Below are 54778 nucleotides of genomic sequence, written 5' to 3' on the forward strand. Positions count from 1 at the left end.
TTGCCGTCGCCGTTGCCGTTGCCGTCGCCGTTGCCGTTGCCGTTGCCGTTGCCGTTGCCGTTGCCGTTGCCGTTGCCGTTGCCGTTGCCGTTGCCTTCGGCCGGCCGGCCGGCCTTGTCCGGCTGCTGGGACGCGAGGCGTTCCCCGCCCCCGCGCGGCTTTCGGGTGGTGGTCCCGTCGAGTCGCTCGGCGCAGTAGTGCGCGCGGCAGTGGGCCTCGGTGTCCTGAGTGGCGGGGCTGTCGGCTGTCGAAGGGTTCGCGCGCGGGGCGTTCGAGGGGCCGGGACGGACGGGGGCGCCGTCGGTCGTACGGGGGCGCCGGTCCTGGCTCCCGTGACCCCCGTGGGCCCCGTCGGCGCCCTTGTCGTCGCGCGGGGCCGAGCCGATCGCCGCGAAGGCGACTCCGCCGAGGGTGAGGCTGGCCAGCAGTACGGCCAGCGTGGTGCGTATCGAGAGCTGGACGCGGCGCCGCGCGTTCGGCCGCCAGTCGTCCCGGCGCCGGGTCCGGGCCGTACGCGCACCCTTCTCCCGCGCCGCCCGGAAGGCAGCCACCGCCCGCGCCTCCCCCACACTGTCGGCCGACGCGCCACCACGTACGGCGGCGGCGAGGAGGGCGTCGACGGAGGGGACGTCCAGGGATGCGGGGGGAGGCGGGGCGGAGGCGCGGGATGCGGCGGCACCGGACACGGGGGCGCGGGAATCGAGGCCGTGGGAGAAGGCGCCACCGGGTACGGGGGCGTCGGAAACGGGGTCGCCTGCAGCGGCGTCGCTCATGCCCCGGCGACCGTCGTCCCGACCTCCGATGTCCCGACCTCCGCTGCCACGACCTTCGCTGTCGCGCCCATCGCCGTTGTCCGACTCCGCCCTGCCCGACGGCATCTCGCGCCCTTCCCTGTCGCCGTACGTCCCGTTGCAGTCATGGCCGCAGTGATCGCCATCGCCGCCGTCGCGGCCGAGGCCGTCGTCGCTGTCGGTCATCTCGACTCCCCCAGCGTCCGGGGGCCGTCATCCGTCACACCCTCGCTGCGGAGGAGCTGGGCGAGTCTCTTCAGTCCCCGGTGGGTGGCGGTGCGGACCGCGCCGGGGCGTTTGCCGAGGACGCGGGCGGCGGCGGGGCCGTCGAGGCCGACGACCACACGCAGCAGAACGGCCTCGGCCTGGTCGCGCGGCAGCCGGGCGACGAGCGCGAGGGCCTGCTCGGTGGAGAGCAACTCCAGCGCCTGGTCCTGGGTGCTGTGCGTGCCCGGCAGTTCCAGCAGGTCGTTCTCCAGCGCGGTCGCCCGGGGTCTGACCTTCTGGCGCCGCAGATGGTCCAGGGCCCGGTGCCGGGCGATGGTCGCGCTCCAGCCCCGGAAGCCCGCCCCGTCGCCCTTGAACCGCCCGAGGTCCCGCGCGATCTCCAGCCAGGCGTCCGAGGCGACGTCCTCCGCGTCGTCCCCGACGATGCCGCGCAGATACCCCAGCAGCCCGGGCTGCACGAGCCGGTACGCCACCGCGAACGCGGCCTCGTCCCCGTCCTGGGCCCGCGCGACGGCCGCGCCCAGTTCACCGTCGTACGCCTGCACGCGCCGAGGTTCCCCTCCCTGGCCCCAAGCTGTCCGAGACAGTGCCAAGTCAGTGCCGGGATCGCCTTCCCGGGGACTGTCCCGGCCGCCGCCAAGCCCCCACGGTCATCTGCGTCGCACCGCGCGGAAGTGTCACAGGCCGTCAGGCGAACCCCCCGAAGATCACCCGGAAGCGGCAACACCGGTCTCCTTCGTGACATAGGCCACACGCGCACCCGCCGATGCTGATGTTCACGGCGGCCTGTGCGCTGAATGGAGAGTCACCCCTGTGCCGGGTGGTGTCTTCGTGTTGTTCATCCAGGGGTGGGGCATTTGAGTCGCCGTAGGAGCCGTGCGTACGAGCCGCTGCGTCTGAAGCGCAGGGCGTGGCTGACGCTCGGGGCCGTCGTGGCCGGCGGCGCGGGCATGGTGTCGTACGCCGTGGCCGGGCCCGGCGCCGGCCCGGCCGACACCACCGGCGGCATGAGCAGCACCGCGTTCGTCGCCGAGGTCACGACAGCCGACCCGACAGCCGACACGGCGACCGGCCCGGTAGCCGACACGGAGATCGACACGGCCACCGCCGACGACGTGCCCACCCCCCTCGCCTCGACAGTCACGCGCCCCCCGATCATCAGCCGGGCCCGTTGGGGCGCCGACGAGTCGACCGTGACGGGGACGGCCGAGTACGTCGACAAGATCAGCGCGGTCTTCGTCCATCAGACGGGCAGCACCAACTCCTACAGCTGTGCCGAGTCCCCCGCGCTGATCCGCGCGCTCATGGCGTACGACATCCGGACGGCGGGCCGGGGCGACCTCGGCTACAACTTCGTGGTCGACAAGTGCGGCCGTGTCTACGAGGGCCGGGCGGGCGGCGCGGACCTGTCGGTGCGCGGCGAGCACACCCCCGGCTTCGACGGGGACTCGACGGGCATCGCGGTGCTCGGTGACTTCCGGAGCGGCGGGCCGAGCCGGGCGGCCGTGGAGTCCGTGGCGCGGCTGGCGGCGTGGAAGCTGGGCCAGTACGCCGGTGACCCGGCCGGCAAGGTGACGCTGACGGCGGCCGAGGACACCGGCGTGTACGCGCAGGGCGAGTCGGCGGAGCTGGACGTGATCTCCGGCGGCCTGGACGCGGCGACCACCACGTCCCCGGGCGCGCACCTCTACGCCGAGCTTCCCGGGATACGCCGCTACGCCGCCTCCGCCGGCCGCGACTCCGCGATCCCGACCGCCGACTACACGGGCGACGGCGTGAGCGACCTGGTGGCGCCGACGCACCGGACCGGCAGCGGCTGGATCACCCTGGTCCCGGGCGGCGTGAACGGCCCCGCCTCCGGATCCAGGCTCCGCCTGGACCAGGCGAGCATGGGTGTGCCGGGCGCCGCGGAGTCCGGCGACCAGTGGGGCGCGGCGACCGCGTGGGGCGACATCAACGGCGACGGGTACGCGGACCTCGCGATCGGCGCGCCCGGCGAGGACGACACCACCGGGCACGCGGACCGGGGTGCGGTGACGATCCTCTACGGGCCCTCCTTCACCGCCGACGCCGACACCATGGCCCTCGGCGACGACCACGAGCCGACCGGCGCGCGGTTCGGCGCGACCGTGGCGGTAGGGGACTTCAACGCCGACGGCAGGGCGGTCGTGTTCACCGCGGCCACCGGTACCGGCGGCAACTGGGCGGCCCGTTTCAACGACGGCCACGAGGTGGCCGGCGACCTCACGACGGCGACCGGCGCGTTGGCGTACGCGGACGCCGCGACCGGCGACTTCAACCGGGACGGCTACGCCGATGTGGCCCTCAACTACCGTGACGCGTCCGGCGTCGGCAAGGTGACCTGGTTCAGGGGCTCCAAGTCGCTGGGGCTGACGAAGGTGGCGACCCTGACCGTCAAGGGCGGCCGGGCCGTCGCCGCGGGCGACGTCGACGGCAACGGTTACGACGACATCGTCGTCGGCCAGTCCTACGCCTCCGAGTCCGGCGGCAACGCGGGCGGCCAGGTCACCGTGGTGCCCGGTACGTCCACCGGCTTCACCACCACCGGCACGACGACGATCCACCAGGTCACGGCGAACGTCGAGGGCGCCTCCGAGACCTCGGACGGCTTCGGCTCCTCCGTCTCCGTCGGCGACGTCGACGCCGACGGCCACGCCGACGTCCTCACCGGCGCGCCCAACGAGGACATCACCCGCGCCGGGAAGAACCGCGCCGACGCTGGCTCGGTGTGGCTCCTCAAGGGCACCTCCACCGGCCTGACGGGCACAGGCTCCCTGGCCCTCTCCCAGGACGCCCCGAACATCCCCGGCTCCACCGAGACGGACGACAAGTTCGGCTCCGCGACCTCCCTCACCGACTTCACCGGCGACGGCTACGCCGACCTCCTCACCGGCACGGAGGGCGAGGACACCGGCAACGGCACGATCCTGTACGTCCCATCGGCGAACGGCACACCGTCCCCGACGAGGTCCTCGTACTACGGCATCCCCCAGCTGGGCACCCCCACCGGCGGCCGCCTGGGCCAACTCCTGACCCCGTAGCCCCGCACCCCCTGGGCGGGGGCGGGGGGTGGGGGCGAGAAACTCCCGGGCTCAGCCGGAGGGCATCGCGTCGTGGCACAGCAGCCGCAGGGACCCGTCGCCCGCGAAGCACCGCCGGGCCTCGTCGAGCGGGTCCCAGAAACGGCCGTCCCAGGTCCGCACCCAGTACCCCCCGCCCGACTCGACCCACTCGCCCCCAGCCCACCGCACGACGACTTCGCCCCCGTACGCCCCGAACCCCCGCAACGCCCCCTCCACGGCGGCATACGGCGCCCCTTCCCGCCTTATCTCCTCGATCATCCGGTCCACCCGCCACAGACTCTGTGTCGAGTAGTCGAGACGCACCCTCGCCCCTTCCCGCATCATCGCCACCGCGTCGGCCGCCCACCGAAGGGGTTTCGCCGCGCTCCCGGGCCGGTTCCCGGGACCCCCCGCCATGCTGGGGGTACTGCCCGAACTGAATGTCTGCTGTGCGCTCACACTCGGGAAAGCGCCTGCCCCACGCGAGACGTTTCGCGATTTCGGCGTGTGCGCGACACCGGCGCAGGACCACCACACCCGGCCCCAGGACACCCACAGGACCCGCCAGGAGAACGAGGTTTACCGCCGCGCCCCACGCGCCCGCCGCGACACGACCGCCCGCAGCACCCGCCGCCCCTCCGTGGCCACACCGAGCGCCTGGCGCGCCCCCGCCGCCCCGTGCTGCGCGAAGAGTTCCAGCACCACGACCTGACGACGCAGCTCGGCGGCGACGAGATGGGAGGCGCCCTCGGTACGGCCCGCACGGCAGGCCGCCACGGAGTCGTCACCCCCGGCGTCCAGCGGGTCGAGCAGCTGATGGATCCGCAGGGCTGAGATCGAACACACGTCGGCCCACTCACGCAGCCCGTCACCGGACCGCTCCACGGGAACCGCGTCGAGCATCCGGCGAGCGAGGAGGACGATTTCCTCGCCCCCGCCGGAACCGGAGCCGGAACCGGAACCGGATTCCGAGTCGGAGGCGGAGGCCGAGTCGGCGGCCGAATCGGAAGCGGAGGCGGGCGGGGCCAGTTCGCCCCGTACCTTCGCCACCTTCTCCCCCCACCCCTCCCCGTCGTCCACCAGCCCCGCCCACAGCGGACGCAGAACCTCGTCGTCGCCCCCGAGAAGCGGTACGCAGCGGTCCAAACAAGCCAACCCGCTTGCCGCCAGACCGCGTTCGTCGGCCTGGGCGATCAGCTTCACCAGGCTCATCACGCCTCCCCTAGATCCCGCTCGACCACGCCCCGGTTATACGGAGCCCACACTTCCCCTTACTGCGTGCGACGACGCGGGAGTGTCACAGTGGAACGACCCCGAGCCGGTCGAGCAACCGGAACAGAATATTTTCAGCCAGGGGGTCCACCGGTCCAGGCTCTGAGGTCAACACATCGGCCAACGACCGCTCGACGACGGCCCGCCCGGCCTCCGCGGCCCAGGCGACGGCACGCTCGGCGGCGTCGCGCGGCTCGAGGAAGTAGTCCTCGACGGTGAGCCCCTGACCATCGCCCAGGTACGCGGCCATGGCGCGCCGCGCGAGACACGTGGTCCACGCCCCGCTCTCCGGCCCGGCGGCCTCGACGACCACGCAGTCGCTGCCCATGACGTAGCCGAACAGCGCGGGCGCCCCCGTCTCCCGGGCGAGCGTGTTCATGTTCCCGACGTCGCCACCGCCCCCGGCGTCCCCGGCGGCCTCGTCACCGGGCGCGCCCGTCTGGTACGCCCAGACCTGCCAGCCGCCGGCCGCCGTCGCGCGCAGTGTCATACCCTCGGCGCCGGCCAGCGCGTCCAGCTCCGCGAGCGGCCGCTCGCTCCTGCCCACGACGTAGTACCCCCAGTACCCCATACCGGGAATACACCACATCCGTACGGCAGTTCGCCCCCGGAATCGGGCAATCCGCACGGATGCGTGAGGACGGGTTCAAAGAGAGACGGGTTCCGGCACGCGCGGTCCACTCCACGCCTTGTCGTGCTGCATCCGGGTGAGCGCGAGAACGAAGAGAACGGCAGACACGGCGGCCACGATTTCGACGGCGTCCGCGAACAGCATCTGCTTGGCGGCCGATCGATACTCCGCGGCCGACTCCGCCCCGTAGTGCGCCCTGTCCGCCACCTCTCTCACTAGGAGGCTGATCAGCCACAGCGTCCACCAGGCGTTGACGAGCACGTGCGACCGGGGCTTCTCCCGCGGGCTGCTCGCGTCCCAGCAATCGATCGCGATCCGTCGCGGAAACCACAGGAGCACGGGCGGCACGAACCAGCCGCCGATCGCCCAGCCCCGCCTCAACCCGTGTCCGGACGGGTCGAACACCTCGGCGTTGATCCGCACCCGGTGGAACCACACCAGGAAGACGGCGATGGTGGCGAAAAAGGTGAGCATCTGCAGGCCACCGGCCAGCTCGACGAGCAGGTCCGCCCAGTCCGAGTCCCGCTCGACGGCCGCACCCCACTCCCCGTCCGCCATCCGGCCCCTCACGTCGAGCAGCGCCGTGTCAGCCCACATCGAGAGCAGATCGACGGCGATGACCACCCCGAGCAGCGCCACCACCGCCCGCCCGAACCCCACCGGCGACCGAAGCCAGGCGGCCCCATGCGGCGGCAGAGCGGGCCGCGCCGGGTGCGCGGGAAGCGGCGGGGCCGCCACCTCGCACTGCCGGCACAGCTCGCCGCCGGGTGCCGCCGCATGGTTTCCGCAGCGCGCACAGTTCATCGTGAGACCCCCCGCGTGATCGAAACGCACCGAACGTTGTCCTCCCCAGACCCTCACGCTCGGCGATCAGAACACGCGGAACATACGGTTCACCCGCCCCGCCCGTCGACCTGTTTCCGCGTGAACGCCCGCAGGGTCAGCTCACCTTCCCCGCCAGCTCCCGGAACTCCGTCCAGGCCATCGTCGGCTTCCCGGGATCCCACACCTTCTGCGACAGCGCCCGCAGCGGCATCCGGACGCCCGCCGCGACCTGCGCCTCGGTCTGCCGGTTCGCGAGGTCGCACCAGACGGCGAAGACACCGCCGAGGATCTGGTCGTCGTACTGGGCGGGGACGGCGGTCGTGCCGCGCAGCACCCGTGGGGTCCAGGACTCGTAGATGCGCTGCCCGGTCGGGTAGAAGAACTGGTTGGGCTCGCCGAGGACGTAGTACAGGTACTCGTCGTTGTAGTTGATCACCTGGCGCCCGGCGCTCAGGTACTCGATCGGCGGCCGGGCCCCGATCTCCTTGCCCGTCCAGTACGCGACCTGGATCGCCTTGTCCGCCTGGACCGACCCGCCGCGGAAGAACCCGTCGTTCCAGGCCCGTACCGTCCGGTCGTGCCCGCGCATCACCTTGGCCCGGTCGTTCAGCCAGCCGGTCGCGAGGTCGGCGACGGTCGCGCCGGAGCCGTACTTCGCCCGCGCGGCGGCGGCCAGCTGCGGGTAGGACGCCTCGGGGTTCGACACCATCAGCGCCCGGTACTCGTCGCCGCCGAGATGCCAGTACGCGCCGTCGAAGAGGCCGGCGTACTCGTCGAGCAGCTCGTCCACGACCTCGGCGGACTCCGGATCGGAGATGTCGACGGCTCCGCTCGCGGCCACGCCCTGCGCGTTCTTCAGCTGCAGCCCCGGATTGGCAGCGATCACGGCCCCCAGATGCCCGGGTGAGTCGATCTCCGGTACGACCTCGATGTGCCGGCTCCTCGCGAGGTCCAGGATCTTCTGCACCTGGGCCTTGGTGAGGTGCTGTTCCGACACCACCTCGGGATGGCTCGTGGACTCGATCCGGAACCCCTGGTCGTCGGAGAAGTGCAGCCCGAGCTGGTTGTACTTGAGGTCGCCCAGCTCACGGATGCGGTCCTCGATCCAGCCTGCCGTGAAGTGCTTGCGTGCGATGTCGAGCATGAACCCGCGCTGCGGCTTGGCCGGCTCGTCCCGTACGACACCCTCCGGCGCCGTACCGCCGCCGCGGACCTCCTGCTTCAGGGTGCGCGTCCCGTAGAAGACCCCCGCCTCGGCGGGCGCGGCGATCCGCACCCGCCGGTCCTTCACCGTCAGCGTGTACGCCTCCGACCTCGGCTCGTCCGCACCGTTGAGCGCCAGCTCCACGTCCCCGTCCCGGGGCTGCGCCTCCCCCGCATAGGCCAGCCCCAGCTCCCCGGCGGTCAGCCGGCCCTCGTCGGCCAGCGCCGCGTGCCGTACGACGACCCGGCCCCCGTCGGCGGGTTTCCAGCCGGGTCCACGGGCGGCCTCGTGCTGCCGTACGGCGGGGATGGTCAGGGGCTTCTGGGACAACGGATAGGAGCGCGAAGGCGACGGCGACGCGGACGGCGAACTCTCGGCGGCGCTCACGGACGACCGCTCCCGCGACGGCTGCGACCCGCTCGGCGTCCGCGTCCCGTCGCCCGGCCACACGGTCACGGCCGCCGCGACCGCGCCGCCCGCCAGCACGACTCCCGTGCCCAGGAGCAACCCTTTCGACGTGATCGCCGTCTTCCTGCGGGGTGCCCTGCGCCGACCCCGGTTCACGACGCGCCCCCGGTCCCGATCCCGGTCAGCATCCACGACATCTCACGCACCTCTCGCCCGCGACTTCCCCCGGTCTTCTCCCGGTCTTCTCCCGACTCGCTTCCGAGTCCCCTTCTCGAACCTACGACGTCCCACCGCCCCATCCGTCCACCACAGGTTCCGAAACTCTCCCGTTCGGGTGAAATTCGGGCATCGAACGGACAGCCCATGACCCGCCTCGATAACGTGGTGGCACATTTCGCACGGCCTGCCCAGCCGACCCCTACGCACCGCCGAGGAACCACGCTGCCTCCGCACCGTCTCCCCCACCTCCCCGGCCAGGTCGCCATACCGGAGCAGGCCCGCACCCCCGGCCCGTCGGCCCTGGAGCGGTTCAACCACGCCCCCGCGGACACCACCCGGCAGGCCCTCCTCACCTGCCTGCGCAGCCTCCGCTGGGCCCACCGCCTCGCCGACCACCGCCCCTACCCCGACCTCGACGCCCTACTCGCCGCGTCGGACGAGGCCGCGTACGACCTCACGGCAGCCGACCTGGCGGAGGCCCTGGCCGGCGAAACCCTCCCCACCCTCCCCGACGACACCTACGGCGTGGCCCACACCGCCCTGAACGCCGCCCACGCCGCCTACGAGGCCCGCTTCGGCCACGTCTTCGTCATCTCCCAGGCCGACGCACCCCCCGCCGAACTCCTCGACCGCACCTTGGAGGGCATCCGCTCCCGCCTGGGAAACGACCCGGAGGAGGAGAGGGTGGTGGTGGCGGAGGAACTCCGGCGCCTGGCGAGAGAACGCCTGACCAGCCAACTCAGGGGCACGGGGAACTGCGCGACCTCTTAGGGGCACGGGGAACTGCGCGACCAGCCACAACGAACCCGCCCCCGGCACCCCACAAGAACCCCCACCCCGGATGCCGCCCGCTAGTCACCCTTACGTGCACCTTTGTATGCCAGTTTGATCACACCAACCCTCCCGGCTTAAGCCAAGTGCAACGACGTCGCTACCATGGCCGGGGCCGGTGGACCGTACCCGGCCGGGTCAGACCGACAAGCAAGCCGGCCGGCCCCAATCCCCGCTCCCGGAGGGTTCTTCCGTGCCGGCTGGAACGCTGTACCGCGGCCGGGAAGGAATGTGGTCCTGGGTGGCTCATCGAGTCACCGGCGTCCTCATCTTCTTCTTCCTGTTCGTACACGTGCTGGACACCGCTCTCGTCCGCGTCTCCCCCGACGCCTACGACAAGGTCGTGGCCACGTACAAGACGCCGATCGTCGCGCTGCTGGAGTACGGCCTCGTCGCCGCCATCCTCTTCCACGCGCTCAACGGTCTTCGGGTCATCGCCGTCGACTTCTGGTCGAACGGCCCCCGTCACCAGAAGACGATGCTCTGGACCGTCGTCGGCCTCTGGCTCGTGCTGATGATCGGGGCCCTGTACCCCGTCCTCGGCCACGCCGTCCGTGAAGTCTTCGGGAGCTGAGACAGATGTCCGCCACTGAAACCACCGCATCCGGCATCGGCCCCGTCGAGGGCGCCGGGGAGCTGTCGGGCTACAGCCCCGACAACCCGGCCCCCTTCATCGAGCCGCCCCGCAAGCGCACCAAGAAGACCCCGAAGTCCACCCGCGGCAACTTCGAGATGGCCGCGTGGCTCTTCATGCGACTGTCCGGCATCGTCCTGGTCGTCCTGGTCATCGGCCACCTGATCATCCAGCTCGTCCTCGACGGCGGCGTCTCCAAGATCGGCTTCGCGTTCGTCGCGGGCCGCTGGGCGTCCCCGTTCTGGCAGACCTGGGACCTGCTGATGCTGTGGCTCGCGATGCTGCACGGCGCGAACGGCCTGCGCACGGTCATCAACGACTACGCGGAGCGCCCGAACACCCGCCTGTGGCTCAAGGGCCTGCTCTACACCGCCACGGTGTTCACCATCCTGCTGGGCACGCTGGTGATCTTCACCTTCGACCCGAACATCCGATAGGCACGGGGCTGAGGTAACCGAACATGAAGATCCACAAGTACGACACCGTCATCGTCGGCGCCGGCGGCGCCGGTATGCGCGCGGCGATCGAGTCGACGCAGCGCAGCCGTACCGCCGTGCTGACCAAGCTGTACCCCACCCGTTCCCACACGGGCGCAGCGCAGGGCGGCATGGCCGCCGCGCTCGCCAACGTGGAGGAGGACAACTGGGAGTGGCACACCTTCGACACGGTCAAGGGCGGTGACTACCTGGTCGACCAGGACGCCGCCGAGATCCTGGCGAAGGAGGCCATCGACTCCGTCCTCGACCTGGAGAAGATGGGCCTGCCGTTCAACCGGACGCCCAACGGGACGATCGACCAGCGCCGCTTCGGCGGTCACAGCCGCAACCACGGCGAGGCCCCGGTACGCCGCTCCTGCTACGCGGCCGACCGCACCGGCCACATGATCCTCCAGACGCTGTACCAGAACTGCGTCAAGCACGGCGTGGAGTTCTTCAACGAGTTCTACGTCCTCGACCAGCTGATCACCGAGGTCGACGGCGTCAAGAAGTCCGCCGGTGTCGTGGCGTACGAGCTGGCGACCGGCGAGATCCACATCTTCCAGGCGAAGGCCGTGATCTACGCGTCCGGCGGCACCGGCAAGTTCTTCAAGGTGACGTCGAACGCGCACACGCTGACCGGTGACGGCCAGGCGGCCGTGTACCGCCGGGGGCTGCCGCTGGAGGACATGGAGTTCTTCCAGTTCCACCCGACCGGCATCTGGCGCATGGGCATCCTGCTGACGGAGGGCGCCCGCGGTGAGGGCGGCATCCTCCGCAACAAGGACGGCGAGCGCTTCATGGAGAAGTACGCGCCGGTGATGAAGGACCTGGCGTCGCGAGACGTGGTGTCGAGGTCCATCTACACGGAGATCCGTGAGGGCCGCGGCTGCGGCCCCGAGGGCGACCACGTCTACCTCGACCTCACGCACCTCCCGCCGGAGCAGCTCGACGCCAAGCTCCCGGACATCACCGAGTTCGCGCGGACGTACCTCGGCATCGAGCCCTACACGGACCCGATCCCGATCCAGCCGACCGCGCACTACGCCATGGGCGGCATCCCGACGAACGTCCAGGGTGAGGTCCTGATCGACAACACCACCGTCGTTCCGGGCCTGTACGCCGCCGGCGAGGTCGCCTGTGTCTCCGTGCACGGCGCCAACCGTCTCGGCACCAACTCGCTGCTCGACATCAACGTGTTCGGTAAGCGGGCGGGCATCGCCGCCGCCGACTACTCCCAGACGGCCGACTTCGTCGAGCTGCCGGAGAACCCGGAGTCGCTGGTCGTCGAGCAGATCGAGCGGCTGCGCTCGGCCACGGGCAACGAGCGCGTGGCCGACATCCGTCGCGAGCTGCAGGAGACCATGGACGCCAACGTCATGGTGTTCCGCACCGAGCAGACGATCAAGACGGCCGTCGAGAAGATCGGCGAGCTGCGCGCGCGCTACAAGAACGTGGCGATCCAGGACAAGGGCCGCCGGTTCAACACCGACCTGCTGGAGGCCGTCGAGCTGGGCAACCTGCTCGACCTCGCCGAGGTCATGGCCGTGTCGGCGCTCGCCCGCAAGGAGTCCCGCGGCGGTCACTACCGTGAGGACTACCCGAACCGCGACGACGTCAACTTCATGCGCCACACCATGGCGTACCGCGAGGTCGGCGACGACGGCACCGAGTCCATCCGTCTCGACTACAAGCCGGTCGTCCAGACCCGCTACCAGCCGATGGAGCGTAAGTACTGATGGCTACCCCTGTTCTGGACAAGGTCGAGGCGGATTCCGCGGCCTCCCCGTACATCACGGTCACGTTCCGCGTGCGCCGCTTCAACCCCGAGGTCGCGGCCGAGGCGAGCTGGCAGGACTTCGTCCTGGAGATCGACCCCAAGGAGCGCGTCCTCGACGGTCTGCACAAGATCAAGTGGGACGAGGACGGCACCCTCACGTTCCGCCGTTCCTGCGCCCACGGCATCTGCGGTTCGGACGCCATGCGGATCAACGGCAAGAACCGTCTGGCCTGCAAGACGCTGATCAAGGACATCAACCCCGAGAAGCCGATCACGGTCGAGCCCATAAAGGGCCTCACGGTCCTCAAGGACCTGGTCGTGGACATGGAGCCGTTCTTCCAGGCGTACCGGGACGTGATGCCCTTCCTGATCACGAAGGACACCAACGAGCCGACGCGCGAGCGTTTCCAGACCGCCGAGGACCGCGAGCGCTTCGACGACACCACGAAGTGCATCCTCTGCGCCGCGTGCACGTCCTCGTGCCCGGTGTTCTGGAACGACGGCCAGTACTTCGGTCCGGCCGCGATCGTCAACGCCCACCGCTTCATCTTCGACTCGCGCGACGAGGCCGGTGAGCAGCGCCTGGAGATCCTCAACGACCGTGACGGCGTGTGGCGTTGCCGTACGACGTTCAACTGCACGGACGCCTGCCCTCGCGGTATCGAGGTCACCAAGGCGATCCAGGAGGTGAAGCGGGCGCTCATCACGCGCCGCTTCTGATCCGCCGCTTCTGATTCACCGCCGGCATGGATGACGGAAGGCCCGCAGGCTCGCCTGCGGGCCTTCCGCGTACCCGGCGTACGCCGGTACTCAGCATTCTCACGCCCCACGCACGAGGGCCCCGTCCCGCGCGGAGCTCAGAGGGAAGCTCCGCGGCGGACAAGGCCCTTCGGTCGATCACCTCGGCGGTGATCCTCAGCGCGATCAGCCGCGCAGGACACGGCCCTGCGCGTCGGTGCGGTCGTTGCTCGTGAGGAACAGGATGCCGTCGATCAGGGCCCAGATGCCCAGACCACCGCAGGTGAGGAGCTGGGCGACGCCCACGCCGACGGAACCGACGTAGAAGCGACCGATGCCGAGCCCGCCGAGGAAGAGCTGCAGAACACCGGCGACGATCTTCGACTTGTCGGAGTACGGGCGACCCTGCGGGTCGTGGCCGAAGGGAGCGTCAGGGGTGGGGACGGTCATGGAAATAACTCCTGGATGTACTGACTGAATAACCGAAGCGGATTGCTCCGGGGCGAGTCCAGGAGAGAAGGCGCGGCAAAAACCGGCAGCGATCGGGCACGGCAAATACCGGCCAACGATCGAGCACGACGTAGTCCCCCGTCATCCCCCCTGCAGCCGTTGCAGCGTAGTGAGACGCAGGGGGCGGATGGGAGGGGAATCAAGCGATCGTTCCGATTCCGTGATCCGATTCCAGCCAACTTGCGACGACTGGGCAAGATAAAGCGGGCGTAAGGGATTTACGGGGATCGGCAGGGGGAAGGAAACAGGATTCGGCTGCGCCCACCGCGACCACTGCGACCGCCGTCCCGCTCAGTGAAGGTTGCGGACGATCGTCCACGTCACCGCGATGCCCAGGATCAAGGCCTGGGTGCGGGGCGTCAGTTCGGGGCGCCAGCGGCGACCGCGCAGTCCCTCGACGGCCCAGCGGCCGAGCAGCGCGAGGGCGAAGGGCGCGGCGAGCAGCAGCACCCGGTTGTCGTGCCAGGCGGCGGCGAACTGGCCGTGCATCAGGTCGTACACCATGCGGGTGCCACCGCAGCCGGGGCAGAGCAGCCCCGTGACATAGCGGAACGGGCACTGGGGCAGCAGATGGCCGGGCTCGTGCGGGTTGGTGCCGTACAGATACGCGGCGCCCGCCAGCCCGGCGGCGGCCACCGCGAAGGGGGCCGCCGCCGGATGCCGGAGAGCGATGAGGCCGCGTTCAGCCACGCAGGACACGTCCGTTGGAGTCCGTGGTGTTGCTGCCGGTCAGCAGGATGATGCCGTCGACCAGCGCCCAGATGCCGAGGCCACCGCAGGTGAAGAGCTGCGCGAGGCCGAGGCCGACGTGACCGATGTAGAAGCGGCCGACGCCGAAGGAGCCCAGGAACAGCGAGAGGATGCCCGCGACGATCTTCGACTTGTCGGAGTACGGGCGGCCGTAAGGGTCGTAGCCGTACGGGGCGTTGGGGTCGCCCGTGTACGCGCCGCCCGGCGTCGGAGGCACCTGGTAGCCGCCACCCTGCGGGTAACCGCCCTGCTGCGGGTAGCCGTAGCCGGGCTGGCCCGCGCCCGGCTGCTGGTAACCGCCCTGCGGAGCCCCGTACGGGTCACCGGCCTGCGGAGCCCCGTACGGGTTGGCGCCCGGCTGACCGGGGGCGGCGCCCGGGTACCCGTATCCGGGCTGCGGCGGCTGCGGGGGCTGAGCGGGCTGCTGAGGCTGCTCGGTCACGGTACTGACTCCTGCGTCGTTGTTGCTTGAGCGGCTGACTGAATATGGGCTGTCCGTCATATTGCAGGAGGGAAGGGCCCGGAGAGAAGTTGTTACTTCGGCCGGTCCCCGCCCGGCTCCCGCTTGTGGGCGGAGTCACAGTCCCTCGTGACAGTCGGCTGAGGTCACAGCCGGCTGGGGATCGTCGGGTCCGTGATCTCCGTGTCCTTGGCGAGCAGCATCGCCTTGCTGAGGATGACAGCGAGCATACGGTCGCCCTCATAAGGGAGATAGCCGGTCTGCGGCTTTCGGTTCCCGTCACCGACGGCCGACTTGGGGACGACGGGACAGTAAGGGGGTGGTACTGACAGGGGATGCGGGAGCGGCCCACAAGAGGCGGCCACTCCTTCGGGTGATCCGCGCCGGGCTGTCGGCGCGGATGGCGGTCAGTACATCAGGGTACTAGTATGTACACGTACTACACGGTGAACGTTGATGGCCTGGCCTCTTGAAATGACCGGAGAGGTGCGCGACTGGCTGCACGGACTGCGCAAGGACGATCGCACCACGGCACGGCTGGTGGGCCAGGCGATTCAGGCCCTCGTGGAAGAGGGCCCGGATCTCGGGCGCCCTCTGGTGGATCGGATCAGAGGTTCCGCCCTGCATCACCTCAAAGAACTGCGCCCCGGTTCCACCGGGGACACGGAGATCAGGATCCTCTTCGCCTTCGATCCCGGACGCAGCGCGGTACTCCTGGTCGCGGGTGACAAGGCCGGGCGATGGACGGCGTGGTACCGCCCGGCGATACCGCTGGCCGAGGAACGCTATACCGAGTGGCTGGACCACCTGGCCCGGCGCCGCGACGAGGAGACAGAGCGATGACCAGCTTCCACTCATGGGACGAGGTCAAAGGAGAGGTCTTCGACACCGAGGACCTGGACGAGATCATGGCCGGTGCCCGGCGCATGGTCGCCGAGGCACGTGCCCACCGGCTGGCCGAGATGCGCAGGCAACTCGGCCTCACCCAGCGCGAGGTGGCCGACCGTATGCACGTACGACAGGAACGGGTGTCCGCCATCGAACGCGGCAGAACCGAGTCCGCCGAGGTGGGAACGGTCGCGGCCTATGTGGAGGCGCTGGGCGGGGAACTGGAGATCGTCGCGAACTTCAACGGGACCCGGGTGGTCGTGGCGTAGCCCGGCGCTCTTGAATACCGCAACACCGCGCGTCCCGTACGACCCTCGTGCCTCGACGCGTGTCTGCACGCCTGTTCGGGGTCGGCTCCGCAGAGGACGACGGCAGCGTCCACATCCTGCGCGGCGGTAAGAAGGCCTGACCGGGACCGGCTCCCAGTGGTTCACCCGGGCGACGGCGGGGGTTCCGGGCAACCCCGAGGACGACGAGATGTTCGGCTCCGCCATCCGCCTGCGCGACCTTGACGGCGACGGCGACAAGGACCTCCTGGCCGCGAGCCTCAACGGCGACACCGCCTGTTCTTCCGGGCGGGCGCCTCCGGGATCACGACAGGCACCGTGACGGAGCTGAGCCTGAAGCCGAGCTTCCCGCAGTAGCCGTGGCCGGGGGCCCGCGTGGAGGGTTCCGCTTGGCCGGATCGCGTCCAACTCCCATGACGGATGAGGTCATTGATCACAGACTTCCCCCATGACCTTCCTGAGGAAAGCCGCGGCCGCACTGTCGGCCGCGGCCGCGATCCTGATCGCGGCACCCCCCACGTCCTCGGCTACGACCGCCCCGCATCAGACGTACGGCGGCACTCTCGTCCGGGAGAACTTCAATCACCTTCCCCTCGGCCCGGTCACCCGGGGCCGAGGCTGGACCACCGACACCTCCGACGGCACCGGCACCCTGACCGTCGAGCCCAGCGCCGACGGCCAGGGCCGCGAACTCCGTATCCGCAGCGAGGGCAACGGACGCGCCTTCGTCGTCCTCTCCGACCTCGCCCCGCCCGGCAACAGCTTCTGGGCCCGCCTCCGCCTACGCGTGACCGAGTTCCCCACGGCCCCCGCCTGGGCCCACTGGACCCTCGCAGAGGCCTCCGGCCCCAACTCCCCCACCCTCGTCCGCCCCCTCGGCGGCCAGTACGCCCCCACTGAGCCCGGGAACTTCTGGGGCGTGGGCTCCGACCTGGGCCCGACGGGCGACTGGACAGCCTGGAAGACCTCGGCTCCGGCGGTCGCGGGGAAGTGGCAGTGCGCCGAGTTCCACCTCGACGCCACCGACAACCGGGTCACCGTCTATCTGGACGGCGTGGAACAGCCCGACCTGACCGTCTCCACGAAGCAGCACGGCGGCACGACGGACGATTTCGTCTTCCCCACCTTCGACAAGCTGAAGCTGGGCTGGCAGTTGTACCAGGCGAACCCGGCACCAGCCGCGTTCGAGATGCGGATGGACGACATCGCGGTGAGCACCCGCCGGGTGGGAGACTGCGAGGTCTGACACAGGGGACCACGCACCGCGCTTCTCGTAATCCCGAAGCCATAGCTCCTGAGGGAGCCGCCCGTCCTCCGCGAACGGGCAGCCCCCTCGCCTATACGCCCGGGAAAAGCCACTCCGCCCACGCAGGCGAGCTGCTCAACGTCAACTCGGCGCGCATCAGCTCCATCGAAGCCGGGCGCTTTCGGGGTCAGCGCGGATCGGGTCCGCATGTTCGCCCACAGCTACGGCTGCTCGGACGAGACATACATCGAGGCCTTGGCCGCCATGACCGCAGGCCGGACCCGCAACTGGTGCACCGCAGAAGCCCCGCCATGACGCACCTGGCGGGGCTTCATTTTTGCTAACGCCACCGATCTACCGCTTATCTATCTACTCCATAGCCTGTCACGCTGAAAAAACAGGATGAAGCCAGACAGAAGCCAGATTACCGGTATCGATACCAAGGACGATTCCACTGGCGATCTGGACGAAATCAGCGTCGCCAGTATCCATTCGACGAATGGCGACCCAACCAGATGAAGGGTCATAAGAAACCCGCCACCCCTTTCCAGGAACCGCAAGTGAAACTCCAGGCTGGAAGGAGTGATCCGACGAGATGAACACCCGCCCAGGGGAACATCTGGGCGTACCCAACTCGGCCACTTCACCCCGGACGTTCGGAAAATACCCCCAGGCGAACAGCACGTCCCGAGATGCAATGTCGACCTCGAGCTGCAGCGTGCCGATCAGCACGCTCGTAACCCCCTCCGAGCCAAGCCTCTCGCTCAGCGACTCTGCACTCTGTGCACTAAAGGAGAATCCGTACTCGGAATCATCGTAGGTGAGTACACCCTCAAGGGAAGATCCTTCTTGGATGGAAAACTTCACTTAGATGACTATCCTTTCGTGCTCTTGAAGAGGAAGTGGGCAATCTTGTTCGAGTTTGCGTCGATGTTCAGCTCCCAGACCCCGCTGCTTCCGTTCATCGCTCCGGGCGTCCTCCACTCGACAACCCCGGCAGCGCCGCGGGAATCTAGCCTGGGAGTAGACCCGGCCATTATTTCCCCTACAAGCTGCCCATTGTTGTCATTCATGTAAGGACGTGCAGCCTTGCCGAAGTTGGGAGCATCCACGTCTCGGGTACCAGCGATATCCCAGGTGTGATTTTCAACGGTCTTGGTCATCGAAAGATTCTCAACATCGATCTTCGATACCAGATGAGCGGCGTCACAGTTGCTGTTGTGAACGAGCACTGGTGTCTTGTCCGCCAGCACATACGCGTGCGGGCCAGGCCGCTCTTACCTGCAAGTTTGCTGGTCAGCGGGCGATTTGACAGTCGCCGGATGTTCGTGCTCTTGCGCTGGAGTCTTCTGGTGTTGCCGTCACTACTGCCGTCAGTGGTCTACACCGCCTGGGGAATTCCAGGAATTCCGAATGCGTGTCAAGCGGCTTTGTCGTGCGGGGTGAGGCTGATGGTCAGGTCGGCGCCGAGAGCCTGAGCCAGGCGGCGCAGAAGGGGAAGCGTGGGCACGGTCCCGCCGCCTTCGAAGCGGGAGATCTGCGGCTGCTTCATCCCGCACCGCTCGGCCAGCTCGGCCTGGGACAGCCCGAGCTCGATGCGCCGGTCGTGGACGAGTTGCCCGAGCTCACGGGCGAGCGCGGAAGGCGGGTCCTGCATGGTTCCTCCCCGCCTCAAGCCGCTGGGGCGACGATGGTGACGGTGGGCTCGTCTCCGCCAGCGAGGTGCACGTCCACCGTGAGGTCCAGTGCGCGGGCCAGGCGCATGATGACCGCGATGGGCGGCAGCTCGGTGGCCGTCTCGATGCCTTCGATGTCATCGATGTCGACGTGCATGCGCTCGGCGAGATCGGCCTCGCTCAGACCCAGCTGCTTACGCCGGTCGTAGACGGCCTTGCCCAACGTCATGGCGAGGCCGGCCTCTTCGTAGACCCGGTCGTACTCGGGGTCAGCGTCCAGGTGTTCGCCCAGCAGCTGGCGGTGGCGACGGGTCCTCCATTCGCTGTGGTTCATCGGTTCTCCTTGAGGTTGCGGCTGTAGAGGTCGTGCTCGGCGGCGGCTTCATGCTCTGCCTCGCACAATCGCTGTGCGGCGTGGGCGCGGTCCACTTCGGCCTGCTCGCGCAGCTTGGTCTTGCGGAACACGGTGAGCAGCACGACACGTCGGCCGGGCGCCAGCCAGTAGGTGATGCGCTGATGGGCATCGCCCAGGCGGAAGCGCAGCTCGCGGAGCTTGCCGCCCAGGTGGCGGGAGTGCGGTTCGTCGAGCGTGGTGGGCTGCTCGGCGAGCAGGTCGGCGACGCGTTCGGCCTGCTTGTAGTGATGGGCGGGAATGTTCTCCAGCCACAGCCGCACCTCCGGCTCGATCTCGATCGAGTACCGCCCACTGTCCATAGCACCGATGATATATGGCACGGGGCGCGAGAGCGCGACTTCGTAGCTCAGGTCGTGTGCCGTCGCCGCGACCGCAGCCACTCCAGCGTCGCTCACCCAACACTCCCCCCTTCGCCGTGTACGTCGTCCGCTGCTCCGCGTCCGTGACCTTGTACGGCCGGTCGGCCTCGTCGTACCAGGTGTCCGTCTTGCCCACGTCCGGGTCGGTGGTGGAGGTCACCCGGCCCCGGGCGTCGTACTTGTACGTCCACTCGTTGCCGGCGGGATCGGTGACGCTGGTGCGCTGGCCGCGGGCGTCGTACCCGTAGGTGGTCGTGCGTCCGGCGGTCGTGCTGTCGTCCTTGTTGTGGACGATCGAGGTGACTCGGCCGAGCGCGTCCGTGAACGTCCGGGTCCGCGGCGAGGTCGAGCCGGCCGGGTCCACGTACGTGCTGGTGTCGCCGTACTCCGACTTGGTCGCGTGTACCAGTTTCTCGTCGTGGTACGTCGACTCGCTCACCGGACGTTCCAGGCCGTCGTACCGGAACTTCACCCGGCTCGGAACGAGCGACTTCGACTTGGGGGCGAAGAGTTCGGCGGCCGGATCGCCCTTCGCGAGATACGCGCTGGTCTGCTCGTCGGCCAGGCCGTGATCGTCGTAGGTGGTGTCCGTGATGACGCGACCGGGGCCGTGTGCCTCCGACTGGGTCTGGACCTGGCGCATCAAGCCGTCGTAGATCGTCACCTGACGGCTGTAAGAGCCGTCGTCCTTCAGCGACTTGGTCGTGACTGCTGCGGGACGGGACTCCTTCGAGGTGGCGACCGCCGGCTGGTACTCGATCTCGACGTTCGGTGACTTGCCACCCGAGGAGCGGGACGGTGACCAGCCCTTCACGAAGCGGCCGAGGGCGTCGTACTCGTTGCGGGTGGCCCGGCTGTTGGCGTCCGTGACCGTCAGCGCGAGGCTGCGGCCCGGGTCGAAGGTCGTGGTGACGGCGTGACCCTTGGCGTTGATCGCCTTCACGGAGGTGACCGGGCCACCCCCGTCTCCGGGGGTGTACTGCATCTCCGTCGTACCGGCCCCCGGCTTGGCGACGGTCCGGACCCGGCCCAGCGGGTCGTACGTCGTCCTCGTGACGACCGAGTACGAGGTCCCGGTGCCATCCACACCGGAGGCGGCCGTGACCAGCCCCTTCGTCGGGGCATCGCCGTACGACAGGTTGTCGTAGGTGCTGCGGGTCGCCTTGATCAGCTTCGTGGCCGGGTCGGCGACGTCGTGGGCCGCGCAGGTCGTGCCCGTGGTGCGCTGCTGCTTGGGCAGGCCGATGAGCCAGGCCGTGGTGTTGTGGACGTACGACGTCTTCGTACAGATCTGGTCGGAGAATGCCTCGCCGGAACCGTCCGGCTTGACCACCGCCGTCTCGACGGTCGGCCCCTCGGCGTATCGCCCGAGCCGCGCGAACGTCGTTCCCGCGGATGCTCGACGCGACGCTCTAATCTGACGACATGTCAGACAAAGGGTCACATGAGTCACACGAGTCGCCTGAGCCAGATGAGTCGTACGAACTGCTCGGCTTCGACAACGTCCTCCTCCCCGTCGGCGACCTCGGCGAGGCCGTCTCCTTCTACGAGCGGGCCGGCTTCGCCGTGGGCTTCCGGCTGGACGAGGCCGGGATCGCGGGGCTGAAGGTGGGCAAGGAGACGCCCGGGCTGCTGCTCCGCGTGGAGGACGAGTTGCGGCACCGGCCGCCCGTGTGGGGGTCGGCCCGGGTGTGGCTGGAGGTGCGGGACGCCCGGGGCGCCGCGCGGGCGCTCGCGGCAGCGGGGGTGCCGCCGCTCGACGCGCCGTTCTCGGTCGCCACGGGGTGGACGGTCGAGTTCGCGGATCCCTGGGGGAACGTCATCGGGTTCACGGACTACAGCAAGCGGCCGGAGCTGGCCCGCACCGGATGACCGTCTGCCGCCGGAGATGACTCCCGCTTGAACACGTTCAAAAACAGGGCTACAGTCTCACCAAGAACATTTTGAACGTGTTCAAGAAATCCCGGAAGGGGTGGGGGCATGGACCTCACTGTCGTCGCGTATGTCATTTATCTGCTGGTCAGCGTGGGGCTGACGGTGTGGGTGGCGCGGACTCTGAGCAGGAACGGGCGGATCTTTCTCTCGGATGTGCTGCGGGGGAACGAGAACCTCGCGGACGCGGTGAACCACCTGCTGGTGGTCGGGTTCTATCTCGTGAACCTGGGGTTCGTGGCGCTGTATCTGAACGCGGACAGCGCCATCACCAGCCCGCGTGAGGTGTTCGAGGCGGTGTCGGCGAAGCTCGGCGTGGTGCTGCTCGTGCTCGGGGCGCTGCACCTGGGGAACGTGTTCGTGCTGAACAAGTTCCGGCGGCGGGGGGTCATGGAGCGGGAGCTGGCACCGCCGGTCGCGCCGCAGGGCTGGGTCGCTCCGACGGGGCGGGCATGACCACCACGGCCGACGCGGCCACCGGGGACCGGGGCGCCGAGCGCGTCCCGGTTCGCGGGCTCACCGTGTTGTACGACGCCGGGTGCGGGCTGTGCGCCTTCCTGCGGGAGTGGCTGGGCAGACAGCGGCAGTTGGTGCCGCTGGGGTTCGTGGCGGCGGGGTCCGAGGAGGCTCGGCGGCTGTTTCCGTCGCTCGACCACGGGGCGACGCTGGAGGAGATCACGATCGTGGGGGACGGCGGGCAGGTGTACCGGGGGGCCTCCGCCTGGATCGTGTGTCTGTGGGCGCTGCGCCAGCACCGGCCGCTCGCGCACCGGCTGAGCACCCCGGCGGGGGCCCGGTTCGCGCGCACTGCCGTACTCGCCGCCGCGAAGTGGCGGGGCACCCACCGGCAGCCCGGCTCGGGCTGCGGGAGCGGCGGGGCCGAGCTGACGGGATGGGCGTACGACCGGCGGTACGGGTGGCTGTACCGCCCTCCCGGTGGCTGCGACACCGGTACCTGCGCGACTCGTTAGGCTCTGCCCGTGGCCGCACTGAACGACAACCCCAGCCCAGAGCCCGGCGCCGACAAGCCCGACGCGGGGGCCGGCGGCCCCAGGGACGGCACGGAGCAGCCCGGTCCCAAGGGCTCCGCCAAGTCCGAGCAGACCCGCGCGCTGATCCTGGAGACCGCGCTGCGGCTCTTCCAGGAGCGCGGGTACGACAAGACGACGATGCGGGCCATCGCGAAGGAGGCCGGGGTCTCCGTCGGTAACGCGTACTACTACTTCGCCGGCAAGGAACACCTGATCCAGGGGTTCTACGACCGGATCGGCACCGAGCACCTGGCGGCGGTGCGGCCCGTGCTGGAGCGGGAGAAGGATCTGGAGGCGCGGATCGCCGGGGTGCTGAAGGCGTGGCTGGACGTGGCGGAGCCGTACCACGAGTTCGCGGCGCAGTTCTTCAAGAACGCGGCCGATCCGGACAGCCCGCTCAGCCCCTTCTCCCCCGAGTCGGAGGGGCCGCGCGAGGAGTCCATCGCCATCCACCGCGAGGTGCTCGCCGGGTCCAAGGCCAAGGTCCCGGACGAACTCCGGGAAGTCCTCCCCGAGTTGATGTGGCTCTCCCTGATGGGGCTCGTCATGTACTGGGTCTTCGACCGGAGCGAGGGGCGCGCGCGCAGCTACCGGCTGGCCGAGCGTGGCGCCCGCCTGACGACTCGGGGCGTCTCACTCGCCCGCTTCCGGGCGCTGCGCCCGCTGGTCCGCGAAGTCCACGAGCTGTTCACGGACTTCCTGCCGGGGATGACGAAGGGGCTGCCGGAGCCGGGGGGCGAGGGGCGGGCGGCGGGGTGATCACTTGCGGGTGAACGGGTGCGAAGGGGACATCGGGCACCGGGCCTGCCTGCGAACAGTTGCTACGACCCGACGTGCTTCCGTCTGGTCATGGAGGTCACCTCCAGCAACTGGAAAACGGATCTGCGGGCCAAGGTCACCCACTACGCAAAGGCCCGCATCCCCGTCTACGTCATCGTCGACCGCGAGCACCAGCGCCTCCATGTGCTGACCGACCCATCGCGCGGCAGTTGCGTCACGCATGGAATCCACCTCCCCGGGGAGCTCGTCACGCTCCCCGAGTCCGTGGGCGGCAAGGTCGTGCTCGACGTCGAGCGCCTCCTCAAAGCCGGTCAGCCGAACGCTAGTTGACCGCGTCCACCTCCCCCTCAGTCACCCCCGCCAGCTCCACGTCGAACACCAGCGGCCCCTCCCCCACGGCCACCTGACGCGCGCGCGAGGCGGACGACGATGAAGTCGTCGCCAGCAGATACGGCCCCGGGCCCGGTACCGCGACGATGTACGAACCGTCCGCCAGTGAGGTCACCCGGTCCAGCTGACGGCCACCGCGCGACAGCAGGGTCACCTCGGCGCCCTCCACCGCCTCCCCGTCCGCCGTGCGGATGAAACCGTGGATCACGGAGGCGGGACCGGCACCCTCCACCACCGGCGGCCGGACCGCCTGCGCCTCCTCCTCCCTCGGCTCCACCGCCAGATGCGGCAACCGCTTCTCCAGCCCGGCCGGCAGCCACCAGTTCGCCTTCCCCAGCAGGTGCATGGCGGCCGGCACCAGGGCCGTACGGAGGATGAAGGCGTCCAGGGCGACTGCGGCGGCGAGGCCGATGCCGGCCATCGCGGCCTCCAGTTCGCCGCTCAGTACGAACGCGCTGAAGACGCACATCATGATCAGGGCCGCGCAGTTGATGACGCGGCTGGTCTCCGCGAGGCCGACGCGGACGGCGCGGGCGTTGTCCTTGGTGTGGACCCACTCCTCGTGCATCCGGCTGACCAGGAAGACCTGGTAGTCCATGGAGAGGCCGAAGAGGAGGGAGAGCATGATGACGGGGAGGAAGGCCGCGATCGGGCCCTCCCTGCCGACGCCGAGGAGTTCCGTTCCCCAGCCCCACTGGAAGATCGCCACCAGGACGCCGAAGGACGCGGCCGCGGCGACGAGGTTCATCAGCGCGGCCGTCAGCGGCACGACGAGGGAGCGGAAGGCGACCATCAGGAGCAGGAAGCCGAGCGCGATGATCGTCGCGATGAAGTAGGGCAGGCGGTCTCCCGTCACGGAGGCGAAGTCCTTCGACACCGCTGTGACGCCGCCGACGTGGGCCTCGGCCCCGGACGCCGGGATGACGTCCTCGCGCAGACGGTCGATGAGGCGGTCCGTCTCCTCGGCCTGGGGGGAGGTCGTCGGGACCACCTGGATCACCGTGACGCCGTTCGCGGGCGGTACGGCGGCCACCTGGGCCACGCCCTCCGTGGACTCGATGCGCGAGACCAGCCCCTCGGCCTCTGTTCCGTCCACGACCACCTGGAGGGGGCCGTTGAAGCCGGGGCCGAAGCCCTCGGCCAGAAGGTCGTAGGCCTGCCGGGTGGTCGTGGTGTCGCGGTGGTTGCCCTGGTCGGAGGTGCCGAGGCGGATCGACAGGACGGGGATCGCGAGGACCAGCATGACGACGAGGGCGAGGACGGCGGTCGAACGCGGGCGCCGCTCGACGTACGCCGACCAGCGGGCCGCGAGTCCGCTCGTCAGCTCCGGCTCCGGGCCGGCTGCCGCGAGGCGGCGGCGCTGGCGGCGGCTGAGGACGCGCGGGCCGAGCACCCCGAGGAGGGCGGGCAGCAGGGTGACCGCCGCGAGCACGCTCAGCACGACGGTCAGCGAGGTCGCGATGACGACGCCGTCCAGGAAGCGGAGGTTCATCACCAGCATCCCGGCCAGCGCGATGCAGACCGTGCCGCCCGCGAACAGCACCGCACGGCCGGAGGTGTTGAGGGCCGTGACGGCCGCCTCCTGCGGGTTCATGCCGCGCAGGATGCCGCGTCGGTGCCGGGTGACAATGAACAGGGCGTAGTCGAGGCCGACGCCGAGGCCGATCAGCGAGCCGAGGAGCGGGGCCACGTCCGGGATGTTCGTGGTGTGGCTGAGCAGGGCCGTGGCCATCATGCCGGTGCCGACACCGGCGATCGCCACGACGATCGGCAGCAGCATCGCGAAGAGCGAGCCGAACGCGAGGAAGAGGACGACCGCCGCCGCCAGAATGCCGACCGCCTCGGACGTGCCCTGGCTCGCCTCCTGCGCCCGTGCGACGGCCTGGCCGCCCAACTCGACCTGGAGACCGTCCCGTTCGGCACCCTGGGCCGTCTCGATCACGTCGTCGATCAGTTCCTTGGGCACGGAGTTCGCCTGCTCGGTGAAGGTCACCTGGGCGTAGGCGATCGCCCCGTCCCGGCTGACGCCCGCGCCGCCGCCACCGCCCCGGCCGCCGTCGTCGTACGGGCTGGTGACGTCCCCGACGCCGGGCATCCGGCCGATCTCCGCCAGCGCGGGCTCGATCCGGGACCGTACGGAGTCGTCGCTCACCGATCCCTCGTCCACCTTCCACACCACCGTGTCGGTGTCGCCCGCGCGCTCCGGGAAGGCCTTGTCCATCAGGTCGTACGCGCGCTTGGAGTCCGTGTCCGGGAGGGAGAAGACATTCGCGTAGTCCGTGCCCGCGCTCGTGCCGGCGAAGCCGACGCCGAACACGGTCCCCACCCACAGCAACAGGACCACCAGCCGGTGCCGATAGCACCACCGTGCCAAGGTCGCCACGATCAACTCTCCTTGTCCGACGGTCGATTGGTCGATTGGTCCCCCAGGTCCTGGCATCAGCCTCGACGGCGGGACGTCCGCGGCGACATGGCCCGTCCATGACTCTCAAGAAACTCCAAAGCGGGACCGGTCCCCCGCGGGAACTCCCGTGCGGATACTGAGGACATGACCGGAACCGAGGGCATGACCGGAACCGAGGGCACGACCACCGGGTGTACGGGAGCGACCGTGCTCGTCGTCGAGGACGAGCCGAGCATCGCGGACGTCCTCACCATCGCGCTGCGCTACCACCGCTTCGAGGTGATGACGGCCGGTACGGTCCGCGACGCGCTCACGCTCGCCGAGCGCACCCGGCCCGACGCGGCCCTGCTGGACGTGATGCTCCCGGATGGCGACGGTCGCGCCCTGGGCCGTGAACTGCGGTCCCGTCAATCGGAGTTGGCGCTGGTGTTTCTGACCGCGCGGGACGCGCCCGCCGAGATCGTGGGCGCCCTGGGCTTCGGCGACGACTACATCACCAAGCCGTTCAACATCGACGAGGTCGTCGCCCGCATCTCCGCCGTCCTGCGCCGCACCCGGCGCGCGGACGTCCTCCCCCAGCGTCCGCCGCTGCGCTACGGCGACCTGGAGCTGGACGAGACGACATACTCGGTGCACCGGGCCGGCCGCACGGTGGAGCTGACGCCCACCGAGTTCGCGCTGCTGCGCTTCCTGGTGCGCAACGGCGGGCGGATCGTGCCGAAGGAGCAACTCCTGCGCCACGTATGGCAGTACGAGCACACGCCGGCCGAGTCGACCGTCGTCGAGACGTACATCAGCTATCTGCGGCGCAAGCTGGACGCGCTCGGCCCACCGGTGATCACCACGCGGCGGGGCGTCGGATACGGGCTGGCATGACCCTGCCCCGTAGGTTCCCGAGGCGGTGCCGGCGACGCGGCCTCTACTCCCTGCGTGCCAAGCTCACGCTGGCGAACGTCGTGCTGCTCGCCGTGGGCGTGGTCGCGGCGACGACGTTCAGCGCGATGGGCATGCGGCTGTATCTGCTCGACAGCGTCGACCGGGAGCTGATGACGACCCGCGACTCGATCGGGGCCGCGCGGATCAGCATGGAACAGATCGACGCGCTGAGCGCGCTGGTGGCCGTCAGCAACCGGGCTTCCGGCGAGCAGGCCGCCGGGGACGCCGACTCCCTCGTCCAGGGCGCCGTCTTCACCGCGCTCGACGACGAGGGCGAGCCGCTCACCATCGCCGGCTTCCCGCCGACCGCCGGCCAGCGGGCGCTCGCCGCCGCGGTGGACGATCCGGCGGCCCTCGTCGCGGACGACGAACCGTACGACGTCGACGTGGCGGGCTCTCCCCACCGCGTCACGGCGGCCCGGATGGACGACGGCACGACCGTCCTCCTCGCCACCTCCACCGCGTCACTCCACCAGGTCATCGCCAAGGCGCTCAAGCTGGACTTCGCCGTCGGCGGCCTGCTCCTCGCGACGCTCGCCTGTCTGACCCTGTTCAGCGTGCGCCGCCGGATGCGGCCGCTGGAGGACATGGTCGAGACCTCGTCGGCGATCGCCGAGGGCGACCTCACCCGCCGCGTCCCCTCCAGCAGCGAGGCCACCCTGGAGGTCGAACAACTACGCCTCGCCCTCAACTCCATGCTCCAGCAGGTCGAGACGGCCTACCGCACCCGCGAACGCAGCGCCGCCCAGCTGCGCCGCTTCGTCGGCGACGCCTCCCACGAGCTGCGTACGCCCCTGTCCGCGATCCGCGGCTACCTCCAGCTCTACGACAAGGGCATGCTCACCGAACCCGACGAGCGCCGACGCGCCTGGGACCGCATGAACAACGAGGTCGACCGCATGGGCCACCTCGTCGACGAACTCCTCACCCTCGCCCGCCTCGACCAACGCCCCGAACTCCGCCTCAGGAACGTCGACCTCACCCGCCTGGTCCGCGACGCCGCCGCCGACCTCCGCGCCCAGCAACCCGACCGCCCGGTCACCGTCCGGGCGGAGGGCGCCCTTCTCGTCCGGGCCGACGAGTCGGGCCTGCGCCAGGTCCTGGGCAACCTGGTGAGCAACGTACGCACCCATACGCCGGCGGACGTGCCGGTGCGGCTGGGAGTGGAGCGCTCGGACGGTGTCGTACGCCTTTACGTGGCGGACGAAGGACCCGGACTGCCGGAGGAGGACGCGACCCGCATCTTCGACCGCTTCTTCAGGGCGGGGGGAGGCACGGGCAGCGGTTTGGGAATGGCGATCGTGCAAGGCGTGGTCGAGACCCACGGCGGCGAAGTCACGGTGACCACGGCCCCCGGCGATGGCCTGAAAGTGACGGTGACATTAGGGAACTCAGGGGCGCGGGGCAGCACTGAACACGCGGCTACCGTCGTGCGGGCGCGATCAACCACAGACCACCCACAGTCGCCCTCGCGCAAATAGCCCCTCCCTCTTGGGCGTCAAGGCACCCCCACCAGCGCCCACACCGTCTTCCCGTGCCGCCCCCGACTCCACACCCCCCAGGCCGCCGCGATGTGCTCCACGAGCCGCAGCCCCCGCCCTGTCTCCTCCCAATCCCCCACCTCCCTGAGCCGGGGCGCGGCCATCCCCTCGTCCGACACCTCGATGAAGCAGGCCCCGTCCGCCAGCGCGGTCACCGCGACCTCGAACTCCCGCTCCAGCAAAGGACCATGGCGTACGACGTTGGTCGCCAGCTCGGAGACGACGAGCACGACGTCCTCCAGGGCCGGGGAACCCTCCCCGTGGCCCCAGTCGACCAGATGTTCCCGTACGCGTCGCCGGGCGAGCCCCACGGACGCCGGATGGCGCGGCAGCCGGAAGGAGTTGCGTCTCAACACGTTCGCTCCTCACCCCGATCACACCCCCGACACATGAAGATGCGATGAGCGAGTACGTCGTGTCACTCCCGCGAACATCAGGCCCGCGAGTTCGCGTCAGCTGTCACGCGACGTCTGTCATATCCAGTCCAGCCGCCACAGCCGGAAGACCCCGGTTCCGTCGGACAGATACTGCGCCCCGCCGACCTCCCCACTGCTGAGGACGTACTCCTTGCGCTGCCACAGCGGGATCATCGGCACGTCCTGGGCCACGACCTCCTGCAGTTCCTTGAAGTCCGTCGCGGCCCGGCTGCGGTCCTCGTAGCGCTGGCTGTCCTTGATGAGCCGGTCGGCCTGCTCGCTGCTGTAGCCGTTGTTCAGGGAGCCGCCGGTGCCGACGAGGGGCCCGCTGAAGCTGTCGGGGTCGGGGTAGTCGGCCACCCAGCCCACCCCGTACGCGTCCAACTTGCCGTCGGCGTACCGCTGTTGGAAGGCAGTCCACTCGTACGCCTTGGTCGTCACATAGAACAGCCCGCTCGCCTCCAGCTGCTGCTTCAGCTCGGCGGCCTCCGCGGCGGCCGAGCCCCGGCCCTCGGCGTAGCCGTAGGTGAAGCGCACGGGCATGCCGACGCCGGCCTCGTCGAGGAGTTCACGGGCCCGCTGCGGGTCGGGCTTGGGGTTCGCGTCGAAGAACGAAGTCGTGTGGCCCGTGATGCCGGCCGGGATGACCGAGTAGAGCGGGTCGGTGGTGCCCTGGTAGACCTCGGCGACCAGCTTCTCGCGGTTGATCAGCGCGGCCAGCGCCTGCCGTACCCGGCGGTCCTGGAAGGGCGAGTTCGCCCGCACGTTGAGGACAAGGTTGCGGGTCTCGGTGCTGTCGGCCTCGGTGACCCGCTGGTCGGGATCGCTCGGCGACAGCTCGGCGAGCGTCGCGGGCGGCAGCGTGCGTGTGACGACGTCGACCTGCCGTGCCTTCCACGCCTTCTGCAGCGCCGCCGAGTCCTTGTAGTAGCGCATGAGGACGGGGCTGCCGATGTCCTGGGCGACGCCCTGGTAGTCGCCGTTCGGTGTGAGGTGGACCTGCTCGTCCGTGTACGAGGCCAGGGTGTAGGGCCCCGTGCCGTCGGCGCCGCCGTCCGTGCGCAGCCGGTTCGTCGGGTACTTCGTGCGGTCGACGATCGCCCCGGCGCCGGTGGCCATCTTGAACGGGAAGGTGGCGTCCGGCGAGGAGAGGCGGAAGCTGACCGTCAGTCCGCTCGCGCTGACCGACTGGAGGGTGTCGAGCAGCGCCGCCGGGCCGACGTTCGCGTTGATGCGCTTGACCCGGTCGAAGGAGTATTTGACGTCCTTGCCGGTGACCTCGCGTCCGCTGGGGAACTTCAGGCCCTGGCGCAGGGTGCAGCGGTAGACGGTGAGCGCGTTGCCGACGAACTCACAGCTCTGCGCAGCGTCCAACACGGGTGCGGCACCGCCCGGTTCGAAGGTCAGCAGTGACTGGAACACATTGCTGAACAGGGCCCAGGATCCGGCGTCGTAGGCCCCGGCCGGGTCGAGCGAGGTGACCGTGTCGGTCGTTCCGACGCCGATCGTCCTGTTCCCGTCCCGCTGGGCCGGCAGCAACTGCCAGCCGCCGATCGCCGCGATCGCCAGTACCAGCAGCGACGCGAGAATCCGCAAGCGAACCGACCGCATCGGCGCCCCTTCCAAGGACCGCACCCGGCCCACTACGCACAGTGGTTCCTCGGTGGCGCGGATCACCTAACCACAGTCGCCTGTGTTCACGGAAGACAGGTTTTGTTGAGTTGATAAAGAACTTGGCAAGGACGTCGCCCATATGTTTCCGAAAGGCTTCAGAACCGGATAGGGGAAGGCTCCTGACGTCCCGTCACGCCTGCTTCGAGGCCAGCTCGACCACCGTGATGTCCGACGGCGCCCCGACCCGCACCGGCGGCCCCCACGCGCCCGCGCCCCGGCTGACGTAGAGCTGGGTGTCGCCGTAGCGCTCCAGTCCCGCGAGGGTGGGGTTGGCGGCTTCGGCGACGTAGGTCATCGGCCACATCTGGCCACCGTGGGTGTGCCCGGAGAGCTGGAGGTCGACGCCGTGGTCGACGGCGTCGTGGATCTGGACGGGCTGGTGCGCCATGAGCACGACGGCCCGCGAGGTGTCCCGGTCGCCGAGCGCCTTGGCGAAGTCGGGGCCCTGCCCCTCGTCCTCACCCGCGATGTCGTTCACCCCGGCGAGATCGAGATACGGCAGCTCGCGGCGGGCGTTCTCCAGCGGGGTCAGACCCAGCCGCCGCACCTCCTCGACCCACTGCTCCGCGCCGGAGATGTACTCGTGGTTGCCGGTGACGAAGAAACTGCCGTGGCGCGCCTTCAGACCGGCGAGCGGCGCCGCCGCCGGGCCGAGGTCCGCCACGTCGCCGTCGACCAGGTCGCCTACGACCGCGATCAGGTCGGGCTGCGTCGAGTTGATCGTGTCGACGACCTTCTGCGCGAAGCCCCTGCCCAGCATCGGCGAGAGGTGGATGTCGCTGACCACCGCGATCCGGAAACCGTGGGCCGCGCGCGGGAGTTTCGCCAGCGGCACGGTGACCCGCTTGAGCTTGGGGCCGCGTACGACGCCGTAGGTGCCGTAGCCGACGGTGCCGACGGCCGCGGCGGCGACGGCCCCGCCGACGACGCGGGAGACGAAGAGGCGGCGGGAGGGGTCGGTCGAGGTCGCGGGGGTGCGCGAGGCCGGGGGTTCCGTCGCCGAGGGCGGGGTCGGCTGCCCGGGCTCGGCGGGAGCCGACTCGGTGGTCGTGGCCGTGGTGGCCGTGGCCGTGGTGGCCGTGGTGGTCGTGGCCGTGGTGGTCGCGGGCGGGGTGGCCGTGGCCTGCGCGGTCACGGGCTCGGCGGCCTCCGTGGGCTGCGCGCCCGCCGGAACCGGCTCCGGCTCGGGCTCGCGCACCACCGGCGCCGGCTCCGCTTCCGGCTGCCGCGCGGGTGCCGCGTAGCGCCGCGCCACCAGGCGGTGCACGAGGGGCCGTACGAGCTCGCCCGCCAGAAGGGCCAGCAGCAGGTACAGCGAGAGGGCGAGCCACATGAAGCCCGGCCAGGTCAGCGTCTGCTGCAGCCAGAAGGGGGCGCCGCCGCGCTCGGCCGCGAAACCGGCGAACATCAGTACCGGCCCGGCGATGAACACCGCCGTGCCCACACGTCTGGCGAGACCCGGCCCGCGTGTCGTGTCGCGCACCAGGCGGCGCCACGCGTACCGGTGCAGCGCACCGAAGGCGCCCAGCACCAGCAGGGCGACGAGAACAAAGACGATGATCATTAGGTCGTACTCCCGGTCACACGGTCCGGCGAAGGGCGCGCACTCCGCGCAACCCGATGACACCGATGGCCGTCCCAAGAGCAAAGGAGACGACGGCGAGCGTCAGATGCACCCAGAAGTACGCCGTCGGATCACCCGCGTCGTCGAACGCGAGCCCGCTGCCGTCCTTCCACAGATTTTTGATGAAAGTGACCCAGATGACCCAGCTCCACACCCCGAAGGCGAGCAGGAACCAGGAGAGGGGGCGGCTGAGCTTCATGCGTTCAGTATCGCCGTCGGCCGTACGGTCCTCGCGCCGGGGTGCGAACGAGGGCGTGGGCAGGAGCGAGGAAGCCACGGGACGCTCCGGTGGGATTTACCGGTCGGAGCCATGTACTTTCTCGATCGTGTCCGCCTCCAAGAAGACCGCCAGGCGCCCCCTGCTGGTCACCTCAGCCACCCTGCTGTCCCTCTCGCTGACATCGCTGTCGACGCTGACGGCCGCCCCGGCCTTCGCGGCGAAGCCGTCACCGAGTTCGAGCGCCTCCCCGTCCGCGAGTCCGAGCGCCTCGCCGTCCGCGACTCCCCCGGCGACGATGTCGACCGTCGGCGGCGAGCTGCTGGGCAAGCCGGGCAGCCAGGCCCTCCTCGGCAGCGACGCGCCCGTCCTGCCCAAGGACATCAGCGCCCGCTCCTGGGTCGTCGCGGACGCCGAGTCGGGCGAGGTACTGGCCGCGCACAACGCGCACTGGCGGCTGGCCCCGGCGAGCACGCTGAAGATGCTGTTCGCGGACACGCTGCTGCCGAAGTTCAACAAGGACGACCAGCACAAGGTCGTCCCCTCCGACCTCGCGGGGGTCGGCGCGGGCTCCAGCATGGTCGGCATAAAGGAGGACGAGACATACAGCGTCCACGACCTGTGGCTCGGTGTCTTCCTTCGCTCCGGCAACGACGCGGTGCACGTCCTGTCGGCCATGAACGGCGGCGTGAAGCGGACCGTCGCGGACATGAACGAGCACGCCGAGGAGCTCCAGGCCCTCGACACGCACGCGGTCAGCCCGGACGGCTACGACGCCAAGGGGCAGGTGTCGTCCGCGTACGACCTGACCCTGATCGCCAGGTCGGGGCTGCAGAAGAAGGACTTCCGGGAGTACTGCTCCACCGTGCGGGCGAAATTCCCGGGCGAGACCAAGAAGGGCAAGAACGGCAAGAAGAGCCGTTCGTCCTTCGAGATCCAGAACACCAACCGGCTGCTCACCGGGGCCAGCGGCATCGACTCCTACCAGGGCATCGCGGGTGTGAAGAACGGCAACACCACGAACGCGGGCGCGACGTTCACCGGGGTAGCCGAGCGGGACGGCCGGGTCCTTCTCGTCACCGTCATGCACCCGGAGAAGGACGAGCACAACCAGGTCTACAAGGAGACCGCGAGCCTCCTCGACTGGGGGTTCAAGGCGGCTGGCAAGGTGACGCCGGTGGGGGAGTTGGTGCCGCCCAAGAGCGCGGATACCTCCGGTGGGGATGCCGAGCCGAGTGCGCAGCCGGGGGCCACCGCGTCGGCATCCGCCTCCGGTGGGGCGGGGGGCAAGTCCGTGGCCGCGGGTGCCTCCGGCGGGGCCAGCGGGATCGGGGTCGCGGCGGGGATCACGGGTGGGGTGCTCTTGTTGCTGGCCGGTGGGGTGTTTCTGGTGAACCGGAAGTGGCCCCCGCGGCTTCGGAAGTAGGGCGGCGGGGAGCGTCTGCCCGGTTGTTGGCGATTGCGGACTGCGGGTTCGTCCTGGCTGATCGCGCAGTTCCCCGCGCCCCTCAAGGGGTGCTGTCCTCGGCCGGTGGGTCAAGACCCTCTGCATCCCCACTCTCCTTGCTGCCCTCTGCCGTCCAGGCGGCGCAGTACAGCAGGAGCTTGGTGGTGAAGTTGATCCAGAGGAGTAGGGCGATGGGGACGCCGAAGGCGCCGTACATGCTCTTGGAGGCGATGCCCTGGATGTAGCCGCTGAGGAGGAGCTTGAGGAGTTCGAAGCCCACGGCTCCTATGAGGGCGGCCACGACGAGGCGGCGGCGGGGCGGCTGGACGCCGGGGAGCAGGGTGAGGACGTAGAGGAGGAGCAGGAAGTCGGCCAGGACGGCGACGACGAACGCGGCTACGCGGAGGAGGATGCCGCCCCAGCCGTCGCGGTCGATGCCGAGTTGGTCGCCGATCCGACCGACGGCCGAGGAGGCGACGGTGGAGGCGGCCAGGGAGACGAGGACCGCGCCGCCGAGGCCACAGAGCACGCCCGTGTCCTTGGTCTTGGCGAGGACGAAGTTCTCGTCGGGGTCCGGCTTCTCCCAGACCGCGCGCAGACAGCCGCGCATCTCGCTCACCCAGCCGATGCCGGTGAAGAGCAGCAGCGCGCCGGCGATGATCCCGACCGTGCCGGCGTTGTCGACGAGGCCGGCGATGTCCAGCTGGTCGGAGATGCCGGGCACCTGCTCGGCGAGCCGGTCCTCCAGGTCCTGCTGCTTGTCCTTGCCGAGGGTCGCCGCGGCGATGGCGGCGGCCACGGTCAGCAGCGGGAACAGCGCCAGGAAGCTGATGAAGGTCATCGCCGCGGCCAGCCGGGTCCACTTCACCCGCTCCAGCCGTTCGTACGACCGCCACGCGTGCGTGGTCATCAGACGCTCGACCAGGGGACCGACCCCGGGGAGCTTTCTCAGCCAGTCCATGATCCGAACTCTGCCCCACTTGTCGTCGACCGATGCCGACCGCCCCCGGACCGGCTCCGGATCCACCCCTGGCAGTCACCGCCCCCGACGCCATGGACACCGCGTCACCGGTCCGCCACCGCCAGCCCGTACATCGTCAGCCACATCACCCCGATGAGGGTGAGGGCGTGGTCGTGCAGGACGACGTCCTCGGGGTCGCCCGCTGTGCCCCGGTCGACGAAGACGGCGTAGCGGAGGACGGCCAGGACGTGGGCCAAGAGGGCCACCGCCGCTGCCGCCGAACTCGGGTGCGAGCTATGGGGAAAGAGTGCCGTCCGGCCGTGCGGACGAGGGGTTCGACAGGCGCGGGGCGGGGCCGCCGTACGACTCTCTTGACGCCCATGCCGGCCAGGTGCGCCCCGGCGGTCAGCGCCGTGCCGCGCAGCCACACGCCGCGCCGCTCCCGGTCGACGGCTGCGCCCGCCAGCCCGGCCGCGAGCCACAGCAGGCCGTGCTCCCCCGCCCAGGACAGTCTCCGCGCGGCGACCGCGACGCGCGGGTCCGCGCTACGGGCGTGGAGCACGGAGAGCAACGGCCGGTCCAGACCGCGAACACCGTCGACGACGTCAACTTCATCCATGCGATGCCACTCTTTTAGGCGATCATTCAAGAATTACAGCAATCTTGAACGACATCCCATTAATCACCCATTTCGGTGAGGCGGCAGAGCGCCGAGCCGACGCGCCCGATTCCGTCGCATACACGGCGATACGGTCGCGAGCATGCCAGCCGACGCCGCCTCAGCCCCTCCGGCCCCCGCGCCCCCCGGCCCGGGCCGCACCGTCCCCTTCACCGGCTGGGGCCGCACCGCCCCGACCGCCGCCCGGCTGCTCCGCCCGCGTACGTACGACGAGGCCGTGGCCGCCGTACGGGCGTGCGGGGCGCGCGGCGGGATCGCCCGGGGGCTCGGGCGGGCGTACGGGGACGCGGCGCAGAACGCGGGCGGGGCCGTCCTCGACATGACCGGGCCTCGACCGTGTCCACGCCATCGACGCGGGCGGCGGCACCGTCCTCTGCGACGCGGGCGTCTCGCAGCACCGGCTGATGGAGGTGCTGCTCCCCCTGGGCTGGTCCGTGCCGGTGACTCCCGGAACCCGCCAGGTGACCGTCGGCGGCGCCATCGCGGCCGACATCCACGGCAAGAACCACCACGTCTCCGGGTCGTTCGCCCGCCACGTCCTGTCCCTCGAACTGCTGACCGCGGTCTACCTGGCGAAGGACGCCCGTCTGCGCCCCGAACTGCTGGCCGCGATGTACCCCCGACTGCCCGAGTTCCGCGCCCTGCGGAAGGAGTTGGACCCGGGCGGGGTCCTCGTGTCGGACCTGGCCCGCCGCCTGGGCCTGTAGAGACCCGCCAAGCCTGGAGAGGCCCGCGAAAGACCGGCAGAAGCCCCTCCAAACCCCCTGCCCCACACCCAGGAGCTGTCATGAAGGACGCCTTCGGCACCCCCCAGTCCCTGCTGATCCTCGGCGGAACGTCGGACATCGCGCTCGCCACGGCACGCCGTCTGATCGCCCGCCGCACCCGCACGGTGTGGCTGGCGGGACGCCCCTCGCAGGATCTGGAGAACGCGGCCGTCCACCTGCGCGGCCTCGGCGCCGAGACCCACACCGTCACCTTCGACGCGCTCGACTCCGAGTCCCACGAGGCGATCCTCGGCAAGGTCTTCGCCGAGGGCGACATCGACATGGTCCTGCTCGCCTTCGGCGTACTCGGCGATCAGGCGAACGACGAACGCGACCCGGTGGCCGCCGCGCGCGTCGCCCAGACCAACTACACGGGCGCCGTCTCGTCCGCCCTGGTCTGCGCGCGGGCCCTCCAGTCGCAGGGCCACGGCTCCCTCGTCGTCCTGTCCTCCGTCGCCGCCGAGCGCGCCCGCCGCTCCAACTTCATCTACGGCTCCAGCAAGGCCGGCCTCGACACCTTCACCCAGGGCCTCGGCGACGCCCTCCACGGCACCGGCGCCCACGTCATGCTCGTCCGCCCCGGCTTCGTCCGCACGAGCATGACTGCGGGCCGGCCGGAGTCCCCCCTCGCGACCACCCCGGAGGCGGTGGCGGCCGCCATCGAACTGGGGTTGCGACGACGCTCGGAGACGGTGTGGGTGCCGGGGTCGATGCGCCTGGTGATGGCGGCGCTGAGGCACGTACCGAGGGCGGTGTTCCGCCGCCTGCCGTTGTAGGAGGGGGCGCCCCTTCAGGGGCGGGGGAAACTGCGCGAGCCCCCGACACACACAAGTCCGCAGCCGCGCGAGGCGCCCGATCACCCCTCCCGGAGCGACACCACAACCGCCTTGCTCATCGGATTCCCACTCTGGTTGACCTGAACGTGCCCCACCCCGATCACCCGGTCCGTCCCCGGCAGCCGCGCCAGCTCATCCAGCCAGAGCGACTGCCGGGAGTCCTTCCGCACCCCACCCTCGTTCGGCAACCGGGACCGCGTGATCTTGACGCACGTGCCATCCGCACCGAGATACCAATTGCCGTCCAGGAACTGCCCCTTGGCCCCGTCCCCCAACACCGGCACCCGCTCGGCGCACTCCCCCGCGACCGCCGCCTGATCCACCCATCCCTTCCCGTCCCAGCGGATGCGCACCGCCTCGTCGTCCGGCTCGTCCTCGACCTCGCCGTGGTTGAAGGAGTGCGACCCGTAGGCGCGTACGTCGTCCTCCGCCAGCGCGACGACGAGGTCCAGCGACGCGCCGGGCTCGGGCGGCACCGGCTCCGGGAAGTGGTACTCGGGGGTCTCGGTGCGCTCCCACGCCCGCCCGTCCCAGTGCACCGCGGCAGGCTGTGTGAGCTCGGTCTCGCCGGCGCCGGCCCCCGCGTCGGTGTCCCGATACCCGACGGCCCACAGATCGTCCGTCGTGATGCCGTCGAGTGAGGCGACGCCCCCGACGGGCAGGGTCATGGTGGTCCACCGGGTGCCGTCCCAGTGCTGTGCCCGGTTTTCGCCGTCGAGGACCCAGACGTCGTCCGGCCCGAACGCCGCGAGGTCGACGAGCCGCCCCCTCGGTACCGACTCCAGCGCGGACCAGGACGTGCCGTCCCAGCGGGCGATCCGTGTCCCGCCCTGACCGCCGTACCCGGTGGCCGTGGAGAGCCAGACCTCCACGGATCCGACGGCCCCCGCCGCGACCGCGTCCAGCCGGACATCCATGACGTCCGTGCCGACAACGCCTTCGGGAAAGGGCTGTTCCCTCCACTCCGTGCCGTCGTAGCGCAGAAGGAACTGTTCCCGGGCCCCGCCCGCGCCGTCCCGGCTGCCGTACGCCCAGAGGTCGTCCTCGGCGACCACGGCCAGGTCCCCCAGGGTCGCGGAACCGTCGAGAATCCGATCGTACGACCAGGACATGCCGTTCTTCGTGGAACCACTGGACGATTCCCCGGCCGCCTCCCCGGAGGTGTTCCCAGACCCCTCCCCGGACGCACTCCCGGGCCCATCCCCATGCTCCTGCTCCGGCGAACCACCCTGCGCGCCGCACCCGGCCACGGCGAAGGTGAACACGGCGAGCAGCGCCACCACGGTCCTGCGCATGAGCACGCGCCTCCCTCGTACCCCACCCCACCCCGCCCCGCGGAGCGGTTCGCAGCGGTCCGCGTCAGTGCGCCGGAAGCGTCGTGTCCCCCGCCGGCGCCCCCGCCTGCGGCGGGACGACGGACCCGCCGAACGTGAACTCGCGCAGCTTGCGCCAGACCCCGTCGGCGCCCTGCTCGTAGAGCGCGAAGCCGGTGCAGGGCCACTGGGCCTCGTACGCGGCGAGCTCCTCGAACGCCCGGTCCATCGCCTCCTCGGCGATGCCGTGCGCCACGGTGACATGCGGGTGGTACGGGAAGTTCAGCTCGCGCGCCACCGGCCCCGAGGCGTCCCGGACCTGCTTCTGCAGCCAGGTGCAGGCCTCGGCCCCCTCGACGATCTGCACGAACACGACGGGCGACACCGGACGGAACGTTCCCGTGCCGGACAGCCGCATCGGGAAGGGCCGGCCGGCCGCCGCGACCTCGGTGAGGTGCGTCTCGATCGCCGGCAGCGCGGTGGCCTCGACCTCGGTCGGCGGCAGCAGCGTGACATGGGTGGGGATGCCGTGAGCCGCGGCGTCGCCGAAGCCCGCGCGCCGCTCCTGGAGCTGGCTGCCATGGGGCTCCGGGACCGCGATCGACACACCGATCGTTACGGCCCCCACGTCGTCTCCTGTCGTCGTGTCATGCGTGTTGTCGAATGTCCTTGTTGGTCGCAGTCCGTCGCACCGGCTATCGACTGTACGGCCACGGCGGTGTTCCGGGCAGGCGCAGCGGGAGTGATGTGCGGCGCTGTCGGTGGTGCGACCGGTGGTGCGATCGGCGCTCGGGGGCAGAGGTGGTGCGGCTCAGTGCTTGGCGGGCAGGAAGCCCACCTTGTCGTACGCCTGGGAGAGCGTCTCCGCGGCGACGGCGCGCGCCTTCTCGGCCCCCTTCGCCAGGATCGAGTCGAGCGTCTCCGGGTCGTCCAGATACTGCTGGGTGCGCTCCCGGAAAGGCGTCACGAACTCGACCATGACCTCGGCGAGATCCGTCTTGAGCGCACCGTAGCCCTTGCCGACGTACTTCTGCTCCAGTTCCGCGATACCCGCCCCCGTCAGCGTCGAGTAGATGCTGAGCAGGTTGCTGACGCCCGGCTTCTCCGCGGTGTCGAAGCGGATCACCGTGTCGGTGTCGGTGACCGCGCTCTTGACCTTCTTGGCGGTGACCTTCGGGTCGTCGAGCAGGTTGATCAACCCCTTCGGGGTCGACGCCGACTTGCTCATCTTGCTCGCGGGGTCCTGAAGGTCGTAGATCTTCGCCGTCTCCTTCAGGATGTACGGCTTCGGGATCGTGAAGGTCTGGCCGAAGCGGCCGTTGAAGCGCTCGGCGAGGTCACGGGTGAGCTCGATGTGCTGGCGCTGGTCCTCGCCGACCGGCACCTCGTCCGCCTGGTACAGCAGGATGTCGGCGACCTGGAGGATCGGGTACGTGAAGAGGCCGACGCTCGCGCGGTCGGCGCCCTGCTTGGCGGACTTGTCCTTGAACTGGGTCATGCGGGAGGCCTCGCCGAAGCCGGTGAGGCAGTTCATGACCCAGCCGAGCTGCGCGTGCTCGGGGACGTGGCTCTGGACGAAGAGCGTGCACCGCTCCGGGTCGAGACCGACGGCGAGCAGCTGCGCGGCGGCGAGCCGGGTGTTGGCGCGCAGGTCCGCGGGGTCCTGCGCCACGGTGATCGCATGCAGGTCGACGACCATGTAGAACGCGTCGTGGGACTCCTGCAGAGCCACCCACTGGCGGACGGCGCCGAGGTAGTTGCCGAGGTGGAACGAGCCGGCGGTGGGCTGGATGCCGGAGAGCACGCGGGGTCGATCAGAGGCCATGCTCACCATTCTCTCAGGTATCCGGGCCCGTTCCGGAACCGACCGGAAACAGATGTGACACGGGTGGGAACCGATCCGGCTCGGACGGTGTACCCATTTTGTGAGAACGCGGGAGGGGGGCCGCATCGTCGATGAGGCCGCGGTGATCGCTCGTGTACGCGCCGGTGAGCCGGAGGCGTATGCGGAGCTGGTGCGCGCCCACACGGGCATCGCGCTGCGGGCGGCCCGGGCGCTCGGCGCCGGTGCGGACGCGGAGGATGTGGTGCAGCAGGCCTTCTTCAAGGCGTACTGCTCACTGGGCCGCTTCCGGGACGGCGCCGCGTTCCGGCCGTGGTTGCTGTCGATCGTGGCCAATGAGACGAGGAACACAGTGCGGACAGCCGGGCGCCAGCGGTCCCTGGCCGACCGTGAGGCGGCCTTCGTCGAGGCCGAGCCCTTGATACCGCCCTCGGCCGACCCGGCGGTCGCCGCGCTGGAGATAGAGCGCCGCGTCGCGCTCCTGCGCGCCTTGGAGAAGCTGAGCGAGGAGCACCGGCTGGTCGTCACCTACCGCTATCTGCTGGAGATGGACGAGCCGGAGACAGCGGCCGCCCTGGGCTGGCCCCGGGGCACGGTGAAGTCCCGCCTGAGCCGAGCGCTGCGCAAGCTGGGCCGACTGCTGCCGCAGTTCGAGCCGGAGGAAGCCCTGGGCAAGGGGGGAGGAGGTGACGGGGGTGAGTGAGCCGGACGAGAGAGAGGACCGGGTACAGGATCAGAACGGCGGGATCACGGAGGGTGATGCCCGGGATGTCCGGTTGCCCGAGGAGTTGCGGGCGCTCGGGCGGGCTCTGGACCGGCCGGGGACCGACGAGGACGAGACCATGGTCGAGCGGGTCCTGCAGCAGATACTCGCCGATCGGGTGCCGACCCCGGTGGCCGAGCCGCCGGGGCCCGGCGAGCGGCTGCGGGCGGTGCGCCGGTGGGCCCGGCTCCGCTGGCGCGCGCTGACCGCCGCGCTGTGCGGGCTGCTCACAGCCCTCGTCCTCAGCCCTCCGGTGCGGGCGGCGGTGGCCGACTGGTTCCACTTCGGCGGGGTCGAGGTGCGGTACGACCCGTCGGCGGCGCCTTCGCCCGGGGCGAGTGTGCCGGGCTGCCCGGACCCGGTCCCGCTCGCCGAGGCCGAGCGGCGGGCGGGGTTCGCTCCGCTCGTGCCGGGCGCGCTGGGCAACCCGGACGCGGTGTCCGTGTCGCGTGCGCCGAAGGACCGCTTCGTGATCACCCTGTGCTGGGACGAGCGGGGACACACCGTCCGGCTCGACGAGTACGCGGCCCGGCTGGCTCCCGGGTACGACAAGGCCGTGGCAGGTGAGCAGGCCGTCGAGTGGGTCGAGCTGAGCGCGAGCATGCACGCCGGTTTGTGGTTTCCCGAGCCGCACCTCCTGCGCTTCTGGATGACCTCCGAGGACGGCTCCCGCTTCACCCGCTCCGAGCGCACGGCGGGGCCCACCCTGCTGTGGGTCCACGACGAGGAGTTCACGCTGCGGCTGGAGGGCGTGGCGTCGAAGGCGCGGGCGCGGGAGATCGCGGAGTCGTTGGAGTAGAGGGTTCTTGCCTCGGACGATGCGTGCTTCCACCAGGCCCCGAAATCGGTCCCTCCCGGGTGGGAACCCCGGCGGTTCGAGCGGTGTACCAGGAATGACACCGCGAGTGCGGACGGGCCGCACCGGGATCGATCGGGGGTGTCGGATGCGTGGAGTACGACAACTGACGGCGATGGTGGGCGCGTTGATGACGGCTTTAGCCCTGCTCCTGCTGGGGGCTCCGCCCTCGGCGGCGGGCGGGCCGACCAGCGTGCTGCTGGTCTCACCGACCGGCCATCGAACGGGGTCGCTGTACGGCACAGAGGAGGCGTACGACCTTCTGCAGAGGCTCCTCGCCCCTGCGGGCTCCGAGCTCGACGGGAGCCGGGAGGAGGCTCCGGAGTGGGGAAGGGAGGGCATATGGGGAGAGCAGGTCAGCGACATGGTCACCGTGACGTGGATGGCCCATGACGTGACGCCCTGGCGGGTGGACCAGGTGCATACGGCCGCGACCGACGCAAAGAACGTCTGGATCCACACGAGGCTGGACATCGCGGAGAACACCGTCGCTCCGGGCGACGTCGTCTGGCACAGGGCGAAGCATCCGGAGCAGCTGCGCGACCTGCTCACCGGGCTCGGAGTCCTGGGGAAGGCCTCCGGCGGCCCGGCGCAGGGCGAGCTGCCGTCGACGGATGCACTGGCCGACACCGGGACGACGACCACCGACGCCCCGGCCACGACAAGCACACCCGGCCTGAACGACCGGGCCCGCTGGGCGATACCCGCCCTGGCCGTGGGCCTGCTCCTCGGCTCCGGAGGCGCCACGCTCCTCCTGCGCCGCGCGGCGGCCCGGCACGAGCCCGAGCCGCCGCGGGAGCCCCGTCAGGAGCTGCTGGACGCCTGACCGACGGCGGTGAGGGGGTCAGCCGAGGTCGATCTCCGGGTACAGCGGGAAGCCGGCGACGAGGTCGGTGGCGCGGCGGGAGATCTCGTCGGCGACCTTCGCGTCGAGGATGTGCTGGGCCTTGGAGGGGGCGCCCGACTTGGTGGTGCCGGCCTCGGTGGTGGTGAGGACCCGGTCGATGAGACCGGCGACCTCGTCCATCTCGGCGGTGCCCAGACCACGCGTGGTCAGCGCGGGCGTACCGATGCGGATGCCGGAGGTGTACCAGGCGCCGTTCGGGTCGGCCGGGATCGCGTTGCGGTTGGTGACGATGCCGGAGTCGAGCAGCGCGGCCTCGGCCTGGCGGCCGGTGAGACCGTAGGAGGTGGCGACGTCGATCAGGTTGAGGTGGTTGTCGGTGCCGCCGGTGACGAGGGTGGCACCACGGCGCATCAGGCCCTCGGCGAGGGCGCGGGAGTTGTCGACGATGCGCTGGGCATAGCCCTGGAAGGCGGGCTGCCGGGCCTCGGCGAGGGCGACGGCCTTGGCGGCCATGACGTGCGGGAGGGGGCCGCCGAGGACCATCGGGCAGCCGCGGTCGACCTGGTCCTTGAGGGAGTCGTCGCACAGGACCATGCCGCCGCGCGGGCCGCGCAGCGACTTGTGGGTGGTCGTGGTGACGATCTGGGCGTGCGGCACCGGGTCGAAGTCGCCGGTGAGGACCTTGCCGGCGACGAGGCCCGCGAAGTGCGCCATGTCCACCATGAGCGTGGCGCCGACCTCGTCGGCGATCTCGCGCATGATCCGGAAGTTCACGAGACGGGGGTAGGCGGAGTAGCCGGCGACGATGATCAGCGGCTTGAAGTCACGGGCGGAGGTGCGCAGGGCCTCGTAGTCGATGAGGCCGCTCGCGGGGTCGGTGCCGTAGGAGCGCTGATCGAACATCTTGCCGGAGATGTTCGGGCGGAAGCCGTGGGTGAGGTGGCCGCCGGCGTCCAGGGACATGCCGAGCATGCGCTGGTTGCCGAAGGCCTGGCGGAGCTCGGCCCAGTCGGCCTCGGAGAGATCGTTGACCTGGCGGACGCCGGCCTTCTCCAGGAAAGGGACTTCGACGCGGTCGGCGAGGACGGACCAGAAGGCCACGAGGTTGGCGTCGATGCCGGAGTGCGGCTGGACGTAGGCGTGGCGGGCGCCGAAGAGTTCCTTGGCGTGCTCGGCGGCGAGGGACTCGACGGTGTCGACGTTGCGGCAGCCGGCGTAGAAGCGGCGGCCGATGGTGCCCTCGGCGTACTTGTCGCTGAACCAGTTGCCCATGGCCAGGAGGGTGGCCGGGGAGGCGTAGTTCTCGGAGGCGATCAGCTTGAGCATCTCGCGCTGGTCGGTGACCTCCTGGCCGATGGCGTCGGCCACGCGCGGCTCGACGGCGCGGATCACATCGAGGGCGGCACGGAAGGCGGTGGACTCGTGGGAGAGGGGCTCGGCTGACATGGGGACCTCCGGACGTTGCGTTCAGCGTTCACGGTACGGCCCAGGCGCACGGCACTCATCTTTCCCGGGCCGCTCCCCGATGGTCCGTCCCATCCCAGCGCGCCAGTCACGGCCCACCGGTCACCCTATCGGGCGCCGTGGACGCCCGGGCCCGGGCGTCCACCATACGAACGACGAGAGGAGGCGGAGGGGGTTGTGGGCGTCAGAGGATCACGTGCGGGAGGAAGCGGGCGTACTCGTCCGTGACCAGGCCCGACGACTCGCGGATGCCGAGGCCGGCCGACTCGTTCTCGACGACCCAGGCGCCGAGGACGACGTGGTTGTCGTCGAAGGCCGGGAGGGGGGCCAACTCCTGGTAGCAGCAGGGCTCTTCGCGGGGGACGGGGTCGGAGCCCGGTTCGTGGAGGGTGACACCGGCGCCCTCGCGGCCGAGGAGGGGCTTGGCGACGTAGCCGGCGGTGGTGGCCAGTTCGCGGGGGCCGTCGAGATAGGCGGCGAGGAGATTGGGGTGACCGGGGTACAGCTCCCAGAGGACGGCGAGGAGTGCCTTGTTGCTCAGGAGCATCTTCCAGATGGGCTCGATCCACATCGTGGTCCCGGTGCCGCCGCCGTTGTCGAGGGTGGCGAGGACATGGGGGGCGAAGCGCTCGGTGGTGAGCCACTCCCAGGGATAGAGCTTGAAGATGCTGCGGATGAAGCGGAGCTTCTTGTCGACGAAGCGGTCGGAGAGGCGGTCCCAGCCGATGTCCTCCATGGAGATCCAGTCGGTGTCGAGTCCGGCCTGTTCGGCGGTCTCCTTCAGATAGGCGACCGTCATCAGGTCCTCGCCGAGCTCGTCTCCGGCGGAGTGCGCGAAGTAGAGGGGGCTGCCCGGCGGGAGGAGGGGGGACTGCTTCTTCCAGGCGTCGACGAGACGTTCGTGGAGGGAGTTCCACTGGTCGGCTCCCGGAAAGCGTTCCTCCATCCAGAACCATTGGGGGCTGGCCGCCTCGACGAGCGAGGTCGGGGTGTCGGCGTTGTACTCCAGCAGCTTGGCGGGGCCGGTCCCGTCGTAGCGGAGGTCGAAGCGGCCGTAGACGGACGGCAGTTCGGCCCGCCGGCGCCACGCCTCGGCGACGAGGCCGACGAGGTGCGGGTCGGTGATGCCGAGGTCGGCGAAGCGGCCCTCGGCCACGATGTGCTCGGCTGCGGCCAGGCACATGCCGTGCAGTTCCTCGACGACCTCCTCCAGTGCCTCGACCTCGGGGAGCGAGAAGACGTAGTACGCGCTCTCGTCCCAGTACGGGCGCAGGGAGCCGTCCGGGTGGCGGGTCAGCGGGTAGATGAGCCCCTGTTCCTCGACGGTCTCCTGCCATCCCGGCCGGGGTTCGATCGTGCGGCGTTCCATGGTTCTGCCTCTTCCGCCGGGTCAGCCGCCGCCGGAGCCGGAGCCCGAGCAGCCGAAGCCGTCCCGGTCGACCGCCTCGCTGCGGCTGAACGTGCCGTAGTCGGCCCAGCCGCCGCTGGCGTCCGCGTCGTAGTACCAGGCGGCGTCGACCGAGCCTGTCTGGCTCCGGTTGCCACTGCTGTTGCTCTTGCGGTTCTTGCCGTACGACGACGAGGAGGAGCTCGAGTTGCAGTTCTTGTCGGCGATGATCTTGTAGCCGTTGGCGTAGTCGTAGCTGTCGCGGTCCACGCAGCGGCGGTCCGGATCGGAACCGCAGGAGGTCAGGGCCGCCGCGACGACACCCATCCCACCGAGTACGACCGTGCTGGACCGCAGCCGCCTGCGCTGTTCTCCCATGTGTGCTCCCCCGTCGGGCTCATAGGCCCTGCTGTACCGGGGCCGGTTCGCGATGCGCCGCACGATGACCGGCCGCCGACTTATGTGTGCTTTATCGGCGCTCAGACTAATGATCGAGTCCTGCGAGGGGCCAACCGGGTGCGGAGGGCTGACCGTGAACGGCGGATCACCTTCAGCGACCGGATCGCCTGGGCCCGTAGAGCGTCGGTGCGTTCGGGCGGGACTGGGGTGTCGAGAGTGGAATGGTCAGGGCAGGGCCGCGCACAGGGCGTCGAGGTCGCCTGTCCAGGCGTGGTCCGGTGGGGTTGTTAGCTGCTCACCAAGGAGTGCGTACGAGGTCGAATTAGCTCGATCGTGTGATCGTCCGCTTGCTGGCTTGCGTTGTCCTGGGCTGTTTGGGTTGGCGTGATCGTGCGATCTGCGATCTGGGACGCGGGGTACGGCGTCAGCGTGCGGGGCCCCTGCTTCACCGGTGTGATGGTTCAGGGCCTCTCCGTCGCCTCTGGCTGTACCGATTCGGCCGGGTCGTGCAGGGCCCGTGTCCATCAGCGGCCTCCGGCCGCGGGGGCTCCCGGGCCCGGACCACGCACAGGATGCGTGTCGCCGCCCCGGGGACGAGTACGCCGGGGACCAGCTCGCCCAGGACGGTTCGGGGCAACGGTTCCGTAGCCGACGACCAGGGCGTCGGTCCGTTCGGTGAGCTAGTCGGGGTGGCGGTTGGTCGTCAGGCCGTGGACGGCCAGGCCTCGCCGGACGGCCGCGCGGACGACCGAGCCCCCGGTGCCGGGCGGGAGTGGGAGGACGGCGTGAGGCCGGCCGCGATGCCGGTGGCGTGGACGGAGGGGGCGCGGGCGGCCAGGGCCTCGATCAGGGCGTCACGGCGGCGCCGGTAGCGGAGTCGGGAGGCGCGGATGTGACGGTCTAGGCGCCGGAGGTGATGAACTCCGCCAGGGGCAGCTGGTCCGGGCCCCGGGGGACCAGTCGGTACCGCCCTTCGCCGCGACGACCTCCGCGACGAGCGACGGCGGCAGCACCAGCCACCCGAGCCGCAGCCCCGGCGCGAGCGATTTACCGGCCGTGCCGACATGCACCACGTGGTCGGGGCCGAGCCCCTGCGACGCTCCGACCGGCTGGCGGTCGTACCGGAACTCGTCGTCGTGGTCGTCCTCCAGAGGCGCCCGCCGGTCCTGCGCGCCCAGTCACACGGCCCGCGTGGACAGATCACCCCGAGTCGGTCCGGCTCATCCGTCCGCGTACCCGATCCGTCGAACGGCAAGGAGGCCCCGCGGGTTCCTCGCAAGAATCCGCTGAACCATCGCCCCGTTCGCTGCGAGAGCCCATCGACATCCCGCATTCCCTTGACTAAGGTCAAAGAAATATGGAGGCCAAGCAGCAGTCCGAGCCGGTGGCCGTGCGGGATGTGCGGAGCCTGCGGCGGTTCAATCGGTACTTCACTCGTCGTATCGGCGCGTTGGACGATCACTACCTCGGACAGGACCGGCCGCTCGGGGAGGCGCGGCTGCTCTTCGAGATCGGGGAGGTCGGCGAAGGCGGGGAGGGGGCTTCGCTTCGCGAGCTGCGGGCCCGGCTCGGGCTGGACGCCGGGTATCTGAGCCGGATGGTCAGGGCGCTGGAGGGGCAGGGGCTGGTCCGGGTCGGGGTGCATGGCCAAGACAGTCGGGTGCGGGTCGCCGCGTTGACGTCGGCGGGGCGTTCCGAGGTCGCGGAGCAGAACCGGCGGGCCGACGCGCTGGCCGAGGGGCTGCTGCGCGGGCTGAGTCCGGCGCAGCGGGACGAGTTGACCGATGCACTGGGAGCCGCGCGGAGGCTGCTGCGGCTCGCCGCGATCCGCGTCGAGGTCGTGGACGGCGGGTCGGACGACGCCCGGACCTGCCTCGACGCCTACGCCGCCGACATCGACCAGCGGTTTCCCGAGGGATACGACCCGGCCACCCTCGTGCCGCCCCATGAGGTCTCGGGGGACGCCGGGGCCTTCCTCATCGCCTACGAGGAGGAGCGGGCCGTGGGGTGCGGGGCGCTGCGGACGCTCGATCCCGGGGCCCGGGTCGGGGAGATCAAGCACGTGTGGGTGCGTCCCGGGGCCCGACGGCTCGGGCTCGCCCGGCGGCTGCTCGGCGAGCTGGAGCGGGAGGCCGCCGAGCGCGGTTTCGGCGTCGTACGGCTCGATACGCATGCCTCGTTGACGGAGGCGCAGGCGATGTACCGGGCGTGCGGGTACACGGAGATTCCGCGGTACAACGACGACGTGTACGGGGCCCACTTCTTCGAGAAGAGGCTCGCGACGCCACGGCGACGGTGACGCGGCCCGCGCCCGTCCCTGTCCCCGGCCCCGCCCCTGCCCCTGCCCCGCCCCAGCCCCGGTTCCGGTTCCGGTTCCGGTTCCGGTCGAGCCGCAGCACGCGCCCGTCCTCGTACGCCGCCCCGCGCTCAACCCCGTACGCAGGTCACCCCCGTCGGGCACAGGGACGTGACCACCATCGTGACCGGCTCGCGCAGTTCGTCGAGTGGGGTCGACTCGGGGGCGCTGAGGCGGACTCCGTAGATGGTGTCGTCGGCTGTGCGGAAGCGGTGGTCGATGACCTGGCGGGGGCCCGGCTCGCCTTCGCCGTCGAAGCGGTAGACGACCTCGGAGTAGCTCTCGTCGTCGGGGGCGGAACGGTCGAGGACGCGATAGCCGGGGAGGCGGGCGAAGCCGTAGCTCTCGTTCTCGGCCAGGTCCATGGACTCGGCGGGGGTGCCCTCGCTGACCAAAAAGAGCTGGAGGGTCCGGCTGCCGTCCGGGGACTCGTAGGTCACGACCGTCGGCTTGTCCGTCGGCGTCTTCGCGGTGCGGTTCCAGCCGGAGGGGACATCGACGGTGAAGCCGGCCGGGTCGTCGGAGCGTACGTAACCGGGGGCACCGCCCGGGTCCGAGTCGGCGTCCGAGCCCGCATCCCCGCCCGAGCCGCCGTCCGCGTCCGCGCCCGACTGCTTCGGCGTGGCCGGGGCGGTGTTCCCGTCGTCCTCCGGGCCCGCCGAAGAGACGGAGGGCGAGGGTGTCGGCGGGGAGCTGTTCGTGGAGGTCGTACGGGTCGTGCCGTCGTCCCGGGACAGGGCCCACACGCCGAAACCGGCGCCGCCGCCGAGCAATGCCGCGAGGACGATGACGGCGGTCGTGCGCGACCAGGGGCTGCCGCGTCCGGGAGGGTCGTCCACCCAGCGTCCTTGGTGCGGGTCCCAGCGCGTCATCATGTCCCCCTTGCCGCCGTCGGCGTTCTCACGACGTGCGTCAACCGACGATAGCGGCGTACACGCCGAACAGGCCCCGTCCTGGTCGAAACCGGGACAGAGCCTGTGCGAGCAAGCTATAGGACGTCGGCTACGGGATTTCTCAGATGAGGCCGAGCGCGCGGACCGCGTCGCGCTCCTCCGCCAGCTCCTGGACCGAGGCGTCGATACGGGCGCGGGAGAACTCGTTGATCTCCAGGCCCTGGACGATCTCGTACTTGCCGTCCTTGACGGTGACGGGGAAGGAGGAGATGAGCCCCTCGGCCACACCGTACGAACCGTCGGACGGGATGCCCATGGAGGCCCAGTCGCCCTCGGCGGTGCCGTTGACCCAGGTGTAGACGTGGTCGATGGCGGCGTTGGCGGCGGACGCGGCCGACGAGGCGCCACGGGCCTCGATGATGGCGGCGCCGCGCTTGGCGACGGTCGGGATGAAGTCCTCGGCGAGCCACTTCTCGTCGTTGACGACCTCGGCGGCGTTCTTGCCGGCGACCGTGGCGTGGAAGATGTCCGGGTACTGGGTCGCGGAGTGGTTGCCCCAGATCGTGAGCTTCTGGATCTCGGAGACCGGGACGCCCGTCTTCTTCGACAGCTGGGTCAGCGCGCGGTTGTGGTCCAGGCGGGTCATCGCGGTGAAGCGCTCGGCCGGGACGTCCGGCGCGGCGGCCTGGGCGATGAGGGCGTTGGTGTTGGCCGGGTTGCCGACGACGAGGACCTTGATGTCGTCCGCGGCGTTGTCGTTGATGGCCTTGCCCTGCGGCTTGAAGATGCCGCCGTTGGCCTCGAGGAGGTCGCCGCGCTCCATGCCCTTGGTACGGGGGCGGGCGCCGACAAGCAGGCCTACGTTGGCGCCGTCGAAGGCCACGTTCGGGTCGTCCGTGATGTCGATGCCCTGAAGGAGCGGGAAGGCGCAGTCGTCGAGCTCCATGGCGGTGCCCTCGGCGGCCTTCAGCGCCGGCGTGATCTCCAGCAGGCGCAACTTGACCGGCACGTCCGCGCCGAGCAGCTGGCCGGAGGCAATGCGGAAGAGCAGGGCGTAACCGATCTGGCCGGCCGCGCCGGTGACGGTGACGTTCACGGGAGTGCGGGTCATGGCGTTCTCCGTATGACAGCTGGCGGTGGGGCGTCCCCGCCCCGTGGGACGTACAAATGATCGATCTCTTGGCATCAAGAGAGATCGGTGGTCAGGCTATCGCGCATCCGGGATCCCGGACGGCCGGGGTTCGTGTGGCCCACCCCACAAGTCCGTTCGCGCCGCCCTCCGCAGGAGGGCGGCACGAAGAGGCGGCCGCCGGTCCGGGAGAGAGGGACCAAGGCGGCCGCCTTGTGGGGGTGCCGGGCCGGGAGGGGGTGTCGATCTCCCGGGTGGGCCGGACTCCCGTGGGGGTACTGTCCGCATGCCCCGGAGTTCGGCGGGCATTCCACTTACGTCGTGATTACTTTTTCGGGCGGGGTGATTACGGTGGGTCATGGCGACTGCCGGCCCGGTGAGGGCCGGTCGCGTCCCGCGGCGGAGCCGCACATGTCACAGCCCCGCGCCCCATGGGGGAGGGGGCGCGCCCCCTCCCCCATCCAACCCGCTACCCCGTGCACCCCTTCTGCCCCGAAGCCAGCGTCGCGCAGGCCGTGGCCTCGCCCGCGTCCTTCACGGCGACCATCTGGGTGTAGGCGATGTTGTCGCCGGCCGCTTCGATGGCGGCGGTCTGCTTGGTCCCGCCGGCCGCGACCTGGACCTCGTCGCCCTGGGCGGCGCCGGTGATGCGGGCCCAGGCCGCCTGGCAGGTCTTGCTGTAGCGGACCTCGACCCTCGTGGTGCCCACCGTGGCCTCGTCGGTGGTCCGCACGAGGTTGCCGATGCACCCCATGGTCTCGGGGTCCTTGCCGTCGCAGTCCTTGCCGCTGCACTTCACGCCGGCCGGGAGGTCGGGGTTCGTGCCGATCGAGGTCGACGGGGAGGTGGACGGCTTGTCCCCCGCCTGGTTCTTCCCGTCACCGTTGGTGATGAAGAAGGCCGCCGCGATCACGACGAGCGCGCCGACCACTCCCGCGAGGAACATCGTCACCCGCCGCTTCGGCTGGGAGTCACCGTCGTCGGATCGGCCGCCGCCACCCGGCGGCGGGCCGAAGACACCGGACGGAACCGAGGCGCCACCGGAAACCTGGGCCCCACCGGAAACTGACGCGCCGGCCGGGACACGGGCCGAGGACGCCGACGCAGCCGAGCCCGAGCCCGAGCCCGAAGAAACCGGCGAGGGCGGCCCCCCGGCCAGACCCGACGGCGACGAAGCCGATGGCGATGACGTCGATGGCGATGACGTCGACGAGGACGACGACGGCGACGTTCCCCAGCTGATGCGCGACGCGCCCCCGGCGACCGCCCCTCCGCCCCCGCCGTACGGCGGGGCGGAGGAGGACGAGGAGGACGAGGACGAAGAGGACGGTGACGAGGTGGACGGCGTGGCCGAACCCCCGTACGGCGGGCGCGAGGTGCGCCCCTCGCCCGAGGAGCGCGGCTGTGGCGGGACCGTCGGTGAGACGCCCGCCGGGCCCGCCACGCCCGGTGTCGCGGTCGCGCTCCGGCTCCCCCTGCCGTTCCTGCCGCCCTTGACGGTGGACTGGCCGCCCGTCTCGCCCAGGGCGGCACGCGCCTGGGAGATACGGATCGCTTCCATGGTCATGTCGTGGCGCATCTCCGAACGGCTCCAGGCACGCTCGGCCAGCTCCCACATGGTGGTCAGATGGACGGGATCGGTACCGGTCACCTCGGCCAACGCGACGATCGCGCCTTTCGGCGCGAGCAGTCTGCCGTTGAGATACCGCTCCCAGGACGTCTTGCTGTAGCCCGTGCGGTCGGCCACCGCTGCGATGCTCAGTCCACTGCGGTCGACGAGCCGGCGCAGTTGGCCCGCGAACTCCCTGACCTGTGGATCGAGTTCATCGGGCAAGGCCCTCCAACGAGGCATTGCTTCCCCCCTCTTCCCCCCGTACGACTCTCCGTACGACTCTGAACTTTCCCCCCGTGCCCGCTATCCCTGTGCCGCGCATGACGCCCTCGCTGAATCCTGGTCCGGGACCTGGCCTGAGGCCCTCCCCGGAGCCCCGTTCTGGCCTACCCACTGGGATGCGCCCGGTCGGGATGTCAGTTCCCTGGAAAGGGGCGCGCAGGAGCATTTCGGACCGGATCACGCGGCGCTGCACGCCCCCCGACGGTCTGCGGTCCAGTGTCCCACCGGCATCCCGAATATCCGGGCGGAATCGCAGGTCCACGCACGGGACGTCCCGGACCGTCCCAAATGCTCACGTTAGCCCTGGTGTTGAGCGGGGCGATGGCGAATCCTCGAACTTGTCAACACATCGACACAACGACCACACATGCACAGTCACGCGAGTCGAACGGGGGCTCGTACACCTCGTACACATCGGCGGGCGCCTCGGCGCTCGTACGCCTCGCCGGTCGGCCGGGGCTCGTGCGGACCGTATGCGTCAGTGAATGTCGGAAGGTCAACGGGGACCAGGGGGATCACATGCAACTCAAGGCCAGGCTGCTGCTCGGGGCCGTCGCCGTGACGGCTTCGGCCGGGCTCGCGCTCGGCGTCGCCGCTCCGCTCGCCACGGCTTCCGGGCCGCACGTCGTCGACGGCTCCGGTGCCGCGTACAACGACTGGGGCGACGAGGGCACGCTGTCCGTCAACTCGCACTCCAAGAGCAACGCGACGCGGCTGTGGCAGAGCGTCCTGTACGCCGACGGCGCCAAGTGGAAGGACTCCAGCGGGGATCTGCACACCTTCACCCAGGGGGACATCGACGGGTTCTTCGGCTGGAAGACCCGCTCGGCGACCAAGTACTGGCAGGCGCAGGAAGACCTCGAGGACGTCGACGGGATCGTCGGCAAGGAGACCTTCGGGCAGGCCGACGGCTTCCTGGACGGGCCGTACAGCGACGGCAAGGTCACCTACACGGGCCTGGAGAACGAGGTGACCTTCAAGCGGCTCGACGGGGAGTACTACGTCAAGATCGGCTCGAAGTGGAAGGTCGCCGCGTACAACTGGCGGGGCTGAGGGGTCTGGCGGCACCGGCCGGTGAAAGGCGGCTTCGTGCGTCAGCACCGGCCGGCATACGGGATTCCGCTGACACGGGCCGGCGAAGGCGGATTCCGCTGATGCCGGCCGGTGTCCCGGCTCGTGCCCGCGACGCCGGTCGAGGGGCCGTCACGGCAGCGTGACGGCCCCTATCAGCGCGGCGCCGACGAGGGCAAGGGCGATCAGGATGGCAAGGGCGGCGAGCAGGGCGGTACGGCCGGGTGGGCGAGGGTTCGGCGCGTCGGCGGGGGTGTCCCACCAAGGGAGCGTGGGGTCGTCCTCGTACGCCTCCGAGTCGGCCCCCGCCCCGGCCCGCTCACCCGCCCCTGCCCCTGCCCCTGCCCCTGCCCCTGCTGCTTCCCGCTCACCCGCCCCCGCGAGGTTCGGCGGCTGGGACAGGGACACCGTCTGGGGTGCCGGGCGCGGCCAGGCCCGTACGGCCAGTTCCCAGCGGATTCCGAAGCGTTCGGCGTCCTCCCCGGCCACCCGGCACAGGGCGACGACCGCCTGGCGGGGCGGGGGCTGGGTGCCGTTGAGGTACCGCTGCCAGGAGGACTTGCTGTACGCGGTGCGCGCGCCGAGCGCGACGAGGCTGAGTCCCGTGCGGTCCTTCAGCAGGCGCAGCTGCTCGACGAAATGCCGTACCTCCAGGGGGAGTTCGTCCGGCAGCGGCTGCCAGGCGCTCATCGGCTGTCTCCTCGGCTCAAGGGCGGGTCTGAGCAGGTGACGACGGTCGCGGGTGACCCGGTTCCCACCGGTATGGACACCGGCGCCGTGGCGTTCGGACAGCGCGATGGAGTGACTCGAACGGCCTCATGAGGCGAAGCGAAGGGCGCGACGAGGGGGCGCGAGGCGGCCGCGCACCGGCTTCAGCGCGCCCGCGCACCGGCTGCGAGGCAGCCTGCACGCCGGCCCGGAGGCGCCTTGCGCGTCTGCGTAGAGGCGGCCTGCACGTCGGCGCGAAGACGGCCTGCACGTCGGCGCGAAGACGACCTGCACATCGGCGGGGAGACGACCTGCACATCGGCTTCGTGCGCCGGGTGACTGCAGGAAGGAATGACGTCCGCGTGTCGTCGTCGTGGCCCGGTGCGGACACCTTGGCGGAATGGTCACTTCCGTGCCACAGCGGGCTGACAGGTGTTGAACAGGGCGTTCGCCGTGCAGGAACGTGGAACGCGACGGCGGTCCGTCCTTACTCGGGGGAGGGGACGGAC

Annotated in this window: 54 protein-coding genes, 7 pseudogenes and 1 riboswitch; of the genes and pseudogenes, 26 read left to right on the forward strand and 35 right to left on the reverse strand. The window is 70.4% G+C overall.

Translation table 11 applies throughout. The annotated features are described in order from the left end of the window. Positions 1-977 (reverse strand): hypothetical protein (locus ACFU53_RS14435; protein WP_383990853.1); only part of this gene is annotated, 977 nt, incomplete at its 3' end. Beyond that, entirely contained in the window at positions 974-1564 is a 591-nt protein-coding gene (locus ACFU53_RS14440) for an RNA polymerase sigma factor (RefSeq protein ID WP_383990856.1), read from the reverse strand. The genes ACFU53_RS14440 and ACFU53_RS14435, both read right to left, overlap by 4 nt. 303 nt (positions 1565-1867) lie before the next feature. On the opposite strand from ACFU53_RS14440, the gene ACFU53_RS14445 reads away from it, so the two are divergent. After that, entirely contained in the window at positions 1868-4081 is a 2214-nt protein-coding gene (locus ACFU53_RS14445) for an FG-GAP-like repeat-containing protein (protein WP_383990858.1), read from the forward strand. Positions 4082-4132: 51 nt separating this feature from the next. Here ACFU53_RS14445 and ACFU53_RS14450 read toward each other — a convergent pair whose 3' ends face one another. The 5 genes from ACFU53_RS14450 to ACFU53_RS14470 all read right to left on the reverse strand — a co-directional run bounded on the left by ACFU53_RS14450 (position 4133) and on the right by ACFU53_RS14470 (position 8541). After that, the gene (locus ACFU53_RS14450) at positions 4133-4519 is read right to left on the reverse strand and encodes a hypothetical protein (RefSeq protein ID WP_383990861.1); all 387 of its coding nucleotides are present in this window, start codon (positions 4517-4519) and stop codon (positions 4133-4135) included. Positions 4520-4681: 162 nt separating this feature from the next. Further along, the gene (locus tag ACFU53_RS14455; RefSeq protein WP_383990863.1) at positions 4682-5314 is read right to left on the reverse strand and encodes a hypothetical protein; all 633 of its coding nucleotides are present in this window, start codon (positions 5312-5314) and stop codon (positions 4682-4684) included. A gap of 85 nt (positions 5315-5399) precedes the next feature. Continuing rightward, on the reverse strand, positions 5400-5945 hold the full coding sequence (locus ACFU53_RS14460) for a hypothetical protein (protein WP_383990866.1): 546 nt from the start codon (positions 5943-5945) through the stop codon (positions 5400-5402). A gap of 75 nt (positions 5946-6020) precedes the next feature. Continuing rightward, complete coding sequence (locus ACFU53_RS14465) at positions 6021-6809, reverse strand: DUF4328 domain-containing protein (RefSeq protein ID WP_383990869.1); 789 nt, start codon at positions 6807-6809, stop codon at positions 6021-6023. 136 nt (positions 6810-6945) lie between these two features. Beyond that, complete coding sequence (locus ACFU53_RS14470) at positions 6946-8541, reverse strand: glycoside hydrolase family 20 protein (protein WP_383990985.1); 1596 nt, start codon at positions 8539-8541, stop codon at positions 6946-6948. A gap of 264 nt (positions 8542-8805) precedes the next feature. Here ACFU53_RS14470 and ACFU53_RS14475 point away from each other — a divergent pair, with 264 nt between their 5' ends. The 5 genes from ACFU53_RS14475 (at position 8806) to ACFU53_RS14495 (ending at position 13102) form a co-directional block, all read left to right on the forward strand. Next, positions 8806-9432 carry a 2-oxo-4-hydroxy-4-carboxy-5-ureidoimidazoline decarboxylase gene (locus tag ACFU53_RS14475; protein ID WP_383990872.1) on the forward strand — a complete coding sequence of 209 codons (627 nt, stop codon included), beginning with the start codon at positions 8806-8808 and terminating at the stop codon, positions 9430-9432. 253 nt (positions 9433-9685) lie between these two features. Continuing rightward, positions 9686-10066 (forward strand): succinate dehydrogenase, cytochrome b556 subunit, encoded by a 381-nt coding sequence (sdhC, locus tag ACFU53_RS14480; RefSeq protein WP_257566716.1) that lies wholly within the window; start codon positions 9686-9688, stop codon positions 10064-10066. A 5-nt stretch (positions 10067-10071) separates the two neighbouring features. Then, positions 10072-10563, forward strand: coding sequence for a succinate dehydrogenase hydrophobic membrane anchor subunit (locus tag ACFU53_RS14485; protein ID WP_046918863.1), 492 nt, complete (start codon positions 10072-10074; stop codon positions 10561-10563). A gap of 23 nt (positions 10564-10586) precedes the next feature. Continuing rightward, positions 10587-12341 carry a succinate dehydrogenase flavoprotein subunit gene (sdhA, locus tag ACFU53_RS14490; RefSeq protein WP_383990875.1) on the forward strand — a complete coding sequence of 585 codons (1755 nt, stop codon included), beginning with the start codon at positions 10587-10589 and terminating at the stop codon, positions 12339-12341. Next, positions 12341-13102 (forward strand): succinate dehydrogenase iron-sulfur subunit, encoded by a 762-nt coding sequence (locus tag ACFU53_RS14495; protein WP_383990878.1) that lies wholly within the window; start codon positions 12341-12343, stop codon positions 13100-13102. The genes sdhA and ACFU53_RS14495 overlap by 1 nt, the downstream gene beginning before the upstream one ends. 204 nt (positions 13103-13306) lie before the next feature. On the opposite strand, the gene ACFU53_RS14500 is transcribed toward ACFU53_RS14495, so the two are convergent. From ACFU53_RS14500 to ACFU53_RS14510, 3 genes are all read right to left on the reverse strand, one after another. After that, entirely contained in the window at positions 13307-13570 is a 264-nt protein-coding gene (locus tag ACFU53_RS14500; RefSeq protein ID WP_383990881.1) for a TM2 domain-containing protein, read from the reverse strand. 351 nt (positions 13571-13921) lie between these two features. After that, entirely contained in the window at positions 13922-14320 is a 399-nt protein-coding gene (locus tag ACFU53_RS14505) for a DUF2752 domain-containing protein (RefSeq protein ID WP_383990884.1), read from the reverse strand. Further along, complete coding sequence (locus tag ACFU53_RS14510) at positions 14313-14822, reverse strand: TM2 domain-containing protein (protein WP_383990887.1); 510 nt, start codon at positions 14820-14822, stop codon at positions 14313-14315. The genes ACFU53_RS14505 and ACFU53_RS14510 overlap by 8 nt, the downstream gene beginning before the upstream one ends. 492 nt (positions 14823-15314) lie before the next feature. Here ACFU53_RS14510 and ACFU53_RS14515 point away from each other — a divergent pair, with 492 nt between their 5' ends. From ACFU53_RS14515 to ACFU53_RS14530, 4 genes are all read left to right on the forward strand, one after another. Beyond that, positions 15315-15683, forward strand: coding sequence for a type II toxin-antitoxin system RelE/ParE family toxin (locus ACFU53_RS14515; RefSeq protein ID WP_383990890.1), 369 nt, complete (start codon positions 15315-15317; stop codon positions 15681-15683). Then, positions 15680-15997, forward strand: coding sequence for a helix-turn-helix domain-containing protein (locus ACFU53_RS14520; protein ID WP_383990893.1), 318 nt, complete (start codon positions 15680-15682; stop codon positions 15995-15997). The genes ACFU53_RS14515 and ACFU53_RS14520 overlap by 4 nt, the downstream gene beginning before the upstream one ends. Positions 15998-16205: 208 nt before the next feature. Further along, positions 16206-16337: a hypothetical protein gene (locus tag ACFU53_RS14525; protein ID WP_383990896.1), complete on the forward strand. Its 132-nt coding sequence runs from the start codon at positions 16206-16208 to the stop codon at positions 16335-16337. Between the two features lie 126 nt (positions 16338-16463). Then, the gene (locus ACFU53_RS14530; protein WP_383990899.1) at positions 16464-17261 is read left to right on the forward strand and encodes a hypothetical protein; all 798 of its coding nucleotides are present in this window, start codon (positions 16464-16466) and stop codon (positions 17259-17261) included. A gap of 384 nt (positions 17262-17645) precedes the next feature. Here ACFU53_RS14530 and ACFU53_RS14535 read toward each other — a convergent pair whose 3' ends face one another. The 6 genes and pseudogenes from ACFU53_RS14535 to ACFU53_RS14560 all read right to left on the reverse strand — a co-directional run. Next, positions 17646-18128 (reverse strand): hypothetical protein, encoded by a 483-nt coding sequence (locus ACFU53_RS14535; RefSeq protein WP_383990901.1) that lies wholly within the window; start codon positions 18126-18128, stop codon positions 17646-17648. 8 nt (positions 18129-18136) lie between these two features. Then, a complete protein-coding gene (locus ACFU53_RS14540) occupies positions 18137-18514 on the reverse strand; it encodes a hypothetical protein (RefSeq protein WP_383990904.1) in 378 nt (125 codons plus the stop codon). Between the two features lie 167 nt (positions 18515-18681). Then, positions 18682-18897, reverse strand: a pseudogene (locus ACFU53_RS14545) (helix-turn-helix domain-containing protein); the annotation flags it as partial. 35 nt (positions 18898-18932) lie between these two features. Further along, positions 18933-19271, reverse strand: a complete 339-nt coding sequence (locus ACFU53_RS14550) for a helix-turn-helix domain-containing protein (protein WP_383990907.1) — start codon at positions 19269-19271, stop codon at positions 18933-18935. Next, complete coding sequence (locus tag ACFU53_RS14555) at positions 19268-19651, reverse strand: type II toxin-antitoxin system RelE/ParE family toxin (RefSeq protein ID WP_383990910.1); 384 nt, start codon at positions 19649-19651, stop codon at positions 19268-19270. Before ACFU53_RS14555 ends, ACFU53_RS14550 begins: the two co-directional genes overlap by 4 nt. Positions 19652-19766: 115 nt before the next feature. Continuing rightward, a pseudogene (locus ACFU53_RS14560) lies at positions 19767-21056 on the reverse strand (hypothetical protein); the annotation flags it as partial. Between the two features lie 80 nt (positions 21057-21136). Between ACFU53_RS14560 and ACFU53_RS14565 the strand changes: the two are divergent. The 5 genes and pseudogenes from ACFU53_RS14565 to ACFU53_RS14585 form a co-directional block, all read left to right on the forward strand. Next, positions 21137-21583 (forward strand): VOC family protein, encoded by a 447-nt coding sequence (locus ACFU53_RS14565; protein ID WP_383990913.1) that lies wholly within the window; start codon positions 21137-21139, stop codon positions 21581-21583. A 108-nt stretch (positions 21584-21691) separates the two neighbouring features. Next, entirely contained in the window at positions 21692-22099 is a 408-nt protein-coding gene (locus tag ACFU53_RS14570; RefSeq protein ID WP_383990916.1) for a hypothetical protein, read from the forward strand. Beyond that, the gene (locus ACFU53_RS14575; RefSeq protein WP_383990919.1) at positions 22096-22614 is read left to right on the forward strand and encodes a thiol-disulfide oxidoreductase DCC family protein; all 519 of its coding nucleotides are present in this window, start codon (positions 22096-22098) and stop codon (positions 22612-22614) included. Before ACFU53_RS14570 ends, ACFU53_RS14575 begins: the two co-directional genes overlap by 4 nt. Positions 22615-22755: 141 nt before the next feature. Beyond that, positions 22756-23433 (forward strand): TetR family transcriptional regulator, encoded by a 678-nt coding sequence (locus tag ACFU53_RS14580; RefSeq protein WP_383990988.1) that lies wholly within the window; start codon positions 22756-22758, stop codon positions 23431-23433. Positions 23434-23478: 45 nt separating this feature from the next. Further along, a pseudogene (locus ACFU53_RS14585) lies at positions 23479-23784 on the forward strand (Uma2 family endonuclease); the annotation flags it as partial. Here the strand turns inward: ACFU53_RS14585 and ACFU53_RS14590 are convergent. Continuing rightward, on the reverse strand, positions 23777-26218 hold the full coding sequence (locus tag ACFU53_RS14590) for an MMPL family transporter (RefSeq protein ID WP_383990991.1): 2442 nt from the start codon (positions 26216-26218) through the stop codon (positions 23777-23779). The pseudogene ACFU53_RS14585 and the gene ACFU53_RS14590 overlap by 8 nt on opposite strands. A gap of 192 nt (positions 26219-26410) precedes the next feature. On the opposite strand from ACFU53_RS14590, the gene ACFU53_RS14595 reads away from it, so the two are divergent. Beyond that, a complete protein-coding gene (locus ACFU53_RS14595; protein WP_383990994.1) occupies positions 26411-27124 on the forward strand; it encodes a response regulator transcription factor in 714 nt (237 codons plus the stop codon). After that, positions 27121-28665: an ATP-binding protein gene (locus ACFU53_RS14600; RefSeq protein ID WP_383990922.1), complete on the forward strand. Its 1545-nt coding sequence runs from the start codon at positions 27121-27123 to the stop codon at positions 28663-28665. Before ACFU53_RS14595 ends, ACFU53_RS14600 begins: the two co-directional genes overlap by 4 nt. 17 nt (positions 28666-28682) lie before the next feature. Here ACFU53_RS14600 and ACFU53_RS14605 read toward each other — a convergent pair whose 3' ends face one another. The 4 genes from ACFU53_RS14605 to ACFU53_RS14620 form a co-directional block, all read right to left on the reverse strand. After that, complete coding sequence (locus ACFU53_RS14605; RefSeq protein WP_383990924.1) at positions 28683-29081, reverse strand: ATP-binding protein; 399 nt, start codon at positions 29079-29081, stop codon at positions 28683-28685. Positions 29082-29198: 117 nt separating this feature from the next. Next, positions 29199-30752, reverse strand: coding sequence for an ABC transporter substrate-binding protein (locus tag ACFU53_RS14610; RefSeq protein WP_383990927.1), 1554 nt, complete (start codon positions 30750-30752; stop codon positions 29199-29201). 193 nt (positions 30753-30945) lie between these two features. Then, positions 30946-32379, reverse strand: coding sequence for a metallophosphoesterase (locus ACFU53_RS14615; protein ID WP_383990930.1), 1434 nt, complete (start codon positions 32377-32379; stop codon positions 30946-30948). A gap of 16 nt (positions 32380-32395) precedes the next feature. Continuing rightward, on the reverse strand, positions 32396-32638 hold the full coding sequence (locus ACFU53_RS14620; RefSeq protein ID WP_383990996.1) for an SCO4848 family membrane protein: 243 nt from the start codon (positions 32636-32638) through the stop codon (positions 32396-32398). A gap of 127 nt (positions 32639-32765) precedes the next feature. On the opposite strand from ACFU53_RS14620, the gene ACFU53_RS14625 reads away from it, so the two are divergent. Continuing rightward, the gene (locus tag ACFU53_RS14625; RefSeq protein WP_383990933.1) at positions 32766-34082 is read left to right on the forward strand and encodes a D-alanyl-D-alanine carboxypeptidase family protein; all 1317 of its coding nucleotides are present in this window, start codon (positions 32766-32768) and stop codon (positions 34080-34082) included. An 82-nt stretch (positions 34083-34164) separates the two neighbouring features. Here the strand turns inward: ACFU53_RS14625 and ACFU53_RS14630 are convergent, their stop codons facing one another. The 3 genes and pseudogenes from ACFU53_RS14630 to ACFU53_RS14640 form a co-directional block, all read right to left on the reverse strand. Further along, positions 34165-35064, reverse strand: coding sequence for a YihY/virulence factor BrkB family protein (locus ACFU53_RS14630; RefSeq protein ID WP_383990936.1), 900 nt, complete (start codon positions 35062-35064; stop codon positions 34165-34167). 104 nt (positions 35065-35168) lie between these two features. Further along, a pseudogene (locus ACFU53_RS14635) lies at positions 35169-35318 on the reverse strand (decaprenyl-phosphate phosphoribosyltransferase); the annotation flags it as partial. After that, positions 35316-35683, reverse strand: a pseudogene (locus ACFU53_RS14640) (phosphatase PAP2 family protein); the annotation flags it as partial. The pseudogenes ACFU53_RS14635 and ACFU53_RS14640, both read right to left, overlap by 3 nt. Positions 35684-35825: 142 nt before the next feature. On the opposite strand from ACFU53_RS14640, the pseudogene ACFU53_RS14645 reads away from it, so the two are divergent. From ACFU53_RS14645 to ACFU53_RS14655, 3 genes and pseudogenes are all read left to right on the forward strand, one after another. Further along, positions 35826-36306 (forward strand): annotated as a pseudogene (locus ACFU53_RS14645) (FAD-dependent oxidoreductase); the annotation flags it as partial. A gap of 48 nt (positions 36307-36354) precedes the next feature. Then, positions 36355-36450, forward strand: coding sequence for a hypothetical protein (locus ACFU53_RS14650; protein ID WP_383990999.1), 96 nt, complete (start codon positions 36355-36357; stop codon positions 36448-36450). An 80-nt stretch (positions 36451-36530) separates the two neighbouring features. Continuing rightward, positions 36531-37286: a decaprenylphospho-beta-D-erythro-pentofuranosid-2-ulose 2-reductase gene (locus tag ACFU53_RS14655; RefSeq protein WP_383990939.1), complete on the forward strand. Its 756-nt coding sequence runs from the start codon at positions 36531-36533 to the stop codon at positions 37284-37286. Positions 37287-37366: 80 nt separating this feature from the next. On the opposite strand, the gene ACFU53_RS14660 is transcribed toward ACFU53_RS14655, so the two are convergent. From ACFU53_RS14660 to trpS, 3 genes are all read right to left on the reverse strand, one after another. Then, complete coding sequence (locus ACFU53_RS14660) at positions 37367-38641, reverse strand: hypothetical protein (RefSeq protein WP_383990941.1); 1275 nt, start codon at positions 38639-38641, stop codon at positions 37367-37369. A gap of 64 nt (positions 38642-38705) precedes the next feature. Then, positions 38706-39287 (reverse strand): 2'-5' RNA ligase family protein, encoded by a 582-nt coding sequence (locus tag ACFU53_RS14665; protein ID WP_383990944.1) that lies wholly within the window; start codon positions 39285-39287, stop codon positions 38706-38708. A 183-nt stretch (positions 39288-39470) separates the two neighbouring features. Then, positions 39471-40484 carry a tryptophan--tRNA ligase gene (gene trpS, locus ACFU53_RS14670; protein WP_383990947.1) on the reverse strand — a complete coding sequence of 338 codons (1014 nt, stop codon included), beginning with the start codon at positions 40482-40484 and terminating at the stop codon, positions 39471-39473. A gap of 100 nt (positions 40485-40584) precedes the next feature. On the opposite strand from trpS, the gene ACFU53_RS14675 reads away from it, so the two are divergent. The 3 genes from ACFU53_RS14675 (at position 40585) to ACFU53_RS14685 (ending at position 42947) form a co-directional block, all read left to right on the forward strand. Next, positions 40585-41205 carry an RNA polymerase sigma factor gene (locus ACFU53_RS14675; RefSeq protein WP_383990950.1) on the forward strand — a complete coding sequence of 207 codons (621 nt, stop codon included), beginning with the start codon at positions 40585-40587 and terminating at the stop codon, positions 41203-41205. Further along, positions 41198-42064 (forward strand): hypothetical protein, encoded by an 867-nt coding sequence (locus ACFU53_RS14680; protein ID WP_383990953.1) that lies wholly within the window; start codon positions 41198-41200, stop codon positions 42062-42064. Before ACFU53_RS14675 ends, ACFU53_RS14680 begins: the two co-directional genes overlap by 8 nt. 145 nt (positions 42065-42209) lie before the next feature. Continuing rightward, positions 42210-42947, forward strand: a complete 738-nt coding sequence (locus ACFU53_RS14685; protein ID WP_383990956.1) for a hypothetical protein — start codon at positions 42210-42212, stop codon at positions 42945-42947. An 18-nt stretch (positions 42948-42965) separates the two neighbouring features. Here ACFU53_RS14685 and ACFU53_RS14690 read toward each other — a convergent pair whose 3' ends face one another. From ACFU53_RS14690 to ACFU53_RS14705, 4 genes and pseudogenes are all read right to left on the reverse strand, one after another. Next, complete coding sequence (locus ACFU53_RS14690) at positions 42966-44414, reverse strand: glycine hydroxymethyltransferase (protein ID WP_383990959.1); 1449 nt, start codon at positions 44412-44414, stop codon at positions 42966-42968. Positions 44415-44445: 31 nt separating this feature from the next. Beyond that, positions 44446-44534, reverse strand: a riboswitch (ZMP/ZTP riboswitch). 82 nt (positions 44535-44616) lie between these two features. Beyond that, complete coding sequence (locus tag ACFU53_RS14695; RefSeq protein WP_383990961.1) at positions 44617-45801, reverse strand: glutathionylspermidine synthase family protein; 1185 nt, start codon at positions 45799-45801, stop codon at positions 44617-44619. Between the two features lie 21 nt (positions 45802-45822). Continuing rightward, a complete protein-coding gene (locus ACFU53_RS14700; RefSeq protein ID WP_383990964.1) occupies positions 45823-46197 on the reverse strand; it encodes a hypothetical protein in 375 nt (124 codons plus the stop codon). Between the two features lie 545 nt (positions 46198-46742). Beyond that, positions 46743-47491 (reverse strand): annotated as a pseudogene (locus ACFU53_RS14705) (hypothetical protein); the annotation flags it as partial. A gap of 84 nt (positions 47492-47575) precedes the next feature. Between ACFU53_RS14705 and ACFU53_RS14710 the strand changes: the two are divergent. Then, a complete protein-coding gene (locus ACFU53_RS14710) occupies positions 47576-48517 on the forward strand; it encodes a GNAT family N-acetyltransferase (RefSeq protein WP_383990967.1) in 942 nt (313 codons plus the stop codon). A gap of 128 nt (positions 48518-48645) precedes the next feature. Here ACFU53_RS14710 and ACFU53_RS14715 read toward each other — a convergent pair whose 3' ends face one another. From ACFU53_RS14715 to ACFU53_RS14725, 3 genes are all read right to left on the reverse strand, one after another. Beyond that, complete coding sequence (locus tag ACFU53_RS14715; protein ID WP_383990970.1) at positions 48646-49413, reverse strand: hypothetical protein; 768 nt, start codon at positions 49411-49413, stop codon at positions 48646-48648. A gap of 175 nt (positions 49414-49588) precedes the next feature. Beyond that, positions 49589-50578: a malate dehydrogenase gene (locus ACFU53_RS14720; RefSeq protein WP_383990973.1), complete on the reverse strand. Its 990-nt coding sequence runs from the start codon at positions 50576-50578 to the stop codon at positions 49589-49591. A gap of 487 nt (positions 50579-51065) precedes the next feature. Further along, positions 51066-52448: a DUF2690 domain-containing protein gene (locus ACFU53_RS14725; protein ID WP_383990976.1), complete on the reverse strand. Its 1383-nt coding sequence runs from the start codon at positions 52446-52448 to the stop codon at positions 51066-51068. A 561-nt stretch (positions 52449-53009) separates the two neighbouring features. On the opposite strand from ACFU53_RS14725, the gene ACFU53_RS14730 reads away from it, so the two are divergent. Next, positions 53010-53543, forward strand: a complete 534-nt coding sequence (locus tag ACFU53_RS14730; protein ID WP_383990979.1) for a peptidoglycan-binding protein — start codon at positions 53010-53012, stop codon at positions 53541-53543. A gap of 150 nt (positions 53544-53693) precedes the next feature. Here ACFU53_RS14730 and ACFU53_RS14735 read toward each other — a convergent pair whose 3' ends face one another. Further along, positions 53694-54251, reverse strand: a complete 558-nt coding sequence (locus ACFU53_RS14735) for a helix-turn-helix domain-containing protein (RefSeq protein ID WP_383990982.1) — start codon at positions 54249-54251, stop codon at positions 53694-53696. Positions 54252-54778 lie beyond the last annotated feature (527 nt).

It is taken from the genome of Streptomyces sp. NPDC057474 (assembly GCF_042802555.1).
Taxonomy (GTDB): domain Bacteria; phylum Actinomycetota; class Actinomycetes; order Streptomycetales; family Streptomycetaceae; genus Streptomyces.

Excerpts from the sequence above, each read along its gene's own strand:
- ACFU53_RS14450 (WP_383990861.1), bottom strand. The coding sequence starts at position 4,519 with ATGGCGGGGGGTCCCGGGAACCGGCCCGGGAGCGCGGCGAAACCCCTT.
- ACFU53_RS14455 (WP_383990863.1), bottom strand. The coding sequence starts at position 5,314 with ATGAGCCTGGTGAAGCTGATCGCCCAGGCCGACGAACGCGGTCTGGCG.
- ACFU53_RS14460 (WP_383990866.1), bottom strand. The coding sequence starts at position 5,945 with ATGGGGTACTGGGGGTACTACGTCGTGGGCAGGAGCGAGCGGCCGCTC.
- ACFU53_RS14465 (WP_383990869.1), bottom strand. The coding sequence starts at position 6,809 with ATGAACTGTGCGCGCTGCGGAAACCATGCGGCGGCACCCGGCGGCGAG.
- ACFU53_RS14475 (WP_383990872.1), top strand. The coding sequence starts at position 8,806 with ATGACCCGCCTCGATAACGTGGTGGCACATTTCGCACGGCCTGCCCAG.
- ACFU53_RS14485 (WP_046918863.1), top strand. The coding sequence starts at position 10,072 with ATGTCCGCCACTGAAACCACCGCATCCGGCATCGGCCCCGTCGAGGGC.
- sdhA (WP_383990875.1), top strand. The coding sequence starts at position 10,587 with ATGAAGATCCACAAGTACGACACCGTCATCGTCGGCGCCGGCGGCGCC.
- ACFU53_RS14495 (WP_383990878.1), top strand. The coding sequence starts at position 12,341 with ATGGCTACCCCTGTTCTGGACAAGGTCGAGGCGGATTCCGCGGCCTCC.
- ACFU53_RS14500 (WP_383990881.1), bottom strand. The coding sequence starts at position 13,570 with ATGACCGTCCCCACCCCTGACGCTCCCTTCGGCCACGACCCGCAGGGT.
- ACFU53_RS14515 (WP_383990890.1), top strand. The coding sequence starts at position 15,315 with ATGACCGGAGAGGTGCGCGACTGGCTGCACGGACTGCGCAAGGACGAT.
- ACFU53_RS14520 (WP_383990893.1), top strand. The coding sequence starts at position 15,680 with ATGACCAGCTTCCACTCATGGGACGAGGTCAAAGGAGAGGTCTTCGAC.
- ACFU53_RS14525 (WP_383990896.1), top strand. The coding sequence starts at position 16,206 with ATGTTCGGCTCCGCCATCCGCCTGCGCGACCTTGACGGCGACGGCGAC.
- ACFU53_RS14530 (WP_383990899.1), top strand. The coding sequence starts at position 16,464 with ATGACCTTCCTGAGGAAAGCCGCGGCCGCACTGTCGGCCGCGGCCGCG.
- ACFU53_RS14550 (WP_383990907.1), bottom strand. The coding sequence starts at position 19,271 with ATGAACCACAGCGAATGGAGGACCCGTCGCCACCGCCAGCTGCTGGGC.
- ACFU53_RS14555 (WP_383990910.1), bottom strand. The coding sequence starts at position 19,651 with ATGGACAGTGGGCGGTACTCGATCGAGATCGAGCCGGAGGTGCGGCTG.
- ACFU53_RS14565 (WP_383990913.1), top strand. The coding sequence starts at position 21,137 with ATGTCAGACAAAGGGTCACATGAGTCACACGAGTCGCCTGAGCCAGAT.
- ACFU53_RS14570 (WP_383990916.1), top strand. The coding sequence starts at position 21,692 with ATGGACCTCACTGTCGTCGCGTATGTCATTTATCTGCTGGTCAGCGTG.
- ACFU53_RS14575 (WP_383990919.1), top strand. The coding sequence starts at position 22,096 with ATGACCACCACGGCCGACGCGGCCACCGGGGACCGGGGCGCCGAGCGC.
- ACFU53_RS14595 (WP_383990994.1), top strand. The coding sequence starts at position 26,411 with ATGACCGGAACCGAGGGCACGACCACCGGGTGTACGGGAGCGACCGTG.
- ACFU53_RS14600 (WP_383990922.1), top strand. The coding sequence starts at position 27,121 with ATGACCCTGCCCCGTAGGTTCCCGAGGCGGTGCCGGCGACGCGGCCTC.
- ACFU53_RS14610 (WP_383990927.1), bottom strand. The coding sequence starts at position 30,752 with ATGCGGTCGGTTCGCTTGCGGATTCTCGCGTCGCTGCTGGTACTGGCG.
- ACFU53_RS14615 (WP_383990930.1), bottom strand. The coding sequence starts at position 32,379 with ATGATCATCGTCTTTGTTCTCGTCGCCCTGCTGGTGCTGGGCGCCTTC.
- ACFU53_RS14620 (WP_383990996.1), bottom strand. The coding sequence starts at position 32,638 with ATGAAGCTCAGCCGCCCCCTCTCCTGGTTCCTGCTCGCCTTCGGGGTG.
- ACFU53_RS14630 (WP_383990936.1), bottom strand. The coding sequence starts at position 35,064 with ATGGACTGGCTGAGAAAGCTCCCCGGGGTCGGTCCCCTGGTCGAGCGT.
- ACFU53_RS14650 (WP_383990999.1), top strand. The coding sequence starts at position 36,355 with ATGTACCCCCGACTGCCCGAGTTCCGCGCCCTGCGGAAGGAGTTGGAC.
- ACFU53_RS14655 (WP_383990939.1), top strand. The coding sequence starts at position 36,531 with ATGAAGGACGCCTTCGGCACCCCCCAGTCCCTGCTGATCCTCGGCGGA.
- ACFU53_RS14660 (WP_383990941.1), bottom strand. The coding sequence starts at position 38,641 with ATGCGCAGGACCGTGGTGGCGCTGCTCGCCGTGTTCACCTTCGCCGTG.
- trpS (WP_383990947.1), bottom strand. The coding sequence starts at position 40,484 with ATGGCCTCTGATCGACCCCGCGTGCTCTCCGGCATCCAGCCCACCGCC.
- ACFU53_RS14685 (WP_383990956.1), top strand. The coding sequence starts at position 42,210 with ATGCGTGGAGTACGACAACTGACGGCGATGGTGGGCGCGTTGATGACG.
- ACFU53_RS14690 (WP_383990959.1), bottom strand. The coding sequence starts at position 44,414 with ATGTCAGCCGAGCCCCTCTCCCACGAGTCCACCGCCTTCCGTGCCGCC.
- ACFU53_RS14695 (WP_383990961.1), bottom strand. The coding sequence starts at position 45,801 with ATGGAACGCCGCACGATCGAACCCCGGCCGGGATGGCAGGAGACCGTC.
- ACFU53_RS14700 (WP_383990964.1), bottom strand. The coding sequence starts at position 46,197 with ATGGGAGAACAGCGCAGGCGGCTGCGGTCCAGCACGGTCGTACTCGGT.
- ACFU53_RS14710 (WP_383990967.1), top strand. The coding sequence starts at position 47,576 with ATGGAGGCCAAGCAGCAGTCCGAGCCGGTGGCCGTGCGGGATGTGCGG.
- ACFU53_RS14720 (WP_383990973.1), bottom strand. The coding sequence starts at position 50,578 with ATGACCCGCACTCCCGTGAACGTCACCGTCACCGGCGCGGCCGGCCAG.
- ACFU53_RS14725 (WP_383990976.1), bottom strand. The coding sequence starts at position 52,448 with ATGCCTCGTTGGAGGGCCTTGCCCGATGAACTCGATCCACAGGTCAGG.
- ACFU53_RS14730 (WP_383990979.1), top strand. The coding sequence starts at position 53,010 with ATGCAACTCAAGGCCAGGCTGCTGCTCGGGGCCGTCGCCGTGACGGCT.
- ACFU53_RS14735 (WP_383990982.1), bottom strand. The coding sequence starts at position 54,251 with ATGAGCGCCTGGCAGCCGCTGCCGGACGAACTCCCCCTGGAGGTACGG.